This is a genomic window from Rahnella sp. BIGb0603 (genome assembly GCF_024808755.1).
In the GTDB taxonomy this organism is placed as follows: domain Bacteria; phylum Pseudomonadota; class Gammaproteobacteria; order Enterobacterales; family Enterobacteriaceae; genus Rahnella; species Rahnella contaminans.
Genome location: NZ_JANUEX010000001.1, coordinates 403,701 through 461,371 on the forward strand (window position 1 = coordinate 403,701; position 57,671 = coordinate 461,371).

The 57,671-nt window shown below is 51.1% G+C and carries 52 protein-coding genes and 1 other annotated feature (2 of these 53 cut by a window edge); of the genes, 18 read left to right on the forward strand and 34 right to left on the reverse strand.

All coding sequences use genetic code 11. The features are described 5' to 3' along the window. Positions 1-830: the 3' portion of an iron ABC transporter permease gene (locus tag M2403_RS01855; RefSeq protein ID WP_165056888.1), read on the forward strand. Its footprint begins 199 nt before the window's first position; only the last 830 of its 1,029 coding nucleotides appear in the window; its start codon lies beyond the left edge, outside the window; the stop codon is at positions 828-830. After that, on the forward strand, positions 823-1,611 hold the full coding sequence (locus M2403_RS01860) for a heme ABC transporter ATP-binding protein (RefSeq protein ID WP_152325707.1): 789 nt from the start codon (positions 823-825) through the stop codon (positions 1,609-1,611). The genes M2403_RS01855 and M2403_RS01860 overlap by 8 nt, the downstream gene beginning before the upstream one ends. 64 nt (positions 1,612-1,675) lie before the next feature. Here M2403_RS01860 and M2403_RS01865 read toward each other — a convergent pair whose 3' ends face one another. From M2403_RS01865 to M2403_RS01935, 15 genes are all read right to left on the reverse strand, one after another. Beyond that, entirely contained in the window at positions 1,676-3,130 is a 1,455-nt protein-coding gene (locus tag M2403_RS01865; RefSeq protein ID WP_259228478.1) for a YdiU family protein, read from the reverse strand. 142 nt (positions 3,131-3,272) lie between these two features. Further along, on the reverse strand, positions 3,273-4,058 hold the full coding sequence (locus M2403_RS01870) for an EAL domain-containing protein (protein ID WP_244370549.1): 786 nt from the start codon (positions 4,056-4,058) through the stop codon (positions 3,273-3,275). A 533-nt stretch (positions 4,059-4,591) separates the two neighbouring features. Beyond that, positions 4,592-5,605 carry a lipoate--protein ligase A gene (locus M2403_RS01875; protein WP_259228482.1) on the reverse strand — a complete coding sequence of 338 codons (1,014 nt, stop codon included), beginning with the start codon at positions 5,603-5,605 and terminating at the stop codon, positions 4,592-4,594. A 98-nt stretch (positions 5,606-5,703) separates the two neighbouring features. Beyond that, on the reverse strand, positions 5,704-6,183 hold the full coding sequence (locus tag M2403_RS01880) for an NlpC/P60 family protein (protein ID WP_082465713.1): 480 nt from the start codon (positions 6,181-6,183) through the stop codon (positions 5,704-5,706). Positions 6,184-6,337: 154 nt separating this feature from the next. Next, positions 6,338-6,727, reverse strand: a complete 390-nt coding sequence (gene arnF / locus M2403_RS01885) for a 4-amino-4-deoxy-L-arabinose-phosphoundecaprenol flippase subunit ArnF (RefSeq protein WP_165056884.1) — start codon at positions 6,725-6,727, stop codon at positions 6,338-6,340. Continuing rightward, the gene (arnE, locus tag M2403_RS01890) at positions 6,724-7,056 is read right to left on the reverse strand and encodes a 4-amino-4-deoxy-L-arabinose-phosphoundecaprenol flippase subunit ArnE (RefSeq protein ID WP_152325703.1); all 333 of its coding nucleotides are present in this window, start codon (positions 7,054-7,056) and stop codon (positions 6,724-6,726) included. Before arnE ends, arnF begins: the two co-directional genes overlap by 4 nt. After that, complete coding sequence (arnT, locus tag M2403_RS01895) at positions 7,053-8,723, reverse strand: lipid IV(A) 4-amino-4-deoxy-L-arabinosyltransferase (protein ID WP_152325702.1); 1,671 nt, start codon at positions 8,721-8,723, stop codon at positions 7,053-7,055. The genes arnE and arnT overlap by 4 nt, the downstream gene beginning before the upstream one ends. Continuing rightward, positions 8,723-9,622, reverse strand: a complete 900-nt coding sequence (gene arnD / locus M2403_RS01900) for a 4-deoxy-4-formamido-L-arabinose-phosphoundecaprenol deformylase (RefSeq protein ID WP_152325701.1) — start codon at positions 9,620-9,622, stop codon at positions 8,723-8,725. The genes arnT and arnD overlap by 1 nt, the downstream gene beginning before the upstream one ends. A 13-nt stretch (positions 9,623-9,635) precedes the next feature. After that, positions 9,636-11,618 (reverse strand): bifunctional UDP-4-amino-4-deoxy-L-arabinose formyltransferase/UDP-glucuronic acid oxidase ArnA, encoded by a 1,983-nt coding sequence (arnA, locus tag M2403_RS01905; protein ID WP_152325700.1) that lies wholly within the window; start codon positions 11,616-11,618, stop codon positions 9,636-9,638. Next, positions 11,618-12,598: an undecaprenyl-phosphate 4-deoxy-4-formamido-L-arabinose transferase gene (arnC, locus tag M2403_RS01910; RefSeq protein WP_152325699.1), complete on the reverse strand. Its 981-nt coding sequence runs from the start codon at positions 12,596-12,598 to the stop codon at positions 11,618-11,620. The genes arnA and arnC overlap by 1 nt, the downstream gene beginning before the upstream one ends. Further along, positions 12,598-13,740: a UDP-4-amino-4-deoxy-L-arabinose aminotransferase gene (gene arnB, locus M2403_RS01915; RefSeq protein ID WP_165056881.1), complete on the reverse strand. Its 1,143-nt coding sequence runs from the start codon at positions 13,738-13,740 to the stop codon at positions 12,598-12,600. The genes arnC and arnB overlap by 1 nt, the downstream gene beginning before the upstream one ends. 348 nt (positions 13,741-14,088) lie before the next feature. Further along, a complete protein-coding gene (gene btuD / locus M2403_RS01920; RefSeq protein WP_208951073.1) occupies positions 14,089-14,850 on the reverse strand; it encodes a vitamin B12 ABC transporter ATP-binding protein BtuD in 762 nt (253 codons plus the stop codon). A 31-nt stretch (positions 14,851-14,881) separates the two neighbouring features. Continuing rightward, complete coding sequence (locus M2403_RS01925; protein ID WP_152325696.1) at positions 14,882-15,433, reverse strand: glutathione peroxidase; 552 nt, start codon at positions 15,431-15,433, stop codon at positions 14,882-14,884. 62 nt (positions 15,434-15,495) lie between these two features. After that, complete coding sequence (btuC, locus tag M2403_RS01930; protein WP_259228483.1) at positions 15,496-16,503, reverse strand: vitamin B12 ABC transporter permease BtuC; 1,008 nt, start codon at positions 16,501-16,503, stop codon at positions 15,496-15,498. 149 nt (positions 16,504-16,652) lie between these two features. Then, the gene (locus M2403_RS01935; protein WP_259228484.1) at positions 16,653-17,096 is read right to left on the reverse strand and encodes a DUF2502 domain-containing protein; all 444 of its coding nucleotides are present in this window, start codon (positions 17,094-17,096) and stop codon (positions 16,653-16,655) included. 271 nt (positions 17,097-17,367) lie between these two features. Between M2403_RS01935 and M2403_RS01940 the strand changes: the two genes are divergently transcribed. Continuing rightward, entirely contained in the window at positions 17,368-17,523 is a 156-nt protein-coding gene (locus tag M2403_RS01940; RefSeq protein ID WP_165056879.1) for a hypothetical protein, read from the forward strand. Between the two features lie 339 nt (positions 17,524-17,862). Here the strand turns inward: M2403_RS01940 and ihfA are convergent, their stop codons facing one another. The 8 genes from ihfA to thrS all read right to left on the reverse strand — a co-directional run bounded on the left by ihfA (position 17,863) and on the right by thrS (position 25,074). Next, positions 17,863-18,159, reverse strand: a complete 297-nt coding sequence (gene ihfA / locus M2403_RS01945; RefSeq protein WP_004089944.1) for an integration host factor subunit alpha — start codon at positions 18,157-18,159, stop codon at positions 17,863-17,865. A gap of 4 nt (positions 18,160-18,163) precedes the next feature. Continuing rightward, the gene (gene pheT / locus M2403_RS01950; protein WP_259228485.1) at positions 18,164-20,551 is read right to left on the reverse strand and encodes a phenylalanine--tRNA ligase subunit beta; all 2,388 of its coding nucleotides are present in this window, start codon (positions 20,549-20,551) and stop codon (positions 18,164-18,166) included. 14 nt (positions 20,552-20,565) lie between these two features. Beyond that, a complete protein-coding gene (gene pheS / locus M2403_RS01955; RefSeq protein ID WP_152325692.1) occupies positions 20,566-21,549 on the reverse strand; it encodes a phenylalanine--tRNA ligase subunit alpha in 984 nt (327 codons plus the stop codon). 99 nt (positions 21,550-21,648) lie between these two features. After that, positions 21,649-21,773 (reverse strand) — a sequence feature (Phe leader region). Then, positions 21,724-21,768, reverse strand: a complete 45-nt coding sequence (gene pheM / locus M2403_RS01960) for a pheST operon leader peptide PheM (protein WP_106120997.1) — start codon at positions 21,766-21,768, stop codon at positions 21,724-21,726. It overlaps the preceding feature by 45 nt. Positions 21,774-21,898: 125 nt before the next feature. Next, complete coding sequence (gene rplT / locus M2403_RS01965) at positions 21,899-22,255, reverse strand: 50S ribosomal protein L20 (protein WP_056773451.1); 357 nt, start codon at positions 22,253-22,255, stop codon at positions 21,899-21,901. A 42-nt stretch (positions 22,256-22,297) separates the two neighbouring features. Further along, complete coding sequence (gene rpmI / locus M2403_RS01970) at positions 22,298-22,495, reverse strand: 50S ribosomal protein L35 (RefSeq protein WP_013576135.1); 198 nt, start codon at positions 22,493-22,495, stop codon at positions 22,298-22,300. Positions 22,496-22,590: 95 nt separating this feature from the next. Next, positions 22,591-23,142: a translation initiation factor IF-3 gene (infC, locus tag M2403_RS01975; protein WP_013576136.1), complete on the reverse strand. Its 552-nt coding sequence runs from the start codon at positions 23,140-23,142 to the stop codon at positions 22,591-22,593. 3 nt (positions 23,143-23,145) lie between these two features. Further along, entirely contained in the window at positions 23,146-25,074 is a 1,929-nt protein-coding gene (thrS, locus tag M2403_RS01980; protein ID WP_101077102.1) for a threonine--tRNA ligase, read from the reverse strand. 290 nt (positions 25,075-25,364) lie between these two features. On the opposite strand from thrS, the gene M2403_RS01985 reads away from it, so the two are divergent. After that, entirely contained in the window at positions 25,365-26,048 is a 684-nt protein-coding gene (locus M2403_RS01985; protein ID WP_152325690.1) for a MarC family NAAT transporter, read from the forward strand. 24 nt (positions 26,049-26,072) lie between these two features. Here M2403_RS01985 and M2403_RS01990 read toward each other — a convergent pair whose 3' ends face one another. After that, positions 26,073-26,708: a transglycosylase SLT domain-containing protein gene (locus M2403_RS01990; RefSeq protein ID WP_152326331.1), complete on the reverse strand. Its 636-nt coding sequence runs from the start codon at positions 26,706-26,708 to the stop codon at positions 26,073-26,075. Positions 26,709-27,030: 322 nt separating this feature from the next. On the opposite strand from M2403_RS01990, the gene M2403_RS01995 reads away from it, so the two are divergent. Continuing rightward, complete coding sequence (locus M2403_RS01995; protein ID WP_152325689.1) at positions 27,031-27,900, forward strand: fructosamine kinase family protein; 870 nt, start codon at positions 27,031-27,033, stop codon at positions 27,898-27,900. Between the two features lie 106 nt (positions 27,901-28,006). On the opposite strand, the gene M2403_RS02000 is transcribed toward M2403_RS01995, so the two are convergent. Further along, a complete protein-coding gene (locus M2403_RS02000) occupies positions 28,007-28,558 on the reverse strand; it encodes a YniB family protein (RefSeq protein WP_152325688.1) in 552 nt (183 codons plus the stop codon). A gap of 206 nt (positions 28,559-28,764) precedes the next feature. Between M2403_RS02000 and hxpB the strand changes: the two genes are divergently transcribed. From hxpB to M2403_RS02025, 5 genes are all read left to right on the forward strand, one after another. Continuing rightward, positions 28,765-29,430 (forward strand): hexitol phosphatase HxpB, encoded by a 666-nt coding sequence (hxpB, locus tag M2403_RS02005; protein ID WP_259228486.1) that lies wholly within the window; start codon positions 28,765-28,767, stop codon positions 29,428-29,430. A 306-nt stretch (positions 29,431-29,736) separates the two neighbouring features. Then, positions 29,737-30,573, forward strand: a complete 837-nt coding sequence (gene kduI / locus M2403_RS02010) for a 5-dehydro-4-deoxy-D-glucuronate isomerase (RefSeq protein ID WP_152325686.1) — start codon at positions 29,737-29,739, stop codon at positions 30,571-30,573. 77 nt (positions 30,574-30,650) lie between these two features. Then, the gene (gene kduD / locus M2403_RS02015; RefSeq protein WP_259228487.1) at positions 30,651-31,412 is read left to right on the forward strand and encodes a 2-dehydro-3-deoxy-D-gluconate 5-dehydrogenase KduD; all 762 of its coding nucleotides are present in this window, start codon (positions 30,651-30,653) and stop codon (positions 31,410-31,412) included. Positions 31,413-31,564: 152 nt separating this feature from the next. Then, complete coding sequence (locus M2403_RS02020; RefSeq protein WP_104922575.1) at positions 31,565-32,122, forward strand: metal-dependent hydrolase; 558 nt, start codon at positions 31,565-31,567, stop codon at positions 32,120-32,122. A gap of 187 nt (positions 32,123-32,309) precedes the next feature. Then, on the forward strand, positions 32,310-33,701 hold the full coding sequence (locus tag M2403_RS02025; protein WP_152325684.1) for an L-cystine transporter: 1,392 nt from the start codon (positions 32,310-32,312) through the stop codon (positions 33,699-33,701). A 75-nt stretch (positions 33,702-33,776) separates the two neighbouring features. Here M2403_RS02025 and kdgR read toward each other — a convergent pair whose 3' ends face one another. Then, positions 33,777-34,568, reverse strand: coding sequence for a DNA-binding transcriptional regulator KdgR (gene kdgR, locus M2403_RS02030; RefSeq protein WP_152325683.1), 792 nt, complete (start codon positions 34,566-34,568; stop codon positions 33,777-33,779). A gap of 239 nt (positions 34,569-34,807) precedes the next feature. Here kdgR and M2403_RS02035 point away from each other — a divergent pair, with 239 nt between their 5' ends. Beyond that, the gene (locus tag M2403_RS02035; RefSeq protein ID WP_259228488.1) at positions 34,808-36,205 is read left to right on the forward strand and encodes an MFS transporter; all 1,398 of its coding nucleotides are present in this window, start codon (positions 34,808-34,810) and stop codon (positions 36,203-36,205) included. A gap of 63 nt (positions 36,206-36,268) precedes the next feature. Here M2403_RS02035 and htpX read toward each other — a convergent pair whose 3' ends face one another. The 4 genes from htpX to M2403_RS02055 form a co-directional block, all read right to left on the reverse strand. Continuing rightward, positions 36,269-37,147, reverse strand: coding sequence for a protease HtpX (gene htpX, locus M2403_RS02040; protein WP_152325681.1), 879 nt, complete (start codon positions 37,145-37,147; stop codon positions 36,269-36,271). Between the two features lie 283 nt (positions 37,148-37,430). Then, positions 37,431-39,503: a carboxy terminal-processing peptidase gene (prc, locus tag M2403_RS02045; RefSeq protein WP_165056876.1), complete on the reverse strand. Its 2,073-nt coding sequence runs from the start codon at positions 39,501-39,503 to the stop codon at positions 37,431-37,433. Between the two features lie 19 nt (positions 39,504-39,522). Beyond that, positions 39,523-40,212 (reverse strand): RNA chaperone ProQ, encoded by a 690-nt coding sequence (gene proQ / locus M2403_RS02050; protein WP_152325679.1) that lies wholly within the window; start codon positions 40,210-40,212, stop codon positions 39,523-39,525. A gap of 95 nt (positions 40,213-40,307) precedes the next feature. Further along, the gene (locus tag M2403_RS02055) at positions 40,308-40,805 is read right to left on the reverse strand and encodes a GAF domain-containing protein (protein ID WP_152325678.1); all 498 of its coding nucleotides are present in this window, start codon (positions 40,803-40,805) and stop codon (positions 40,308-40,310) included. A 257-nt stretch (positions 40,806-41,062) separates the two neighbouring features. Here M2403_RS02055 and yebS point away from each other — a divergent pair, with 257 nt between their 5' ends. From yebS to M2403_RS02080, 5 genes are all read left to right on the forward strand, one after another. After that, entirely contained in the window at positions 41,063-42,310 is a 1,248-nt protein-coding gene (yebS, locus tag M2403_RS02060) for a membrane integrity lipid transport subunit YebS (protein ID WP_152325677.1), read from the forward strand. Beyond that, a complete protein-coding gene (locus tag M2403_RS02065; RefSeq protein WP_217153615.1) occupies positions 42,279-44,909 on the forward strand; it encodes a PqiB family protein in 2,631 nt (876 codons plus the stop codon). Before yebS ends, M2403_RS02065 begins: the two co-directional genes overlap by 32 nt. Before the next feature lie 84 nt (positions 44,910-44,993). Continuing rightward, positions 44,994-46,520 (forward strand): 16S rRNA (cytosine(1407)-C(5))-methyltransferase RsmF, encoded by a 1,527-nt coding sequence (rsmF, locus tag M2403_RS02070; protein ID WP_259228489.1) that lies wholly within the window; start codon positions 44,994-44,996, stop codon positions 46,518-46,520. A gap of 362 nt (positions 46,521-46,882) precedes the next feature. Next, on the forward strand, positions 46,883-48,604 hold the full coding sequence (locus M2403_RS02075; RefSeq protein ID WP_259228490.1) for a diguanylate cyclase: 1,722 nt from the start codon (positions 46,883-46,885) through the stop codon (positions 48,602-48,604). A gap of 216 nt (positions 48,605-48,820) precedes the next feature. Continuing rightward, entirely contained in the window at positions 48,821-49,063 is a 243-nt protein-coding gene (locus M2403_RS02080; protein ID WP_152325673.1) for a YebV family protein, read from the forward strand. A 43-nt stretch (positions 49,064-49,106) separates the two neighbouring features. On the opposite strand, the gene M2403_RS02085 is transcribed toward M2403_RS02080, so the two are convergent. The 4 genes from M2403_RS02085 to M2403_RS02100 form a co-directional block, all read right to left on the reverse strand. Beyond that, positions 49,107-49,757: a C39 family peptidase gene (locus M2403_RS02085; protein WP_152325672.1), complete on the reverse strand. Its 651-nt coding sequence runs from the start codon at positions 49,755-49,757 to the stop codon at positions 49,107-49,109. A 93-nt stretch (positions 49,758-49,850) separates the two neighbouring features. Then, the gene (locus tag M2403_RS02090; protein ID WP_165056871.1) at positions 49,851-50,243 is read right to left on the reverse strand and encodes an ASCH domain-containing protein; all 393 of its coding nucleotides are present in this window, start codon (positions 50,241-50,243) and stop codon (positions 49,851-49,853) included. A 96-nt stretch (positions 50,244-50,339) separates the two neighbouring features. Next, positions 50,340-53,180 carry a WG repeat-containing protein gene (locus M2403_RS02095; RefSeq protein WP_259228491.1) on the reverse strand — a complete coding sequence of 947 codons (2,841 nt, stop codon included), beginning with the start codon at positions 53,178-53,180 and terminating at the stop codon, positions 50,340-50,342. Further along, positions 53,180-55,942, reverse strand: coding sequence for a WG repeat-containing protein (locus M2403_RS02100; protein ID WP_259228492.1), 2,763 nt, complete (start codon positions 55,940-55,942; stop codon positions 53,180-53,182). The genes M2403_RS02095 and M2403_RS02100 overlap by 1 nt, the downstream gene beginning before the upstream one ends. 516 nt (positions 55,943-56,458) lie before the next feature. Here M2403_RS02100 and M2403_RS02105 point away from each other — a divergent pair. Both M2403_RS02105 and M2403_RS02110 read left to right on the forward strand, forming a co-directional pair. After that, the gene (locus M2403_RS02105; RefSeq protein WP_152325668.1) at positions 56,459-56,716 is read left to right on the forward strand and encodes a DUF1883 domain-containing protein; all 258 of its coding nucleotides are present in this window, start codon (positions 56,459-56,461) and stop codon (positions 56,714-56,716) included. A gap of 362 nt (positions 56,717-57,078) precedes the next feature. Then, positions 57,079-57,671, forward strand: the 5' portion of a protein-coding gene (locus M2403_RS02110; RefSeq protein ID WP_259228493.1) for a M20 aminoacylase family protein. Its footprint extends 589 nt past the window's final position; only the first 593 of its 1,182 coding nucleotides appear in the window; it begins with the start codon at positions 57,079-57,081; its stop codon lies off the right edge, out of view.

Sequence of the window (57,671 nt, forward strand, 5' to 3'; positions counted from 1 at the left end):
TGCTGCTGGCCGTAGTGGTCGGCTGCGCGCTGGCCTGTTCCGGTGCTGTGATGCAGGGTTTGTTTCGCAACCCGCTGGCGGATCCGGGTTTGCTTGGGATCAGCAGCGGCGCGGCGCTGGCAGTAGCACTGACTATTGTCATGCCGCTGTCGCTACCGCCGGTTCTGGCACTCTACGGTCACATGTTCAGCGCCTTTGCGGGAAGCCTGGCAATTTCGGCCATCGTCTTCGCGCTGAGCCGTTTCGGGCATGGTGGGTTGTCGCGTTTACTTCTCGCCGGCATTGCCATAAACGCCCTGTGTGGCGCAGCCGTTGGCGTTCTGACTTACGTCAGCGATGACCAGCAGCTGCGCCAGTTTTCTTTGTGGAGCATGGGCAGCCTCGGACAGGCGCAATGGCCAACGCTGGCGGTTGCCGCATCGTTAATTCTGCCCGCCTGCGTGGCGACATTATTCATGGCGCGTCGCCTGAATATTTTGCAGCTCGGTGAGGAAGATGCGCATTACCTTGGCGTTAACGTTCGCCGCACGCAGTTGCAATTATTGCTGCTGAGTGCGCTGCTGGTGGGCGCTGCGGTCGCAGTTTCCGGTGTTATCGGCTTTATCGGTCTGGTCATTCCTCACCTGCTGCGCATGCGGCTGGGTGCAGATCATCGCTGGTTATTACCGGGATCAGCCATGGCCGGAGCCTGCCTGTTATTACTGGCAGACACGCTGGCAAGAACGCTGGTCGCACCGGCTGAAATGCCGGTGGGCCTGCTGACCAGTCTTCTGGGTGGCCCGTATTTCTTATGGTTAATTTTACGACCCGGAGTGCCGCGCAATGTCTGATCTCACTTCATTGCTGGTTGCGGAAAATTTGTCCTATTCCGCCGGAGGCCGTCGCTTAATTGACGACGTATCACTCAGCCTGAAAAGCGGCGAAATGGTCGCGCTGATCGGGCCAAACGGCGCGGGGAAATCCACGCTGATGCGCATGCTGACAGGTTATCTGACGCCGCAGTCCGGGCATTGTACATTACAGGGAAAACGGCTGGCCGACTGGACATCGAAGGATCTCGCCCGCACCCGTGCGGTGATGCGCCAGAACAGTACGATGGCGTTCGGTTTCAGCGTGCGTGAAGTGCTGACGCTCGGACGCTCACCGCACGGCCAGCAAAATATGCAACATGCGATGAACGAAGTGATGCAGCAGACCGGTTGTATGACGTTGGCAGAACGCGATTATCGCCATTTGTCAGGCGGCGAGCAGCAGCGGGTGCAGCTTGCACGCGTGCTGATTCAGCTCTGGCAACCTGCCCCTGCTCCGCGCTGGCTTTTTCTGGATGAACCGACGTCGGCGCTCGATTTATACCATCAGCAACATGCATTGCGCCTGTTGCGCGAGCTGACCCTGAAAACGCCATTGTCGGTATGCTGCGTGCTGCACGATCTCAATCTGGCGGCGCTGTATGCTGACAGGATAATTTTGCTGCACAGCGGTAAAGTTGTTGCCAGCGGAACACCGGCTGAAGTGCTGAGCGAAGAAACGCTGAGCCGCTGGTATCAGGCCGATCTGAACGTCTGCGCGCATCCGGAAACCGCTTTACCGCAGGTTTTCCTGCGTCAGTAAACACGGCCTCAAAACAAAAATGCCACAACACCGTTTCGGGTATGTGGCATTTTTTAACTGCGCGTTAGCTGGAGCAGGAAATTTCCAAATGTTTTCCCCAGTCCGGTGGTAATGCCGCCATCGCATCGTATTGCGGAGCATCGCTGTAAGGGTCGCGAAGCGCCTCATGTAGCTGTGTCAGCGCACTGATATCGTCTTTTTCCGCCTTTTCAATCGCCTGCTGCGCCAGATAATTACGCAAAATGATCCGCGGATTACTTTGCTTCATCGCCTGCTGACGGGTCTCATCGTCGATATTCTCCGTCTGCAAACGCTCGCGATAGGCCTGATACCAGCTGTCAAACGCCGGGCGATCAATGAATTCATCGCGTAACGGGGATTGCGCCTGTTGCTGTTCCACATGGCTGAGCAGTCGGAAAGTCTGCGTGAAATCCCTGCCTTCTTTCGCCATCAGGCTGAGCAATCCGGTCAGCAAATCGTTATCCCGTTTATCTTCCGTGAAAAAGCCCAGCTTGCCGCGCATCAGCGTGCCGTAGGCTTTCATTAACGCCGGTTCGTAACAATCCAGCGCTGCCTGTAATTGTTCGTTGCTCATAAGGCCGGACAGCGTTTGAGCCAGCCGGTGAAGGTTCCAGTACGCCACCGCAGGCTGGTTATCGTAGCTGTAGCGTCCCTGATGATCGGAATGATTGCAAATGTAGCCCGGCTGGTAGTCGTCCAGAAAACCGTAGGGACCGAAATCAATGGTCAGGCCGAGAACCGACATGTTATCGGTGTTCATTACGCCGTGCGCAAACCCGATACTTTGCCACTGCGCAATCAGCGCGGCGGTTCGCTCAACCACATCGGAGAACCATTGCTGGTAACGCCGCGTCGCGTCCGGCTCGCTTTCCGGCAACTGAGGCCAGTGATGGGCGATTACGTAATCCGCCAGTTGTTTCACCTGTTCGGGCTGTTTACGGTAATAAAAATGCTCGAAATGGCCGAAGCGGATATGACTTTCAGCCACGCGCATCAGCATTGCGCCGCGTTCCGGCTGTTCACGAAAAACAGGTTCGTCGCTGGTCACGATCGACAACGCGCGGGTCGTCGGCACCGATAAATGATGAAGCGCTTCGGACGCCAGGAACTCACGGATCACCGAGCGCAGCACGGCCCGGCCATCGCCCATGCGTGAATAAGGCGTCAGACCCGCGCCTTTCAGATGCCAGTCAAAGCGTTGTCCTGAAGGCAAAACCTGTTCACCGAGTAAAATCCCGCGGCCGTCGCCCAGTTGTCCGGCCCATTGCCCAAACTGATGTCCGCTGTAAACCTGCGCCAGCGGCAACATGCCCGGGAAGAATTTTTCACCGCACCAGAACTCCCGGTGCTCAGCATCAAAGAGAGTGTCATCCAGCCCAAGCTGGCGGGCCAGCGGTTCACTGTGGTACAGAAGGCGCGCGCCTTTCAGCGGCGTGGGCTGAAGCGCGGTATAAAAATCGGGTAACTGGTCTGCGTAATGATGTTCGAATTGCGGCATAAATCCCCCTTTTCTTTAGTGTAGGGCGGCATCGCGGTGATTAACACGGAGTAATAACAGGGAGATTGCGGAGCGCGGAAATGAAAAATCCCGGTGCAGCAGGCGCTGACCGGGATAATGGCACCAGAACTGGAGTTACCGATTAATGAAATTGGCCGGGCCGGACAAGCAGATTGTCCAGCTCTGCGGGGTCCACACCCGGCCAAAGCAAACCTTTCATCCCCTGTACATCGGTCTTACGCAGCGCATCAAAGTAGGCCTGACTGTCCAGACCATCCACCACAATATTGCGACAAAACCGGTTAACATTTCTCAGGAGCGACGGCATCACAATGGCAAAATGCTCGCCCTCGAAAAGCTGCCAGAACAGATTTTTATCCAGTTTCACCCATTGAAAAAGGTGATCGAAAACGGGTGCCATCGTGACATTCCCTGAGCCAAAATTGTCCAGCCATAAGGGAAAATGTTGCTTGAGCGCCATCAGTTGCGGGTTTTTCCGGCCCTCAGAAAGTTGCGGGAAAGATTCGCTCAGATTCAGATGAATAAAAGGATGTGCCTTAAAAGCATCGCGAAGGGTTTCATCCTCGAGCAGTAACGCCACCTGTTTTTCTTCCACGCCGATATTTAAAATTACCTGGTTATCACAAAACCAACGGGCATGTTCATTAGCCCAAATTTGTTGCTCATTAAGAAAACGTTGCAGCTGCGTCTGAGTGAGCAAATTCAGCACAAGCTCTGTTGGCATGATTAGCTTGCTGTCTGCGCTGGAAAAACGACACACTAATTCTATCGCGAGTAACTTCCCTTCGATTGAGTAAACCGGCTGGCACAGATAGTTGCTGTTAAACGCCGTATCGAATTGTATTTTCATTTTTGTCCAAAACATCAACGGCACTGCGAATTGATTAATAACTTTTTTGACTATCAATCAGATCATAAAGATACCGGAGCCCCGAGGCGTCACCGAAATATTAGAGAAATTGATATCAAGAAAGAACCTAGCCGGATTCAAGGGTTGAGTGCTGATCTCGCAAACGGCAGAGAGATCAAAAAATGTAAGAATGTATGTCCCTTTTGCGCCTTCGTTTGGAGGCGTCTTTCGGTCAGAAAGGGGCTTTCGGACTAATCTTATCGTCAGTGGTGCAAACGCGCAACACAGTCTGTGAGCGCTATCAGACATATTTTGACAAAATTTTGATTATTAATTGTGCAACCGCACAATTAAGCATGTCACTTAATATTTTATCTAATGGTTATAGTGGCTTATGAAATGTTGCGCAAGTATCAGCAGCAAGAATAACGTGCGGTTTGGCATCCCCGCTGCTTTTCTAACGTAATAATAAACCAGAGATTATTTCAAATATGTCTGCTGCATCATGGTTAAAAGAAGGGACATGAGAGACATGGACTTGTTTACCGGAACCCTTTTTTTGCGGAAGAAATGGGTTCCGGTGATTGGATTCAGCGGATACAGCGTGCCAGCCAGATTTGCAGCTCACCAAGTTCAGCCTGCATTGCCGGGTACTGTGCGGAGATTTCCTGACAGGTCAGTGCGACATCCTGCGCATGGTAACGCGTTCCCACCAGCGCATCGGCCAGCGCCAGCATAGGCGCAGGATTCAGGCTGTCGGTAAAAATCTGCGCCCGGCTGATGGCGCCTTTTTCCACGTCAAAATGGATGTCCACTCCACCCCAGACAAAGCGTTCATTGAGTAAATGGCTGAACGCCGGCGCTTTGCCGAAATTCCATTCCCAACTGCTTTGTTTGGCAAACCGTTCCGGAAAACCGGGAATATCCGGGAAAACGTCAGGAGAAATAATTTCAGGTTCGACGCTCGTGCCATACCATTCGAAAAATGCGGCTGTCACGGCCTGACTGATTTGCTCGTGATTAATATCCGGAACAAATTCATTGAGGTTTGCAACCCGCGAACGGACAGACGTGATGCCTTTTGCCTGTAGCTTTTTAACATCCGGATTGAGGTAGTTTGCCAGACGGCTCAGGTCAGCATTAAGCAGCAGTGTGCCGTGGTGGAATCCGCGATCGGCCGTTTCACGGTAAGCCGATCCGGAAATTTTTCTTTCACCTTCGGCAGTCTGAACAACCAAATCGTTGCGGCCGGATGCGCTGGCATTAATGCCCATGCTTTTTAGCGCATTAAGAATAATACCCGTCGAGACGCTTTTATCGTATTCCGGTTTACCTGCCATAAACGTAAAACAGGTATTGCCCAGATCGTGGAAGACCGCCCCACCACCGCTGCTGCGGCGCGCCAGACGAATGCCGTCTTCTTCCATCCTGCGCGTATTGCATTCTTTCCACGGATTTTGCGCCTGACCAATAACCACGGTTTCGGCATTTCGCCATAAGAAAAGAACACGCTGCGTCGTCATCTCACGAAAAATACAGTCTTCCACAGCCAGATTGAACCAGGGATCGTAAGAGTCAGAAAGTAAGAGTCTGAGAGGTTTCATTGCATATTCATCCTGAAAAAGTCTGTTCAGATAATAACAGCAAAAATCAGGATGAAATACGCAGTGGAATCAGGGGATAGTTTATTTGATACGGGGCGTCAGATGCGTCGTGCCTGCCAGTAAACTTTGCGCCAGTAAACATTATCGAGCGAGGAACGCGTTACACCCTGGCTGGTCGAAGCGTGAATAAACTGGTCGGCAGTATCATAAATACCGACATGTAATCCATTTTCGCCGCTACCGGTTTTAAAGAAAACCAGATCACCTGGAAGGAGTTCATCGCGGGAAACTTTGGTGCCGATTTTGGTTTGATCGGCCGTGGTACGCGGCAGAACGACACCAAACCGGTCTCGATAGGTGCGGAAAACAAAGCCGGAACAGTCTACGCCACTGGGCTGCAATCCGCCGTAGCGATAAGGCGCGCCGTGCCACTGACTGAGCTGATCGTTAAGCTCTGCGACAACAGTAATTGAATCGGCGAAACGTCCGCTTGGCGGTGGCGCGTGGCTGCTACAACCGTTAAGAATCAGCGCAGCAACAGCCAGCAGGGAATACATGGATACGGATGACCAGCGCATAGTGCATTCCTTTTTGAATTGCATCACGGCAGGGTCAGACGCGGGAATTTGCGCGGACCGGATAAGTCGCCGTTATCTAAGAACTAATAGAATTTAGCGCTATTTTATCCGTCATCCAATATTTAATAATGTTTTTTATCGTTTAAAGCCGTTTTTAATGGACGTCTTTTACCGGTTTGCTGTGAATTAACCAGACACCGGATAAGATCAGAAGTCCCCCTAGCGTTTTGGTTAAGCTGATGCTTTCATTGAACCACGGCAATGTGACCGCCGCGATATACACCAGCGCATAGCTCAAACTCAGTAAGGTATACGCCCGGTTCAGCGGCAAATAACGTAATGCAAAGAACCAGCAGCCCATCGAAAACGCATACCCGCACAGCCCCAGAAACACGGCAACCAGCGGTTTTAAATGGCTGATAATAAAAGTAATATTAAGCTCAGCCAGTGAAACCCACGGGATCTGCACCATGCCCCATTTCATCAGCAACTGCGCCGCCGTCACCAGCAGAACGCTCGCCCCGCCCCAAAGATACCCTTTCATAAGCTGACACTCATCAGTGCGATACCGGCCATGATCAGCGCCACACCACACCAGTGGCGGCCGTCAACGTACTCCCTGAAAAACCAGCGTGCACTGAGCGTGATCAGAACAAAATTCAGGCTGAGCATCGGGTAAGCCAGGCTCAGCGGCAGAAGCTGCAACACGCGCAACCATAACAACATCGCGATGCCGAGCAACAATACCGCCAGCCCCAGCCAGCGTAAGACGCGGGCAAGACCGTCACCCGCGACCTGTGCGGCCTGCTTCTGACAAAGCTGACCGGCACAGGTGATGATGCTTACGGCAAGAACCAGAAGGAATCCGGTCATGGAAGTTTTTTGTAGAACAACAGCGCCTGGCGTTCAATCTGCACCGTCTGGTCAGCCGGTGGGAGTTTGCCAGAGATACCTGCATTTCTATCAAGTCTGAGGATCACAGAAACATTTCCTTCCTGACGTGCTTTTTGTAACCATTCCGGGAAATCCGCGGAATCGACAAATTTTGACTTCGCATCAGGATAACTCAGGCCATATTCCAGCTCACCCTTTTCACCAAACATGATGATATCGTCGCGCTTCAGAACCCAGGCTAAACCGGTTGCAATCCCCACATTATCTGACAGCACAAAACGACTGTCCTGCAACATTGCAACATTTTCGCCGATGAAACCTTGTGGTTGCTTGGAGTCCATGACTTTTTGCGGGATCGCCTGCCCGACCAGAAGCGCCAGCACCAACGGACACGCAGCCGCCCAGTACCAGCGTTTTTTCACGTCAGTCAGTGACATCGCTCCGGCCAGTGCCCAAACGGCAAAGCACAGGATACCAATCAGCGCGCGGGGCAATTCAGCGCGGGTGAACACGGCTTTGACATGCAACGGTAAAATGCCGGAGATCACCAGAACCGCGACCGCCATCAGCACGCCAAAAACGATGTTAATGGTGCCATTGGCTTTTAGCGCCCGTAATTTTCCTGACTGACGGATTTGATCCAAATGATCGGCCATGAGCAAAGCCAGAGGCGCGAAACATGGCAATATGTACGTCGGTAATTTACCCTTCGCTACGCTGAAGAAAATCAGCGGCATGATCGTCCAGCTCAGCAGGAAGAATAATTCAGGACGCAGCACACGTTTCGTCCAGCCATCGCGTAAAGCGCCCGGCAGCAGCCCAAGCCATGGCAAAGCCCCGAGCAACAAGACCGGCACGTAGTACCAGAATGGCGCTTTATGTTGCGCATTGGATTCGGCAAAACGCTGAATATGCTCAACCCAGAAGAAGTAACGCCAGAAATCCGGTGCCTCGCGTGCGATGGCCAGCACCCATGGCAGGCTGAGTACCACCGCAGCAACAATCGCCAGCGGGCCCCAGCCAAACAGGGTTTTGAACCGTTTCTCACGCCAGACAATCGGCAGAACTGCAATCACCGGTAACGCCAGCGCCAGAAAACCTTTGGTCATGAAGCCCATGCCGCAGGCCAGCCCCAGTGCAATCCAGCTCAGCGCTTTTTGCCGTGTTCCGGAAACCCGCATGCAGAAATAGCTGGCGACCATCGCGGCGGTCATCCACAACGTGATCATCGGATCCATCACGCTGTACGTACCGATACTGAATACCAGTGTGAAGGAAAGGTAAATCAGCGTGGCAATGTACGCCGTCTGGCGGTTACGCCACATCAGGTTTGCCAGCCAGAAGACCAGCAAGGCGCTCAGTAAGGTGCTGAACACGGAACCAAAGCGAACAGCGAAATTGCTGTCACCAAAAATCATCTGGCTGATGTTGTTAAACCAGTAACCGGCCACCGGTTTTTCAAAATAGCGTAAACCCAGAAGATGCGGCACAACCCAGTCGCCGCGCTGTAACATTTCACGGCTGATCTCGGCATAACGGGTTTCATCGGGCTGCCATAACAGGCGGGAATTAAGAGGAACAAGATAAACCAGGGCAAAGAACACCAAAATTAAGGTGCTCCATACGCCTTTAAGGGATTTAGACATCAGGAAAAACCTTCTTGCTGACAGCCTAACCAGCCTTCCCGGCCTGGGAAACTGGCACGAACCACTTTGCCTTTTGGCAACGTGCTGAGATCTTGAGGCAACAAATCGCCCAACGCACAGAACTGAATCCCCTGCGCGGCAGCCCGAATTAATAACTCATCGAACTGAGCAGCCAGTGACATACCTTCAACTTCTGCATGAATGGTGTAAACCGGCACACCCTGATCCTCAATAATGGCGTTGAGGATAAAATCATTGAAGTTGTCCGCATTGATTTCGCCACCTGCCACTTCATCGTAAGTGGGTAACGTCACCGGAATCTGCACCGTGCCCAGCGTGCCGTTTTCCAGCACCGGCAGGAAAGGATATTTCCCACGACAGTCGCTGTTGTAATAAAAATGGAACCGTTCTTTGACCTCAATCACGCGTTCATCGGCGCGCCAGCCAGCAACGGCTGAACATTCCACATCGTGACCCAGGCTTTTTTCCAGTGCATCCAGCCCCAGCTTAATTTGCTGTTCAAGCTGCTGCTCAGACCATTTACCGACTTTCGCCTGCCAGCCCTGATGATCCCAGGCGTGTAAACCGACTTCATGACCGCGCCTGGCAGCTTCCTTCATCAGATAACCCAGATCGCGGGCGATGAGTTTTCCCGGCCACGCGGTACCTGCCAGAAGGATATCCCAGCCGTAAAGCGAGGCGGCATTGGAGCGAAGCATCTTCCACAAAAAGCGCGGTTTAAGCAGGCGCCACAAGTGACGCCCCATGTTATCCGGCCCAACGCTGAAGAAGAAACTGGCAGTAATGTTATGTTTCGAAAGGACTTGCAGAAGCTGAGGGACACCCTCGCGGGTGCCACTCCAGGTATCTACATCAATGCGCAGACCCACTTTCTTCATCACAGACACCGTTTCAGGCTTTGTCAGCATCAGGATTGACAGAACGCAGGAAGAAATCCAGCGTATCAGCGACGGTTTTATCCATGCCGATTTCCGGTTTCCAGTTCAGCAGACGGCGCGCATTTTTGATGCTTGGCGTGCGGTGCTCAACGTCCTGATAGCCTTTGCCGTAATACGTGCTGCTTTCGACCAGATTGAAACCGGCAAAAGGCGGGAACTGTGCGCGCAACGGGTGGGCTTCGAAGCTGCTCAGCAACATTTCGGCCAGCTCACGAATGCTTGCTTCGTTGGTTGGATTACCGATGTTGATGATCTGGCCGTCGCACAGGTTGTCGCGGTTTTCGATAATGCGGAACAGCGCTTCGATACCGTCGTTGATATCAGTGAAGCAGCGTTTCTGCTCGCCACCGTCCACCAGCTTAATCGGTGAGCCTTCAACCAGGTTGAGGATCAGCTGAGTGATGGCTCGAGAACTGCCGATACGTGCCGCATCCAGGTTATCGAGACGAGGTCCCATCCAGTTAAACGGACGGAACAGGGTGAATTTCAGCCCTTCTTTCGCGCCGTAAGCCCAGATTACGCGATCCAGCAGTTGCTTGGACACAGAGTAAATCCAGCGCTGTTTGTTGATCGGGCCGACGATCAGACGGGAGTTATCTTCATCAAACTCTTTGTCATCACACATGCCATAAACTTCAGACGTGGACGGGAAGATAATGCGTTTTTTGTATTTCACGCAGTCGCGGACAATCTTCAGGTTTTCTTCAAAATCCAGTTCGAATACGCGCAGCGGGTTGCGGGTATATTCGATTGGCGTTGCGATGGCCACCAGCGGCAACACGACGTCACATTTTTTAATGTGATATTCGATCCACTCGGAATGGATGCTGATATCGCCTTCAACAAAGTGGAAGTGCGGATTATCCATGAAGCGGCTGACCGCGTCAGAGCTGATATCCAGACCGTAAATTTCATAACGATCTTCGCGTAGCAGACGCTCGCTCAGGTGGTTACCGATAAAACCGTTCACACCCAGAATCAGAACGCGGGTACGGCGTTTCATCACAGCCGTTGGCAGAGTGGCGACACGCATGTCCGGCATAATGCCCAGTTCAAGCGCCAGACGGGAACCCTGAACATAGAGACCGGTTTCGCTCTGGCCTGCCAGCACTTCCAGCGCACCTTCGCCACAGGCGATGGTCAGCGGATCAGAAGAAAGCACGGTGCCCGGCTGTTTGTCATGCTGAGTCGCCAGCGGACGCGCACGCCATATAGTCAGTTTACGCTGACCCAGATAAGAGAACGCCCCCGGATAAGGTTCGGTCACGGCGCGGATCAGGTTGTTAATTTCTGTCGCAGATTTGTGCCAGTGAATTTCACCGTCAGCCGCGGTGCGACGACCAAAATAGCTCGCCTGCGTTTCGTCTTGCGGCGTCAGGCTGATTTTACCTGCTTTCATTTCCGGCAGCAGTTTGGTCAGCAACTCTTTCGCCGCTTCACGCACCTTGGCGTGCAGTTTAAGCGCCGTATCATCCGCGGTAATCGTGACTTTCTGCTGGCCAACGATGTCGCCCGCGTCAGGACGTTTCACCATTTTGTGCAGGGTAACGCCGGTTTCCGTTTCGCCATTGAGCAGCGCCCAGTTCACCGGAGCGCGACCACGATAGCGTGGTAACAAAGAACCATGCAGGTTGAACCCACCGCGCGGCGCGAGAGATAAAATCTCCTCGCTCAGCATGTTGCGGTAGTAGAAAGAGAAAATCACATCAGGCTGCAAGGCACGAATGCGGTCCACCCACAGTGGATGGTTAACATCTTCCGGTGCATAAACTGGCAGATTGAGATCAGCACCCACGCGGGCAACTGAAGAGAAAAACTGATTTTCATTCGGGGCATCAGTATGGGTAAAGACTGCCTGTACGTCGTAGCCTGCATCAACCAAAGCCTGTAAACCAACGCAACCAATATCATGGTAGGCAAATACAATCGCTTTCATCACTCTTCTTCCTGACTGTTTTCTTCGGAACGAACTCCGACGACTTTTTGAACGAAATAACGGGGACGTGCACGAACATCGTTGTAGATACGCCCGATGTATTCACCGAGTAAACCCATACCGACAAACTGCGCACCGATAAACATGAATAACAATGCAAATAGCGTGAACACACCTTCAGCCGCCCATTCAGGGCCGTTGATGAGGCGCATTAAAATCAGGAACACGGCCAGAAGGAAACCGAAGATGGCAATCACGCTGCCCACTACGCTGAGCATGCGCAGCGGTGTTGTGGTCAGACAGGTGATCAGGTCATACATCAGATTGATCAGTTTCATCAGGCTGTATTTGGAATCACCAAATTCGCGTTCGGAATGCTGAACCGGAATTTCGACCGTTTTGCGGGCGAAGGTATTCGCCAGAATAGGAATAAACGTGCTGCGCTCATGGCAGTGCAACATGGCTTCAATGATGTGACGGCGGTAAGCGCGAAGCATACAACCGTAATCGCCCATCGATTTCCCGGTCGCACGCTGGATCATCATGTTGATCATCTTGGAAGCAGTTTTGCGGAACCAGGAATCACGACGGTTTGCACGAACGGTACCGACAACGTCGTAACCTTCGTCAGCTTTCGCCACGAGACGTGGAATTTCTTCTGGCGGGTTTTGCAGGTCAGCGTCCAGTGTAATTACCAGATCCCCCGTCACATGACTGAAACCAGCCATGATTGCAGAGTGCTGACCGTAATTGCGGTTAAGCAAAACCGCAATAATATGGCTGTCCGCTTCTTCCGCAGCGACGGTGAGCATATCGGCGGAACGATCTGCACTCCCGTCGTCGACCAGAATGATTTCGTATTGTTGCGTTAATTGTTTACATGCGGCCTGCGTCCGGGACAGCAACGCCGGCAGACTTTCTTCTTCGTTATAGACCGGGATAACTACCGAGACTTTACGAATAGGTTCATATTGCGCCACTACTGCGCCTCCAGAAGGGAAAAAAGAGCCGCGACAACACGGTCAACGTCGCTGTCCTGCATATCCGGGAACAGCGGCAGACTGCATAAACGATCGGTATTCCATTCGCTGTTTGGCAAGCTCAGGTCAGGATAGCGTTCGCGGTAATATTTTTGAGTATGGGCAGCACGGAAATGCAAACCCGTTCCGATGCCCTGCTCTTTCAGGCGTTCCATCAGCGCATCACGGGTGATCCCGCAGCGTTCTTTATCCACGCGGATCATGAATAAATGCCACGCATGCAGATGAGGATACGCCGGAATGCCCATCGGCAGGAAAGGAGAACCCTGCAATTTATCGAGATAACGTTGCGCCAGTTCGGTACGGCGTGCGTTGATTTCCGTCAGACGCTTAAGCTGGACGACAGCAATAGAGGCGTGAATATCGGAAAGGTTGTATTTGAAACCTGGCTCAATCACTTCAGCCTGCGGTTTGCGGCCCTGAACCTGACGGTCAAACGCATCAACAGCCAGACCGTGGAATTTCAGTGCGCGGACTTTATCAGCCAGCGCGTCGTCATCGGTCGCAATCAGACCGCCTTCGGCGCAGGTCATATTCTTGATAGCGTGGAAAGAAAAAATAGCAGTCCCCTGCGCGCCAATCCAGCGGTCACGGTAACGCGTGCCTGCGGCGTGCGCGGCATCTTCAATCACACGGATACCGTGCTGATTTGCCACGGCATAAATCGGATCAAGATCCAAAGGCGCGCCCGCGTAGTGGACAGGAATAATCGCTTTGGTTTTCGGCGTGATGGCCGCCGCAACGGCTTCTGCACTGACCATCAGGGTATCGGGATCCACATCAATCATGACCGGTTCTGCACCAAGCAGAACAATCATGTTTATGGTGGAAACCCAGGTCTGGGAAGGAGTAATGACTTCATCGCCGGGGCCAATACCCAGCGCCATCAACGTTACGTGCATACCGCCGGTCGCGGAACTGACCGCTATTGCGTGCTTACAACCGAAAGCTGCAGAAAAATCCTGTTCGAGCTGGTGTGTCTGCGGCCCGGTGGTGATCCAACCGGAGCGCAAAACCTGCCCCACAGCCTCAATCTCTTCATCACCCATCGACGGGCGGGAGAAAGGCAAAAAGTTTTCCATTACGCTATCCCAAAAGGTAATTAACTCATACCGACTTTAGACCGCATTTATTTAACCGTAAGTAAACGCTGCCCTGAAATTATGACTCTTATGATGTCGGTTTAAGCTTAATTTAACCTTAAGGATTTTCCAGTTTTGTGAAGTTAAACAGAAAGTAAATGGAGTGGAAATAAACAAACAGGAAACAACAAAAACTTTCAATAACAGAAAGTTACATTATTCATTTCTCAATTAAAAAAATGAACTTTATGGAAAAAAACTGACCACTGTATTTTTTATGAACAATATAAGCACGCCGCCAATGTTGAAAACTCAATAATTATATAATTAAAACGCTATTCATTAAACTCAGATTAATGTCGGTGTTGTCATTATCCAGCGACGCCCCGCCAGAGCATGTATCTGAAAGGGAACTTTATATACAGTAGAAAGTGCTTCTGCCTGCATAACCTCCGAACATTCACCTGCGGCGACCACTTCGCCCGCCGACATTAACCAGACCTGATGCGCGTGATGCAAGGTATGGTTCAGATCATGGTCACTGACGATAAGGGAACGTCCGGCGGCACAAAACTCAGTCAGAAGCTGATCAAGTGCCTGCTGTTGTGCAACATCCAGACTGTTTGCCGGTTCATCGAGAAACAGTAACTGACTGTCGGGATTCACCTCCGGCCAGACCTGCAATAATACCGCCGCCAGCCTGACGCGCTGCCACTCTCCACCGGAGAGATGCGTTACAGGCCGTGAAAGTTTATCGCTGAGCTGTAACGCATCACACAACCGGCCAATCGTATTTTCTAAAAGAGCCGGTGAGACGCCCGGCGGCTGATGCAATGACAGATACTGAAAGACCGGCATCAGCGACGCAGGCGTCAGTTGCTGACAGAGCCACGCACGCAGACGTGCCAGACGCGGTCCTGAGATTTCTGTCAGGTTTTCCTTGCCGATAAAAACGTCACCGTCAGAACCGGAAATCCCCGCCAGCCGGGCCAGCAGGGTACTTTTCCCCGCCCCGTTCGGGCCGATAAGGTGGATCCGGCTGCCGGACGAAACCCGCGCGCTAAACGCACGAAGACGCCCGCTAACGCTCACCTCACGACATTCCAGCATCTGCGTTCCCTGCTCTTTTATCAAAAATGGACTATTTCGCCAGTGCGGCTTTAATGGCATCAGTCAGCAGCGGATCTTCCGGCGTCATGTCCGGCGCGAAACGCCCGAGCACCGTGCCGTCGCGCCCAATCAGGAATTTTTCAAAATTCCACAGGATATTTTCCGGCTTAACAGGTTCACGACCTTTGCTGGCCAGACGTTCGTAAAACGCGCTGTCTTTCGGTTTAAGCGCTTCCGGACGGGCAGCGACCAGCGCGGAATACAGCGGATGCCGGTGCTCGCCGTTAACGTCAATTTTGCTGAACATCGGGAATTTCACGCCAAAATTCGTGGTACAGAAGGTTTTGATTTCATCTTCTGTACCCGGTTCCTGCGCACCAAACTCGTTGCACGGGAACCCGAGAACTTCAAAACCTTCCGGATGTAATTCCTGATAAAGGCTTTCCAGCCCTTCGTACTGCTTGGTCAGGCCACACTGCGACGCCACGTTAACAACCAGAAGTACCGAACCTTTGTAAGCGCCCAACGTTGTTGTTTCGCCGTCGATGGTTTTCAGGGAAATATCAAAAATAGTGTTACTCATCGTTTAGTCCTGAGTTTTGTGGGTTAGGTAAAGGAAGAGCATAGCCGACCCTTCAGAAAGGATCAGCGGATTTGTCCGTTTCTGACCAGCAGCCAGATAAACACCGGTGCGCCGAGCGTGGCGGTCACGACGCCGACGGGCAGCTCCGCCGCATATAAACCAATGCGCGCGATAACATCGGCCAGCAGCAACACTGCCGCTCCGCTCAGGGCGCAGGCCGGCAGCAAACGGCGCTGATCGGTGATCCCGCAAAGCCGGAGAATATGTGGAATAACCAGCCCGATAAAACCGATCACTCCGGCCAGCGCCACGCTGATGCCCACCATCCAGCCGACCGAAAGAACCAGAATAAACCGCCAGGCGCGGAGGGATATCCCCAGTTGCTGTGCCTGTTGCGTACCCAGGGAAAGTAAATTGAGCGACTTTCCCTGAAAGATAAGCCACAGGAGAACCGGCAGCAGCATCGCGCCCAGCCAGATCTGATTCCAGTCCACGCCGCCAAATCCGCCCATCATCCAGTACATCAGCTGGCGCAGATCGAGGTTGTCGCTGAAATAAATCGCCCACGTCATGAGCGCACTGCACACAATCCCAATCGCGACACCAACCAGCAGCATCCGCGCATTGGTCAACAGGCGTTTTCGCGCAACATACAAAAGAAAAGCCGTCACAATCAGCGCGCCCGCGACGGCTGCGATACTCATGGCCCAGACCGGCATAAATCCGTGACTGAGCATCACACAAAAAACCAGCGCTACGCCCGCGCCGTTTGCAATACCAAGCAAACCGGGTTCTGCAAGCGGGTTTTCAAACAGCGACTGCATAACCGATCCGGCAACAGCCAGGCTTGCGCCGACCAGAATCACCGCAATCGCCCGGGGCAGACGCAACTGCCAGACGAAAAGACGCGCCTCGCTGCTCAGCCATTGATCCGGCCAGAGCCAGCGCTCACCCGCACTCAGGCTGAGCACACCAATCAGCAGCAGCAATACGCTCAGCCCGGAGAGCCAGAGACGGTCGCGTGATTTTTGTTGGTGTTCGAGAGCAGAAAAAGTCTGCGGGATAGGCATGAATATCGGATTCCTGAGGCTGAATTCCGGTGGCTGGAATTTTACTATCCTACCGATATTAGGCAGTTAGCTCCACAACAGGGAAGCAGAAATGAAAAAAGCCGGTGACTGAGCACCGGCTTAGGAAGTATTTTTCGTTCACCGGGCGATTAATGCCCCTGATGACCGTCCGGCGGGATCGGCTGACCGTTCCCGTGTTGATCATTATGTTGATCGTTATGACCGCCCTGCTGGCCGTTGCCGCCAGGATGACCGTTGTTGTTGCCATGGTGATCGCCGCCGTTTGGACGGCCCTGAGCATGTGGCTGCGGTCTTGGCGGTGGATTCGAATGCCTGCGCTGTGGCGGCTTGGAATCCCAGCGATCGCCATGCCAGTACATGCCATGCTCATTACGGTCACCGTAATGATGGCCCTGATGCTCGTGCCACCACTGCGGCGGACGCCAGTCATAGCCATCCCAGTAGTAACCGCGCTGATCCTGATCCCCGAGGTGGAGCGTTACGCCAGGGACATTAACGTCAATAGAAACATTTGCCTGCGCGATCACAGGCAATGCCAGTGCACAACAAAGCAATAAGAGAGATTTTTTCACGATGGTCACGCCTTCTTTATTTTTTATGACGTGTTTTTTATATCAGCAGGCAAAAGAAGTGAACATGAGAAATAAGCGTATTTTCGGATAACTTGCCGAGCCCTTACAATAAAAATACAAATATATCCTGATTGAAATAACTCAACAGGATGAAGATTATTATCTATTCAAATCTTATTACGACTCTAACAAATCTTAACGTAAGTCTGACAACAACGTTGTTGCGATCTCTTTATACTCGCCTTGTTTATTCAAATAAAGGATGTCTCATATGCGTCGTATTTTAGCTTTATTTAGCGTAGCTCTGGTCGTCGTCAGCCTCAGTGGCTGTTTATTCCCGCCGTTCTGGGGCCCTGGTGGTGGCGGTCACGGTGGTGGTCATGGCGGCGGTGGCCCTGGTGGACCGCGTATGTTCTACAACCATTAATTCAACTTTCTAATCTGACTCATATATTTTCAGGTCACTCGTCGGGAGAATAAATGCGTGCGCATTTTAACCTGAACATATTGAGCTATTTAACTTAAGGGGCTTCGGCTCCTTTTTTAATTATCATCGCTTACACATCAATTGATAATTATGTTCCCTTCCAGACTTGAAATTTAATCTATCAGACTAATCCTGAAGCGCCCACCCCTTTAACACTATCTTTTCACTTTCTGTGCTAATAACTTAAAAGCGTAAAATCCCCCGCCGAACTTACGTGAGGATGATCACAAAAAATAGGTAAAAAAAAGGCCGCTTTCGCGACCTTTTTGATGATTTTACTTATTCTTTCGGAGTGGCATTCTCAACACGACTTTTCAATTTCTGTCCCGGACGGAAAGTCACCACACGACGCGCCGTGATCGGAATATCTTCGCCGGTTTTCGGGTTACGTCCCGGACGTTGGTTTTTGTCACGCAGATCAAAGTTGCCAAAGCCAGACAGTTTTACTTGCTCGCCATTTTCCAAAGCACGACGGACTTCTTCGAAAAATATTTCAACAAGGTCTTTGGCATCCCGTTTGCTCAGCCCGAGCTTCTCAAACAGGTGTTCTGACATTTCAGCTTTAGTAAGCGCCATAGGTTCAATCCCTCAAGGATGCTTGGAATCGCTGTTTTAGAGCCTCTACGCATTTTGCAACGGTAGCGGCGATCTCCTCTTCTTCCAGTGTACGGGCGGTATCCTGCAACACCAGACTGATAGCCAGGCTCTTGTAACCCTCAGCTACGCCCTTGCCACGGTACACATCAAACAAGTTTACGCCAACTACCTGATTTGCGCCAACTTTCTTGCACTCTGCCAAAATATCGTCTGCGGGCACGTTTTCAGCCACAACAACAGCGATGTCACGACGGTTCGCCGGGAAGCGGGAAATCTCTTTCGCATCAGGCAGTACGCGGTCTGCGACCTTATTCCATAACAGTTCGAAGACAACAGTACGGCCATTGAGATCGAGTTTACGTTCCAGTTCCGGGTGTACTACACCAATGAAACCAATACGTTCGCCGTGTAAATAAATCGCTGCGCTCTGCCCAGGGTGCAGTGCAGGATTTGCTTCAACCTTGAACTGTACATCGTTCATTTTGCCGGTAAGCTCAAGAATAGCCTCAAGATCACCTTTCAAATCGTAGTAGTCAACTGCCTGACGCGCCAGATCCCAGTGCTCTTCATTTTTCGTACCGGAGATCACACCGGACAGCATGACGTCCTGACGGATACCCAAATCGGCTTGTGTATCAGGCACAAAGCGCAAGCCGCTTTCAAATAAGCGCACGCGACTTTGCTGACGATTTTGGTTATTGACTACCGCACTCAGCAGACCAGACCACAGAGAAAGACGCATTGCCGACATTTCTACCGAGATCGGGCTTGGCAGAATCAGCGCTTCTTCACCCGGATGCAGCAGAGCCTGAACTTTTGGATCAACAAAACTATAGGTGATCGCTTCCTGGAAACCACGGTCAACCAGCAGATTTTTCACACGTTTGAGTGACAAATTCGCTTCACGGTGTTTAGTCATCACCAGGCTGGCTTTCACCGGGACATCTGGAATGTTGTTGTAGCCGTAAACACGCGCCACTTCTTCCACCAGGTCTTCTTCAATTTGCATATCGAAACGCCAGCTTGGCGCGACAGCGACCCAGTGATCGCCATGATGCTGAACCTGACAGCCCAGACGGGTCAGAATGTCCGTTACCTGCGCATCTTCAACGTGATGCCCAATCAGGCGATCCAATTTTTCGCGACGCAGGGTAATGGTTGCAGCTTTCGGCAAGTCAGCTTCTGACGTTACGTCGATAACCGGACCCGCTTCGCCACCACAAATGCTCAGCAGTAACGCGGTTGCTCGTTCGATGGCTTTGAATTGCAGTTGTGGGTCAACGCCACGTTCATAACGGTGCGAAGCGTCGGTATGCAGACCCTGACGGCGCGCGCGGCCGGTGATAGACAGCGGAGCGAAGAATGCAGATTCCAGCAGCACGTCCTGAGTTTCATCGTTCACACCAGAATGTTCACCACCGAAAATCCCAGCCATCGCCAGTGCTTTACCGTGATCGGCGATCACCAACGTGTCTTCGTTCAGTTTAGCTTCAGTGCCATCAAGCAGAGTCAGCGCTTCATCTTTTTTCGCCATACGCACAACGATACCACCGTCGATACGGTTCAGGTCGAAGGCGTGCATTGGCTGACCGAGTTCAAGCAGCACATAGTTTGTGATATCGACGACGGCATCGATTGAACGCGTCCCACAACGGCGCAGTTTTTCACGCATCCACAATGGCGTAGGCGCCTTAACGTTGATGCCTTTGACTACGCGACCCAGATAACGCGGACAAGCCTGAGGAGCCTGAACATCGATAGAAATAGCAGTATCAATAGTGGCTTTAACCGGATTCATTTCCGGCTCAACCAGCGGGAGCTGGTTAATCACCGCAACGTCACGCGCCACGCCCAGAATACCCAGGCAATCCGCACGGTTTGGCGTCACGCTGATTTCAATAGTCGTGTCGTCCAGTTTCAGGAATTCACGAATATCGGTGCCAACAGGCGCATCCAGCGGTAACTCGATGATGCCATCATGATCATCTGAAATCGCCAGTTCAGAGAATGAACACAGCATGCCTTCAGACGGTTCGCCACGCAGTTTGGCTGCCTTGATTTTGAAATCACCCGGCAATACCGCGCCCACGGTGGCGACAGCAACTTTAAGGCCCTGACGGCAGTTTGGTGCACCACAAACGATGTCCAGCAGACGGTCGCCGCCGACGTTTACTTTTGTTACGCGCAGTTTGTCTGCATTCGGATGCTGACCACATTCGACCACTTCACCCACTACGACGCCGTTAAAAGCGCCCGCGACAGGTTCAACGCCATCGACTTCCAGGCCAGCCATGGTGATTTGGTCTGATAATGCTTCGCTGCTGATGGCTGGGTTTACCCACTCACGCAACCAGAGTTCACTGAATTTCATGTGATATTCCCGCCTTACTTAAACTGTTTGAGGAAACGCAGATCGTTTTCGAAGAATGCACGCAGATCGGTCACGCCATAACGCAGCATGGTCAGACGCTCCATCCCCATACCGAAGGCAAAACCAGAATACACTTCCGGATCAATACCGACGTTACGCAATACGTTCGGGTGCACCATGCCGCAACCCAGCACTTCCAGCCATTTCCCGTTTTTGCCCATAACGTCAACTTCCGCAGAAGGCTCGGTGAACGGGAAATAAGAAGGACGGAAACGGATCTGCAAATCAGCTTCAAAGAAGTTGTTAAGGAAATCGTGCAGCGTGCCTTTCAGGTTGGAGAAGCTGATGTCTTTATCAACAATCAGGCCTTCCATCTGATGGAACATCGGGGTGTGAGTCTGGTCGTAATCGTTACGATAAACGCGGCCCGGCGCGATAATACGGATTGGCGGTTGCTGATCTTTCATCGTGCGGATCTGAACGCCGGACGTCTGAGTACGCAGCAGGCGCTTAGCGTCAAACCAGAAAGTGTCGTGGTCAGCACGGGCCGGGTGGTGGCCGGGGATATTCAGAGCATCGAAGTTATGATAGTCATCTTCGATTTCCGGACCGGTTTCCACGGTAAAGCCGAGTTCGCCGAAGAAAGTTTCAATGCGGTCGATAGTACGGGTCACCGGATGCAAACCGCCGTTTTCGATACGACGGCCAGGCAGGGAAACATCAATCGTTTCTTCTGCAAGACGCGCATTCAGCACAGCGGATTCCAGCGTATTTTTCCGCGCATTCAGGGCTTCCTGAACCTGCGTTTTCGCTTCGTTGATCACTGCGCCTGCTGCCGGACGTTCTTCCGCTGGCAATTCACGGAGGGTCGTCATCTGGAGTGTCAGGTGGCCTTTCTTACCCAGATATTCGACACGCACGTTATCCAGCGCGGCGATATCCTGAGCACTCTCTACGGCTGCCTTGGCATTGGCAACCAGCTCTGCGAGATGTGGCATTGCTTTCCTCTTCTTCTGGCCAATATGGCCCGATGTAAAATAACCGTTATTAATCAGGGGCGCGATTTTGACCCTGAACCTTAGTGTATAAAGCACAGATACAAAAAAGCCTCCACAAGGGAGGCTTAGGCGCTACTTTTCGTTTCTTCTCTTACGCGCGAAAGCCTTCCTGAGTCAGGCGCTAAAGTAAAAAAAGAAACGGAAAATAGCAGCATTCATGCTTGCGTTACCTTAATGATTATCTTTCTTGTGCATGGACGTAAACGGGACTGTCAGTATTAAACAACGAATCAGCCTGTTTTTAAACACAAAATATAAAAGAGGGAGCAAGCTCCCTCTTTCACCTGACTTACGCCAGTGCTGCTTTCGCTTTTTCGACCAGAGCGGCAAATACCACTTTGTCGAATACTGCGATGTCAGCCAAGATCTTACGGTCAATTTCAATAGAAGCTTTTTTCAAGCCGTTAATGAATTTGCTGTAAGACATGTCGTTCTGACGAGCTGCTGCGTTGATACGCGCGATCCACAGCTGACGGAACTGACGTTTCTTTTGACGACGGTCACGGTAAGCGTATTGACCAGCTTTGATAACAGCCTGGAATGCAACACGATATACGCGAGAACGGGCACCGTAGTAACCTTTCGCCTGTTTTAAGATTTTCTTGTGACGTGCACGTGCAATCACACCACGTTTTACGCGAGCCATATGCTCTCCTGAGTTTTATATTCTAGATTAAAAAAAGTGTATTTATGCGTACGGCAGACATGCAGAGACCAGACCCAAATCGTTCTTGGATACCAGGCCTTTTGGACGCAAGTGACGTTTACGCTTAGTAGCTTTTTTGGTCAGAATATGACGCAGGTTTGCGTGCTTACGCTTAAAACCACCGTTGGCGGTTTTTTTGAAGCGTTTAGCGGCGCCGCGTACTGTTTTGATCTTTGGCATTTTAAATTCCACTTCGCATTGTTATTAACATGAATCAGAAAGGCGAATCCAGCATACGCGGTGCGAACACCGCGTAGCAGGATTACTTGGAAGCCTTACTGTTTCTTCTTAGGTGCGAGCACCATGATCATCTGACGACCTTCGATCTTCGTAGGGAAGGATTCGACAACGGCCAGTTCAGAATCTTCACACAGGTCTTTACGGACGCGGTTAAGCACTTCCATACCGATCTGTTGGTGCGCCATTTCACGCCCACGGAAACGCAGGGTGATTTTAGCTTTATCGCCATCTTCCAGAAAGCGAATCAGGTTGCGTAGTTTGACCTGATAGTCGCCATCATCGGTACCAGGTCGGAATTTGATTTCCTTAACCTGAATAACTTTTTGTTTCTTTTTCTGCTCTTTGGTCGACTTACTCTTCTCGTAGAGGAATTTGCCGTAATCCATGATTCGACAAACTGGCGGCTCGGCATTCGGACTGATTTCTACTAAATCGACGCCCGCTTCCTCAGCTTTTTCAAGAGCTTCATTCAGACTGACAATACCAATCTGCTCGCCATCGACGCCGGTGAGGCGAACTTCTTGCGCGCGAATCTCTTTGTTAATGCGATTAGGACGCGCCGGTTGAACTCGTTTTCCGCCTTTAATACTTTATTCCTCCAGTTGATGAAGACTTCTGCTGCGGATTTCCGCCAGCAGTTTGTCAACGACTTCGCTAACATCCATGCTTCCTAAGTCTTTGCCGCGGCGGGTACGAACAGCAACTTTGCCTGATTCGACCTCTTTATCGCCACAAACTAACATGTAAGGAACACGGCGCAGCGTGTGTTCGCGGATTTTAAAGCCAATCTTCTCATTTCTCAAGTCGGCTTTAACGCGAATGCCTGCATCTTGCAGTTTTTTAGTTAATTCTTCGACATACGGCGCTTGTGAATCAGTAATGTTCATGATCACAACTTGCACCGGCGCCATCCAGGTCGGGAAGAACCCGGCGTATTCTTCGGTCAGAATACCGATGAAGCGCTCCATGGAACCCAGAATAGCACGGTGAATCATTACCGGGACCTGACGGTCGTTGCTTTCGCCAATATAGGAGGCGTTCAAGCGACCAGGTAATGAAAAGTCGAGCTGCACGGTACCACACTGCCACGCACGATCCAAACAATCATGCAAGGTAAATTCAATTTTCGGACCGTAGAACGCACCTTCGCCCGGCTGATATTCGAATTCAATCTTGTTTTCGGTCAGTGCTGCAGCCAGGTCATCTTCTGCCTTAGTCCACATTTCGTCAGTACCAATGCGCTTCTCAGGACGGGTGGACAGTTTCACCACGATCTTTTCGAAACCAAAAGTGCTGTACATGTCGTACACCATGCGAATACAGCTGTTCACTTCGTCACGAACCTGCTCTTCGGTACAGAAGATGTGGGCGTCGTCCTGAGTGAAACCACGAACCCGCATCAGGCCATGCAATGCGCCCGATGGCTCATTACGGTGGCAGCTGCCGAACTCGGCCATACGCAGCGGCAGGTCTCGGTAGGACTTCAGACCCTGGTTGAAGATCTGAACGTGACCCGGACAGTTCATCGGTTTGATGCAGTATTCACGGTTTTCAGAAGACGTGGTGAACATCGCTTCTTTGTAGTTTTCCCAGTGACCTGTTTTTTCCCACAGTACGCGGTCCATCATGAACGGACCTTTGACTTCCTGATAGTCATAAGACTTCAGTTTCATACGTACGAAGGCTTCGAGCTCACGGAAAATAGTCCAGCCGTCGTTGTGCCAGAACACCATGCCCGGCGCTTCTTCCTGCATGTGATACAGGTCGAGTTGCTTACCGATTTTACGGTGATCGCGCTTGCCGGCTTCTTCCAGACGCTGAATGTAGGCATTCAGTTGCTTTTTGTCTGCCCAGGCAGTGCCGTAGATACGTTGCAACATTTTATTGTCGCTGTTGCCACGCCAGTAAGCACCGGATGTTTTCTGCAGTTTGAAATGATGGCAGAAACGCATGTTCGGTACGTGCGGGCCGCGGCACATATCGACGTATTCTTCATGATGATACAGGCCCGGACGATCATCATGGCTGATGTTTTCATCCAGAATCGCGACTTTGTATTCTTCACCACGGCTTGCAAAGGTATCGCGCGCTTCCTGCCAGCTGACTTTCTTTTTAATAACGTCGTAATTCTTTTCAGCCAGTTCGTGCATGCGCTTTTCAAGCAGTTCAATGTCTTCCTGAGTGAGCGTACGATCTAAATCGACGTCATAATAGAAGCCATTATCGATAACCGGGCCGATAGCCATTTTGGTGTCTGGCCACAATTGTTTGATGGCATGACCCAAAAGGTGCGCACAAGAGTGACGCAAAATTTCAAGACCGGCTTCGTCTTTAGCGGTGATGATCGCCAGTTGCGCGTCGGTTTCAATCAGATCGGTTGCATCAACCAGTTCGCCGTTAACACGACCAGCGATACAGGCTTTCGCCAGACCAGGACCGATATCGAGAGCAACATCAAGAGGTGAAACGGGGCGATCAAAAACGCGCTGGCTTCCATCAGGAAGAGTAATGACAGGCATGTTAATTCCTTAATCTACAGTGGTGCCCCACACGACAGAGCACATCTAGAAAAATATTTGAGTTTAATTTCATGTAGTTATTCACGCTATTCAGCTTTACTTTGCCAAATATAGGCACCCTGGAATACATCACGTAATTGTATCGGGATGCGACGTGAAAACAGACAGCGAGTTTACCACCCGTAAAGTGCGAATTTCCAGCAACCTGTGTTGCTTAAGATGGATATTTTTCGTGTAATCCCCTCCGGACACGCTAAGGTAAACATAAACGCTTTTTAAAAGGGAAATTTATGTCAGAAGTCAGCCTGTTATTCCAGGCCATCGGATTGGGTTTAGTGGTGATTCTTCCGCTGGCAAATCCGTTAACCACCGTTGCCCTTTTGCTTGGGCTATCCGGAAACATGACAGCTCAGGAGCGAAATCAGCAGTCACTGATGGCCTCGGTATATGTTTTCATTATCATGATGGTCGCCTACTACGCCGGACAACTGGTGATGAATACCTTCGGGATTTCAATTCCCGGCTTGCGTATTGCGGGCGGTCTGATTGTCACATTTATCGGTTTCCGAATGCTTTTCCCTCAGCAACACGTTGAAGAGAAAGTACTGATGGAGAATAAAACCGAGGAGATGAAACGACAGGATTCACCGAATATCGCGTTTGTGCCGCTGGCGATGCCCAGCACCGCGGGTCCGGGTACTATTGCGATGATTATCAGCAGCGCATCAACCATAAGAGAAGGTTCAGATTTTCCTCACTGGGTAATTTTAGTGGCGCCGGTGCTTATTTTCTTTCTGGTCAGCCTGATTTTATGGCTCACATTGCGCAGTGCGGGCGGCATTATGCGTCTGGTTGGGAAAAGCGGGATTGAAGCAATTTCGCGGCTGATGGGATTCTTGCTGGTCTGTATGGGCGTGCAGTTTGTGATTAACGGCGTGACTGAAATTATTTCTCATTTCCCGCCAGCAGCCTGATTCGCTACTGACGGGAAACGGAACTTAACGCATCGCCAGATAGGCGCTGTTCACTTTCCACAAATAACGCGGAGCCTGAGGCGCCGGATGTTTCTGCTGCACATGCTGGTAAAACTCTTGCGGAGACATCTGATTAATTTTCGCAATTGCGTATGTTTTATCTTTCGCGAAGGTTCTCAGTAATGCTCCAGCCCCGTTAACGTAGGCCACCGTCGTTGCATAACGACGGGTTTCCGGATTACTGATCCCCGCCAGCTGCTGCTGGAGGATACTCAGATACGCCGTGCCCAAGTCGATATTCATCGCGGGATCTTTCAGCTCATGAGCGCTGGGCTGCCCGTAACGTCCTTTCATCCGGTAGGCATCGCGTCCTGCCGTTGAGGCCTTTAGCTGCATTAACCCAATCGCATTCGATTTACTGACAACGGTTGGGTTATATCCAGATTCAACCTGAATGATTGCTTTAACAAGTGTTTCGTCGACGCCGTAAGTATTTGCCGCCTGGTGAATAACATCACCATAAGGCCCCGGATGCATTAATGAAGTTTCGCTTTGTATGGGTGGCGATGGATTCAAAAAATGCGTGGTTTTAACCGGTGTTTCTTTAGCGCAACCCGCCAGTAAAAGCGCGGCCATCAAATAAAGAATTTTTGGTTTCACGTTTTCTCTCTCGCGACTGGGACGAGGGCTAGCATATACATCTTCTTCCCACACCTGAATATATTTTTAGTCTATTATTATTATTGTTTTGTTAAACAAGGGGGTTAGACACATGTCGATAAGACAATTCTGCATATAAAACCTCTTTTGCGTCACATATTCTGAAATTAACAGATTCATTGATTACACTCTCAGTTCAGTCACGACACAATTCGCATAAATTAACAGCATCATCTGATTCAGCCGTGCGCGGGATCGGGTTTTTGAACCACAAAAAACGCTAACTTAATGAATTATCGGGCCAGTCAGAAGGGGTGATACCATGTGGCAAGCCGTCAATCGTTTGTTGAGTGAACACTTGGGCAGTGCTGAAATCCGCGAACGTGTTGAACTGCCGGGAGGAGAAATTCACCCGGCCTGGCGGTTGAGCTACGGTGACAGGGATGTATTCGTGAAGTGCAATGCGCGCGAAATGCTCCCTATTTTCGCGGCTGAAGCCGATCAGCTCGCACTGCTTGCCCGAAGTCAGACGGTTCGCGTGCCAGAGGTTTATGGTGTTGGCAGCGATCGTGACTACAGTTTCCTGCTGCTGGAATATATCCCGCAAAAGCCTCTGGATGCCCATAACGCCTACATTTTAGGGCAGCAACTTGCCGCGTTACATCAGTGGAGCGAGCAACTGCAATTCGGTCTTGATTTCGATAATGAGCTGGCGACCCTGCCGCAACCCAACAGCTGGCAGCGGCGCTGGGCGACATTCTTTGCCGAACAGCGTATCGGGTGGCAGTTGCAACTGGCGGCGGAAAAAGGAATGACGTTCGGCAATATCGAAGATATCACAGCAATGGTTCATGCCCGCTTACAGAACCATCAGCCTCAGCCTTCTTTATTACACGGCGATTTATGGCCGCACAACTGTGGCCTTTCCGAACACGGACCGGTCATTTTCGACCCCGCCTGTTACTGGGGCGACAGGGAATGCGATCTGGCTATGCTTCCGCTGTATCCTAATGTTCCGCCACAATTATATGACGGTTATCAAAGCAGAACGCCGCTTCCGGATGACTTCATTTCAAGACAGCCAATCTACCAGTTATATTACCTGCTAAATCGCAGTAATTTATTCGGAGGGCAGCACCTCGTTGTTGCTCAGCGCGCTATTGAAAGACTTCTCCACGACGATATTAATTAGCCTGGTAAATGTTTTACTGCATAAACAAATAAGGCCTGAATAATGAAGATATTCAGGCCTTATTTATGAGAATGATAAATCAGATGTTACAGAAAGTAATCTCAGATCAACCTGCAATTAAACCTAATAATTTCAAAATGAAATACGCAACGACTGCAATAACGATGGGCAGAATATAGAGCGGAAAATACTGCACCAGAATCGTATGTCTCGGGATGACAATCCGTTCTTCAATCTGTGGTCGTGTACGCCCTTCTGCACCTTTCGCCTGCTCAAGGATCAGTTGATCCTGGATCCCTTCACGGATATGTTTCACCTGACGGGACATTCTTGCGCCGGATGCCTGTAACGCAAGACCGACAAAAATCAGCCAGTAGATAATAAAGAATACGATGTTGGCGGTGGTCACGCCCTGCCCCAAAGCGGGTACGGGGGAGTTGTACCAGAAAACGTTAAGAAACGAGGTGTTGAACTTCACCATATCGACCATCACGTGGACGAAATCCAGCATAACGGCATTGATGCCCTGCTCAGTTTTAGTGTGTTCATTAATAAAATTAAGCAATGAAATCAGTGTTGAAAGCAGCGCAGGGATAAAAATAATCCATCCTGCAATCCGTTTAATCACTGCCACGCGTCCGGCTTGTTGATACGTCATGAATTCCCCTTGTTAGGACACCTAAAGCAACACGTAAGTTTACCCACAGAAAGTATTTTGCGCCCAATGTTTTAATCAGTTACTGGCGTTGCCTGCCTGAAACAGCGTTCCTGACGGTTTTCCTGACCGTCCCTATATCGCATTTCACCCTCAGAACCGGCGGTGTTAGAGTAAAGCCTTAATTCACTTTTACGGAGTCCGCTTTCATGGCTTATGTTCGCCCTGTTAATGCAGCAATTTTCGATATGGATGGTCTGTTAATTGATTCTGAACCGCTTTGGGTTCAGGCAGAACTGGACGTTTTCGGTAGCCTCGGCGTCGATATTTCTCAGCGACATTTACTGCAGGATACGCTGGGGTTGCGCGTCGATCAGGTGGTCAGAATGTGGTATCAAACGCTGCCATGGCAAGGGCCGACGCAGGACGAAGTGTCTAAAATGATCATCACGCGCACCGTCGAACTGGTGGAACAAACACGCCCTTTGCTGCCGGGTGTGAACCAGGCACTTGAGCTGTGTCGTGACAGCGGTCTGAAAATTGGCCTCGCGTCCGCTTCTCCTTTATTTATGCTCAGGGCGGTTCTTGAGATGTTCAGCCTGCAATCCTATTTTCAGGTGATCACTTCGGCAGAAAACCTGCCTTACAGTAAACCGCACCCGGAAGTTTATCTGCTCGCAGCCGGTGAATTGCAGGTTGACCCTCTGAACTGCGTCACGATGGAAGATTCCTTTAACGGGATGATTGCCACGAAAGCCGCACGCATGCGCTCGATTGTTGTTCCCGCCAGTGAGTATCGCGAAGATCCGCGTTGGGCGCTTGCCGACACGAAACTCGCGACCCTTGAAGCTTTAGAGCCATTACATATCCTCTGAGACCTATTCCTGGGTAAACCGGCGCAAAGCCATCCCGCTTCTGTGCCGTTCCCTGCTTCAACCTGACTTCGCATTTTCCCTGCCACATTTCCCCGGACAGCGTTTAATTTCGCGAACCATGAACTGCCTCATAAAATAAATAAAACGTTATTTCATTTTTATTGAATTCATATGCCAATGAACCTATGCTGCGTTTAACAAGGACGAGCCGGGAGCTCTCCTGCTTCTGTACGCTGTCACTGCCACGCAACGGTCAGACTCGCCCGGCACGTCCCCCTTTATTGCAATCCTATGAGAGGCACCGACATGCAAGTTCGTCAAAGCATCCACAGCGACCACGCCAAAACGCTGGATACCGCACAATTACGCCGCGAATTCCTCATCGAGAAAATCTTCGAGAAAAACGCCTGCACCATGACCTACAGCCACATCGATCGCATTATCGTCGGCGGTGTTATGCCCGCTGAAAAATCAGTTTCGATAGGTGATGACGTTGGTAAACAACTCGGCGTGAGTTATTTCCTCGAACGCCGCGAGCTTGGCGTGATCAACATCGGCGGGCCGGGGCTTATTGTGGTTGACGGAACAACTTATGAGATTGGTCATGAAGAAGCGCTGTACGTCGGCAAAGGCGGGAAGCACGTTGAATTCAGCAGCGTTGATGCCGCAAAACCCGCCAAATTCTACTACAACAGCGCCCCTGCGCACACGACGTTCCCTAACAAAAAAATCACGCTGGCCGAAGCGTCTCCTCAAACTATTGGCGACGCGGCCACCAGCAACCGCCGCACCATCAATAAATTCATCGTGCCTGACGTTTTAGAAACCTGCCAGCTGACGATGGGCTTGACGAAACTCGAAGAAGGCAGCCTGTGGAACACCATGCCTTGCCATACCCACGAGCGTCGTATGGAAGTGTATTTCTACTTCAATATGGAGGAAGAAACCGCCGTGTTTCACATGATGGGGCAACCACAGGAAACGCGTCATTTGCTCGTTCATAACGAACAGGCGGTCATCTCACCGAGCTGGTCAATTCATTCCGGTGTAGGCACGAAAAACTACACCTTCATCTGGGGAATGGTTGGCGAAAACCAGGTATTTGACGACATGGATCACGTCAAAGTCAGCGAACTGCGCTAACCCTTGTGCTCTGCTGCACGGCAGCGGAGCAAATTATCCATTAATGGCGAACGTGCCGTGCAAAAGAGACTTTGAATATGATCCTCAATGCGTTTGAATTAAGCGGCAAAGTCGCAATCGTGACCGGTTGTAACACCGGACTGGGCCAGGGTATGGCGCTGGGACTGGCACAAGCCGGTTGCGATATCGTAGGTATTAACGTTTCAGCGCCAACCGAAACGGCCGAAAAAATCACGGCAACCGGCCGCCGTTTCCTCGACCTTCGCGCTGACCTGAGTAGCATTACGGGCATTCCCAAACTCATCCAAAAAGCGGTCAGCGAGTTTGGTCATATCGATATTCTGGTAAACAACGCCGGTATCATTCGCCGGGAAGATGCTATCGAGTTCAGCGAGAAGAATTGGGACGACGTGATGAACGTGAACAGCAAAACACTGTTCTTCATGTCTCAGGCCGTGGCTAAGCAGTTCATTACGCAAGGTACTGGCGGTAAAATTATTAACATTGCGTCCATGCTTTCCTATCAGGGCGGCATTCGCGTTCCTTCTTATACGGCATCAAAAAGTGCCGTCATGGGCATCACCCGGCTGATGGCTAATGAATGGGCGAAGCACAATGTTAATGTTAACGCCATTGCACCGGGCTATATGGCGACCAACAATACTGAACAACTTCGTGCGGATGAAGATCGCAGCAAAGAAATTCTTGATCGCATCCCCGCCGGGCGCTGGGGCTTGCCGGAAGATGTCATGGGCCCCGTGGTATTTCTGGCGTCGAAAGCCTCGGATTACGTTAACGGCTATACCATTGCCGTTGATGGTGGATGGCTGGCGCGATAGCAACCCAATAAGTGACAATAAAAAGGCGTATTTTTATACGCCTTTTTCTTTTTTATCTTATCGTTGACAATTAGTTACAGGGTGTCTCTTCCAAGATTGTGACAGTTTCACTTATACTGGATAAAATAACAGTTATCCAGTTCGGACGCGTCATGACGGCGGAAGGCCACCTCATTTTTTCAATTGCCTGTGCAGTGTTTGCGAAAAAGGCACAGCTCTCTCCGGAACTGGCGCACGGTGACTGGTGGCATATTATTCCGGGGTCGCTGCTGACGTGCCTGCTGCCCGACATCGATCATCCCAAATCACTGATTGGCCAGCGCCTGAAATGGATTTCCGCTCCGATCGCGCGGGCATTCGGGCACCGTGGATTCACACACAGCTTGCTTGCCGTCGCGGGGGGTATTTTCCTGCTACGCACCCATTTCCCTCATGACTGGGTGATCCCCATCGATGCCTTTCATGCCATGATAATTGGTTATCTGAGCCATATTCTGGCCGATATGCTGACACCAGCCGGTGTTCCATTATTGTGGCCATGCCGCTGGCGTTTTCGCCTGCCGCTAATCAACAGTCAAAAAGGCAATCAGCTCGAACGTACGTTATGTCTGATGCTGGTCGGTCTGACGCTATTCTGGCCTGACTGGACGCCCATTATTGGTGCAATAAATCCGGATATTTTTAATCACATTCTGAAATTATTCATATGACAAGCATAAAATACCGCCATTTTGGTGATATTTGGTACGAATCAAACCTAAAAGTTATAAAGCATTCTTTTTGGATATAAATGTTCAGGTGCCAAACTGATATCCTGCTCACCATTGCTTTGGGATGGTGCAATCCCTGTTGGGAACACCCGTTTTAAATATCAAAACTATAAGTCTGGAGTTCGGTATGAATCTTCCGCTCGTTCTTAACGTAGTGGTTTTCGTTGTCCTCCTTTTGCTGCTGGCGCAAACCCGCCATAAGCAATGGAGTCTGGCAAAAAAAGTCTTACTTGGTCTGGCCATGGGTGTGGTGTTTGGCCTGGCTTTGCAGCTGATCTACGGTTCCGATGATCCGGTACTGAAAACCTCTATTACCTGGTTTAATATTGTCGGTAACGGCTACGTCCAGTTACTGCAAATGATAGTCATGCCGCTGGTTTTCGTCTCGATTCTGAGCGCGGTAGCGAAACTGCACAACGCGTCATCGCTGGGCAAAATCAGTTTCCTGACTATCGGTACCCTGTTGTTCACCACGCTGATTGCCTCGCTGGTAGGTATCTTTGTGACCGGTCTGTTTGGTCTGACCGCTGATGGGCTGGTTCAGGGGACGCAGGAAACCGCGCGTCTGACCGCTATCCAGTCCAACTACGTGGGCAAAGTGGCTGACCTGAGCGTGCCTCAGCTGATCCTTTCCTTTATTCCTAAGAACCCGTTTGCTGACCTGACAGGTGCAAGCCCAACGTCCATCATCAGCGTGGTAATTTTCGCAGCTTTCGTTGGCGTTGCGGCACTTCAGCTGGTTAAAGATGATGCTGATAAAGGCCCGCGCGTTCTGGCCTTTATCGATACCCTGCAAGCCTGGGTGATGAAACTGGTTCGTCTGGTCATGAAACTGACTCCATACGGTGTTCTGGCACTAATGACCAAAGTGGTTGCCGGTTCCAACATTCAGGACATCATTAAACTGGGCAGTTTCGTGGTGGCATCTTATCTCGGTCTGGCCATCATGTTCGTAATTCACGCTGTGCTGTTGTCTTTCACCGGCGTTAACCCGGCGAAATTCTTCCGTAAAGTCTGGCCAGTGCTAACCTTCGCGTTCACCAGCCGTTCCAGCGCTGCCACTATTCCGCTGAGCGTTGAAGCACAAACTCGTCGTCTCGGTATCCCGGAATCGATTGCCAGCTTCGCAGCATCCTTTGGAGCCACTATCGGCCAGAATGGTTGTGCCGGTTTGTATCCGACAATGCTGGCCGTCATGGTTGCGCCAACCGTGGGCATCAACCCGTTTGATCCGGTCTGGATTGCCACGCTGGTCGGCATTGTCACACTGAGCTCCGCCGGTGTTGCCGGTGTGGGCGGCGGTGCGACTTTCGCGGCTCTTATCGTATTACCGGCGATGGGTCTGCCTGTCACGCTGGTCGCGCTGTTGATCTCCGTCGAGCCGCTGATTGATATGGGCCGTACTGCCCTGAACGTAAGTGGTTCAATGACTGCCGGTACAATCACCAGCCAGCTTTTAAAACAGACAGACAAAGCAGTGATGGATTCTGAAGAAGCCGCTGAACTGGCTCATCGCTGATCCCGGTTCGCTGAAAACAAAAAACCGAAGCCAATGGCTTCGGTTTTTTTATATCTGCATTACTTATGCAAAGACTCAGAACGGGTAGTCGTGAAAACCAATCTGCTCAGAAATGTTGCGCGCGGCGGTGTGCAGCATTTCAACGTAGTGCGCTTTGCTTTCTTCTGAGAAACGGATAGTCGGGAACGAAATACTCAGGCCAGCAATCACCACACCAAAGCGGTCAAACACAGGAACCGCTATGCAACGAAGCCCCTGTTCCTGCTCTTCGTTATCTTCGCCATAACCCTGCACGCGCACCTGATTAAGCGCAGTCTGCAAATCGGCGGCATTCATAATGGTGTTTTCAGTGCTGCGGGTAAATTCGATTTCCTGCAAAAGGGCGCTGACTTCCGCTTTATCGCCCCAGGCCAGAAGCACTTTACCGATCGCCGTAGTGTGCAGCGGATTACGGCGGCCAATACGTGAATGCATGCGCAGGTTGTACATCGAATCGATTTTATGGATATAGACAATACCGTCTTCATCCAGTGCGCCAAGGTGGATCGTTTCGCGGGTCAGACGGGACAGTTCACGCATTTGAATATCAGCACTGCGGATCAGATCCACATTTTGCAGTGCTTTCGCCCCTAACTCGAATAACTTCAAAGTGAGCGAATACTTCTCAGATTCCCCTTCCTGCGCCACGTATCCCAAAGATTTCATCGTCTGTAAAAAACGGTAGACGGTACTTTTGGACATCATAACGCGCTGAGAAAGTTCAGTAATACCAATCTCCCGCTCTTCGCCCAAGGCCTGCAAAATGCCAAAAACTTTCAGAACGGAAGAAACAGAATCGGGTTGCTTATCAAGATCTGCGATAGCCATAGGATGAATTACCTGCTCGCGTGAGTTTTGTTTCAAAAAAAATAGAACGTAGTTTTTATTATAGTGGTAAGCATCGACGAGAAGCAATCTACCCGATGCGTGAGAATGTAAGAACTGTTAAGCCAGTTTCAGAACTGAGAGAACAGTAAAAAATTCATTACATCATGTGACAATTGTCACTTTAGCTTCATTAGCGTAGTAATATTCCCCTCTCTGATGACTACGCACTGACATAACTCATGACACTTACACCCAACGACGGGCTTCCCGTTCCACAGCGCTACGGTGCGATCCTTGCAATCGCTCTGGGTATTACCGTTTCGGTGCTTGATGGCGCAATCGCGAATGTGGCGTTACCCACTATTGCCAATGATTTTCATGCCAGCCCGGCGGCCTCAATCTGGGTCGTGAATGCCTACCAACTGGCAATAACCATTTCATTGCTCTCTCTGGCGTCTCTCGGTGATATTTTTGGCTATCGCCGCATCTATCAGACCGGCCTGCTGGTATTCAGCATTACGTCGCTCTTCTGCGCTCTTTCCGATTCGCTGCTGACGCTGACCGTCGCGCGCGTATTGCAGGGGTTCGGGGCTGCGGCGATCATGAGCGTCAATACCGCGCTGATACGCATTATTTATCCGCAACGTTTTCTGGGTCGTGGCGTCGGGATTAATGCGCTGATTGTTGCCGTTTCGTCCGCCGCAGGGCCGACTATTGCAGCAGGGATTTTGTCCGTCGCGTCGTGGCAGTGGTTGTTTGCGGTGAATGTTCCGATTGGTATTGTCGCGCTGATTCTGGGCCTGAAATTTCTTCCGGCCAACTCAACACGCAGTCAGGGGCAGCGTTTTGATATCACTAGCAGCGTGATGAATGCGCTGACGTTTGGCCTGCTCATCAGTGCAATCAGCGGTTTCGCGCAGGGTCTGAACCATCTGCTAATTTTGGGCGAAGTGATCGCGCTGCTGATTATTGGCTGGTTCTTTGTCCGCCGCCAGTTATCGAAACCTTTCCCGTTGCTGCCGGTGGATTTGCTGCGCATCCCGATTTTCAGCCTGTCGCTGGGCACGTCGTTGTGCTCTTTCAGTGCCCAAATGCTGGCATTCGTTTCACTGCCCTTCTTCCTGCAAAATACGCTGGGGCTGAACTCTGTAGATACCGGCCTGCTGCTGACGCCGTGGCCGCTGGCAACGATGGTGATGGCACCAATCGCCGGCCGTCTGGTCGAGCGTTTCCATCCCGGAATGCTGGGCGGGATCGGGTTGATTATCTTTTCATTCGGGCTGTTTTCGCTCTCACTGCTGCCGCCAGAACCTTCACATCTGAACATTATCTGGCGCATGCTTCTGTGCGGTGCGGGCTTTGGTTTATTCCAGTCACCGAACAATCACACAATCATCAGTTCCGCACCGCGTAACCGCAGCGGTGGCGCCAGTGGCTTGCTGGGAACTGCCCGTCTTTTAGGCCAGACGACCGGTGCAGCAATGGTTGCCCTGATGTTTAACCTGTTCCCGTCACACGGGACGCATGCTTCGTTAATTATGGCCGGGACACTCGCCGGTGCAGGCGCGCTGGTCAGTCTGATGAGAATGACGCAAAAAACCAGCAGCCAGCAAGCTGCTGAGAGTTCTAAACCGTAAGTTTCGCAAAGCAAAATGCCTGGCATAAGCCAGGCATTTTTTTACACATAAACGAACGGACATTTATTTGATGTACTGACCGCTGCGCAGCGCTTCGATACGTTTGTCCAGCGGCGGGTGAGACATAAACAGCTCGCTGAAAGACTTCGATTTGCCGTTTATACAAAACGCCATCATGCTGCCCGCTTCCTGCGGTTCATGGCTGGTTTTCAGACGTTGCAACGCTGCAATCATTTTTTCACGCCCTACCAGTTTCGCTGAACCGGCATCTGCGTAGAACTCGCGGTGACGCGAGAACCACATGGTGATAATGCTCGCCAGAATACCAAAGACCAGTTCAAGCACCGTCGCCACGGCAAAATAAATCATCGGATTGCCGTTACTTTCTTCGCCATCACGGTTTCCGGAAAGGAAACCAGAAGCCACCTGCGCAATCAGACGCGAAATGAAAATCACGAAGGTGTTCACGATCCCCTGAATCAGCGTCATGGTCACCATATCACCATTCGCAATGTGGCTGATTTCATGGGCAATAACCGCTTCGGCTTCATCCTGATTCATACTTTGCAGCAAACCTGTGCTCACCGCTACCAGCGAGGCATCACGTCGCGCTCCGGTTGCGAAAGCATTAATATCTGGCGCGTGATAAATCGCGACCTGCGGCATGGCAATGCCTGCCTGCTGAGACTGGCGACGAACCGTTTCCATCAACCAGCGCTCAGTTTCATTTCGTGGCTGCTCAATAACTTCACCACCCACCGAACGCAACGCCATCCACTTAGACATCAGCAACGAGACAAAAGCACCACCGAAGCCAAACAGCCCGGCCATGATCATCAGCCCCGGCACGCTGCTGGACTGAATGCCCGTCAGGCTTAACACCAGCCCAAAGACCAGCATAACCGCCAGGTTAGTCAGCAGGAACAACGCTATACGCATCATAAAATTTTACTTCCTCATTGTTACTTCGTTGTTATTGATTGAGTCACACCACCGGCACATAGCCTGCCCGGCTGTACTGATCCTATGGGCTTCTAGCACAGATTCAAGAGTCCCTGCCCGCTAAAGACCTAAAATCACAATACTTTACATTTTGAAGCGTTTTATTTCACATCCGTCGCTGAAATCTATGGAGTTACATGCCCCCGCGAGCTTTCATGCCCGATTTAGCACATAAAAAAAGCGCACCGGAGTGCGCTTTTTCATCTGACCACCGGGTGAGGAATTATTTCGCCGCGGTCTGGTCGCCCTGAGCTTTTTCCAGATTGCCCAGGTCAACGGCAATGTGGTCAGCTTCATCGAGATAAGGATCCGGTGCCACATAATCTTTCGGCAAGTCGTCGAGAGATTTCAGCGGTTTCTTACCTTCACGTTTGAAGCGTTCGTTCAGACGGCTCAGACGTAATGCATCGTCCTCTTTGTCCTCTTTATCACGCTGTGCGTAATTAAGGGAGGCGGTATCACGTTTGTCCTTCAGTGCTTTATAACGGGCGATATCCTGCTGGATGTACTGGAACTCAGGATCCTTCGCAATACGTGCTTCATGATCTTTCAGCAAGTCAGGCAGGAACGGTTTCATGTCGCCCATTTTGGTGTAAGTCGCCGCGTTGATGCTATCCCACGGAAGCGCGTTATCTTCGAACTTCTCACCCGTCTCAATCGATTCAATACCGGTTGGCATCAGAATATCCGGGGTAACCCCTTTACGCTGAGTGCTGCCGCCGTTGATACGATAGAATTTCTGGATTGTGTACTGTACGGAGCCTAGCGCAGGCCATTCCGGACGCAGCATCTGATCATAGATGCGGTTCAGTGAACGGTATTGCTGCACGGTCCCTTTACCGAAGGTCGGCTCACCGACAATCAGCGCACGGCCATAATCCTGCATTGCGGCTGCAAAGATTTCTGATGCTGACGCACTGAAGCGGTCAACCAGAACCACCAGCGGACCTTTGTAGTACACGACGCCATCGGTATCGCTGTCCTGACGGATACGACCGTTGTTATCGCGAACCTGCACAACAGGGCCACTTGGGATAAACAGACCTGACAGAGAAACCGCTTCAGTCAGGGCACCGCCGCCGTTGGTACGAAGATCGATAACCAGGCTGTTGACGTTTTGCTTCGCCATTTTCTGTAGCTGGACTTTAACATCGTCCGTAAGCCCCACATAGAAACCCGGAATGTCCATCACGGCCACTTTCTGATTGCCGACATTTTTGATGGTCATTTTGACTGCGCGATCTTCCAGACGGATTTTTTCGCGTGTCAGGGTAATAACATGGTTTTTAGCATTTTTGCCCGCAGGCAGGATCTGCAGGCGCACTTTGCTGCCTTTAGGCCCTTTGATGAGCGCAACGACGTCATCAAGACGCCAGCCGATCACATCAACAATTGGGGTTTGTTTGCCGGCCTGAACCTGGCCCACACCTACAATACGGTCGCCAACCGCAATGGCTTTACTCTTGGCCGCCGGGCCTCCAGCTACCATTGAATTGATGACGGTATAATCATCGTCACCCTGCAAGACGGCGCCTATACCTTCCAGAGACAGGCTCATTTCGGTATTGAACTGCTCGGTGCTGCGGGGAGAGAGATAATTGGTGTGCGGGTCAATTTCATGCGCAAAGGCGTTCATCACCAGCTGGAACACATCTTCGCTGTTGCTCTGCGTCAGCCGTTTCATCGCAAAATGATAACGTTTGGAGAGCACATCGCGGATTTCCTGATCGTTTTTGCCGGTCAGTTTAAGGTTCAGCTCGTCATATTTGACTTTCGCATCCCACAACTTATCCAGCTCAGCGCGGTCTTTCGGCCACGGTGCTTTACTGCGATCAAGCTCAATAGTGTCGTTGCCAGTGAAATCCATCGGACGCTCAAGCACTTTCAACGCGTAGTCATAGCGTTCAAAGCGACGTTTTTGCGCCAGATTAAATAAGGCATAAGGCGTAGTTAACTGACCGGATTTCAGTTCCTCACCCAAAGTGGCACGTTTGTCAGTAAACTGCGCCACGTCGGAAGCCATGAGTACGTTATGGCCATAATCGAGCATGTTGAGGTAACGGTCGAAGATTTTCGCTGAGAAATCTGCATTAAGGTCGAACTGACGATAATGTGAACGGGTAAAGCGTGCGGTCACACGCTCGCTTACCGTTGCATCTTGCGGGTCTTGAGTCAAATTAGGGAGTTGAGCGAGAGTCACCGGTGCACTCTCGTTCGCTGCAAAGCTGGTATTCACCAGCCCTGCCCCTGCCATTAACAGACCCGCGATAACGCTTAATCTGACAAATTTGTTCATGCCTGAGTTGGCCTCCGTATCAGAACTGCAAGTGTTCTGCGCGCACAATCATCGCCAGACCCGAAGAGAGCTGAACGCGAACACCGTCTTTGGCAATTTCCAAAACGGTTGCATCCATCGCACTCTGTCCTGCTCTGACTTTGATTTCCTGGCCAATTTGCAGTTTTGAAATGTCTGTTACTGGCACCTGACGCGGTTCACGTTTTTCCTCACGCGGTGGGCGAGGTGAACGTGGTTTGCGATTTTCCTGACCAGCCACAGCTGCGGGCGCATTTTCACGACGCGGCGCAGGTTTTTTAGCGGCCGGACGTGGACGACGTGGCTCAGTGGTTTCACCGGCTTCACGACGTTTAGCCTGTTGTTCTGCACGTTGTGCCTGAACGCGGGCTTTTGCTTCTTCCAACTGTTTACGGGCATGTTCGACGTGCTGCTCTTCGAGAACGCCACATGAATTACCATCAAGGTCAACGCGTTCTGCGCCAACTTTAACGCCATAAAGATAGCGCCAGCTTGAGGTATACAGACGCAGAGCAGAGCGTAACTGAGTTTTGCTCAGATTCTCTTCACCTTGCACGCGCTCGACCAAATCCGCAAAGATACCGATCTTTAATGGGCGTGCTTCGCCTTCGGCGGTAAAACAGAGCGGGAACCGCTCAGCCAAAAAGGCGATGACTTCTTTACTACTGTTCAACTTAGGTTGATTTTCCATGAAATTTCCTGATTACAACGGGTTTGCCAACCGGCGCAGGCATGAACAGGCGCCATTATAATGACGCCATTATTAAATGCCACGTTATCCGACGATCAACTTACGATCAGATTGACATATTTTTCAGCATCGCAGTTTTCGAGATGCTGGCAAAGCCCGCTGACTAACTCTGTCAGCCCCTGTTCATCGGCTTCATCGAAGCGCTGATAAACGGTGCTATCAATGTCTAATACGCCAATAACTGTGCCTTTCACCGTGATGGGAAGGACAATTTCGGCATTACTTGCAGCGTCACAGGCGATGTGGCCCGGGAAGGCATGAACATCACCAACACGCTGTACGGCATTTTCTGCAACAGCGGTACCGCAGACGCCTTTCCCTACCGGAATACGCACGCAGGCAATTTTACCCTGGAATGGCCCCAGCACCAGTGATGTGCCATCCATCAGATAAAAACCTACCCAATTCACGCCGTCAAGACGCTCAAAAAGTAAGGCACTGGCGTTCGACAGAGTCGCAATAAAATTGTTTTCTCCGGCGATCAACGCGCTCAAATCACGTTTTAATTCCGTGTAGAATGCTTCTTTATTCATGTAGTAACCAATAATAACCTAAGGGCACTGAGCCGTTCTGGTGTGCTTAACCTCTATAAAATAAGCATTAAATGCCCATATGAACAAGGTTAATCCTGTGTGACATCAAAAAGACTCACCTACAATAACTGTTTGCCGACCGCATAATACGTTATTTTGTCAAAAAAACCTGGCTGATATTGGCTCAATGGCCTCGCCTGACCCCTAAGGGGGATGCGTAATTGTAACAACAGGTATTCTTTACTATTCCAGGTACTATGAAAATACACACAATTTCAGCCCAGCTACCGCATATTCGCTACCAGCGGTGCAGTGAATGTGACTACCTTTTTGCGCTTCCCGCACTGTTGCGGACGCAAACGGCGCACTGTCCGCGTTGTAACGCCAAAGTCGAAAAGGGTCGGGTTTGTTCCCTGCCGCGTCTGATCACGATTGCCATCAGCATTTTGCTGCTGATGCCGTTTGCCTATACCGAGCCCCTTATCAGCATCCGCCTTCTGGGCACGCGTATTGACGCCAGTCTGCTGGAAGGAATCTGGCAAATGTCGCGTCAGGGTGATCCGGTCACCGCCAGTATGGTCGCGTTTTGCACTATCGGTGCGCCGCTGACGCTGGCGCTCTCCATTCTTTACCTGCATTTTGGCAGCAAACTGGGCATGAACCTGAAACCCGTGCTGCTGATGCTCGACCGCCTGAAAGACTGGGTAATGCTCGATATCTATCTGATTGGCATGGCCGTCGCCAGTATTAAGGTCAAAGAGTATGCCGACATCAATGTCGGCATTGCGCTGGCGGCGTACCTGATGATGACCGTCATGGTCACGCTGACGATGATTAACCTGAATATCGAACAGCTATGGGAAGAGTTTTATCCGCAGCGTCAGCCCAAAGGCGTGCCCTCTTCGCTGCGCTTGTGTCTGGCCTGCAAATTTACCGGACAACCGGATGAACGGGGCCGTTGCCCACGTTGTCATGTACCAATGCGGCTGCGTTATAAACACAGTTTGCAAAAAACCTGGGCGGCGCTTATTGCAGCAATCATCTTCCTGATCCCTGCGAACCTGCTGCCGATTTCGATTATTTATGCCAACGGACAACAGCTGAAAGACACCATTTTCTCCGGCGTCGTGTCGCTAGCCACGTCAGGCAACGTACCGATTGCCGCCATCGTGTTTATCGCCAGCGTTCTGGTCCCTTTCACAAAAGTTATCGTGATGCTGACGTTACTGATCAGCATCCATTTCAAAGCGATTCAGGGATTGAAAACGCGTATTCGCCTCTTACGGCTGGTGACCTGGATCGGACGCTGGTCTATGCTCGATTTGTTTGTAATTTCATTGATGATGTCGCTGGTAAATCGTGACCAGCTTTTGTCATTTACAATGGGACCGGCTGCCTTTTACTTTGGCTCTGCCGTGATCCTCACCATTCTTGCCGTTGAATGGCTTGATAGCCGCTTGATTTGGGATGCACATGCAACAGGAAACGCCGAATACACCGACTGAAGCACGGATAAAACACAGGCGCCGGATTTCACCCTTCTGGCTTCTGCCGTTTATTGCTTTACTGATTGCCGGATGGCTCATTTACAGCAACTACGAGGAGCGCGGGACGACTGTCACAATCGATTTCCAGTCAGCAGCGGGCATCGTTGCGGGCCGTACGCCTGTGCGTTATCAGGGCGTTGAAGTCGGGTCGGTCGAATCCATCAGCCTGAGCAAAGATCTGCGCACCATTCAGGTAAAAGTCAGCATTAAAAGCGATCTGTCTGACGCGTTGCGCGAAGGCACTCAGTTCTGGCTGGTGACGCCGAAAGCATCGCTGGCGGGCGTGTCCGGCCTTGATGCCCTGGTTGGCGGTAACTACATTGGCATGATGCCAGGGCCCGGAAAAGAAAAAGACCACTTTGTCGCGCTGGATACGCAACCTAAATTCCGCCTCAATACCGGCGAACTAATGGTGCATCTGCACGCCAAAGACCTGGGTTCTCTGAGCACCGGTTCACTGGTGTATTACCGTAAAATCCCGATCGGCAAAGTTTACGATTACGACATCGAAAGCGGCAACAACGGTGTGACGATTGATTTACTGATCGACAAGCGCTTTGCCAGTCTGGTCAAAGACAACACCCGGTTCTGGAATGTTTCCGGCTTTAAAGGCGATTTCAGCCTGAGCGGTGCAAAAGTTCAGATGGAAAGCCTGGCAGCGCTGGTTAACGGTGCGATCTCGATGGATTCTCCGGACGACGGAAAACCCGCCAAGGCCGACCAGTCTTACGTGCTTTACCCTGATCTGGCGCAAAGCCAGCGCGGCGTTGAAATCGACCTGGATTTGCCAAATGGCAATGGACTATCCGAAGGCCAGACACCGCTGATGTATCAGGGTTTGCAGGTCGGGACGCTGACAAAAATTACCTTGCAGCCCGATAACAAAGTCACCGGCAAACTGACTGTCGACCCTTCTGTGCTGGATATGATGCGCACCGGGACGCGCATCGAAATGAACAGCCCGAAACTCAGCCTGAATAATGCCAATATCAGCCAGTTGCTGACCGGCAATACGCTGGAACTGATCCCGGGCGACGGCGATGCGCAGAAGCGTTTTACCGTCCTCGACAGCAACCAGCGTCTGCTTCAGGATCCGGCCACCAGCAGAATTCAGCTGGTCGCGCCGCAAAGTTATGGCATTGATGCGGGCCAGCCAATCAAACTGTATGGCATTACCGTTGGCCAGATCATCGACCGCACACTGACTGATGAAGGCATCTTGTTTAATGCCGCTATCAAGCCGGAATACAAAAACTTACTGCATAAAGACAGCAAGTTTGTGGTGAACAGCCGCGTTGATGTGAAGCTGGGTATCGATGGTATGGAAGTGCTGGGCGCCAGCGCGCAGGAATGGGTAGATGGCGGCATCCGCATTATTCCGGGCGGAAAAGGCGAACCCGCGCAGAAATATCCGCTGTACAGCAATGCGGAAAAAGCCGCTGAAGGCATTCAGGGCGATCAACCAGGTGCGACGCTGACGCTGACGGCAAAAAGCCTGCCAGACATTCAAGCCGGTTCCGTGGTGCTTTACCGTAAATTCCAGGTAGGCCAGATTGTTAACGTGCGCCCGAAAGCCAACGAGTTTGACGTGGATGTCTACATCCTGCCCCAATACCGCAACCTGCTGACCGAAAAAACTATTTTCTGGGCAGAAGGCGGAGCCAAAGTTCAGCTGAACGGCAGCGGGCTGACCGTTCAGGCATCGCCGCTGGATCGCGCACTGAAAGGAGCGATCAGCTTCGATAACTTTGAAGGCGTGCTGACCAGCAAAGGCACCAAGCGTATTCTTTATGATTCCGAAACCTCCGCACGCGCCGTGGGCAGCCAGATCACGCTCAATACCTACGATGCCAGCAAACTTTCCGCGGGCATGCCAATCCGTTATCTGGGGATTACCATCGGCCAGGTAGAATCCCTGAAACTGGATCCTCAGCTCAATCAGGTTTCCGCCAAAGCCGTGCTGTATCCGGAATACGTCGACAATTTTGCCCGCCGTGGCACACGTTTCTCAATCGTTTCGCCGGAAATTTCGGCCGGTGGTGTCAGCAATCTTGATACCTTACTTCAGCCGTACATCAACGTTGAAGCCGGTAAAGGCGTTCCTGCGCGTAACTTTGATTTGCAGGAATCCACGATTACCGATTCGCGTTACACCGACGGTCTGGGCATTGTGGTTGATGCAGCAGAAGTCGGCTCACTGCAAATCGGCACGCCGGTGCTGTTCCGCGGCATTGAAGTGGGTACGGTTTCAGGCTTCTATCTGGGCGCGATGGCTGACCGCGTGAACGTGACATTGCGCGTCAGTAAAAAGTACCAGTATCTGGTACGTGAAAACTCCGTGTTCTGGCTGGCCTCCGGCTATGATTTACAGTTCGGTCTTACCGGGGGTGTATTCAAAAGCGGAACATTCCAGCAGTTCATCCGCGGCGGTATTGCCTTCGCAACGCCACCGACCACACCGCTGGCACCAAAAGCCGCCAACGGCAACCACTTCCTGCTCAATCCGGAAGCGCCGAAAGACTGGCAAAAATGGGGAACGGCGATCCCAAGGAATTAACCTATCCCGCGCTTTCAGAGGCCACCTTCGGGTGGCCTTTTCATTGTATTCGGCCAATACCCACGCCTTCATCTGCCGGCAAATATGCTAAACTCCGCGGCAGAAAATACCTTCAGTACTGGAACCCAACTCTTGTCAAAGCTCACCACTGCCAGCGATTTCGCTGATAAATTACCTGCCGCCTTTCTGGATGCGACGCGCGCAATCATGCCAGCCGGCCTGACCATGGAAGATTTTATTGCGATATGCCAGCGCCCTCTGCGCCCAAGTCTGCGGGTCAATACCCTGAAAATCAGCGTGACTGATTTTCTCGAAATGGCGTCAGGATTTCAGTGGGATTTAGAGCCAGTGCCCTGGTGCGCAGAAGGCTTTTGGATCAACCGTCACGCCCTGGATGATTCACGCTTAGGTAACGCGCTGGCCCATCTCGCCGGGCTTTTTTACATTCAGGAAGCCAGTTCCATGCTCCCCGTCACAGCCCTGTTTGCACACGACACACAACCTGCGCTGGTGATGGACGTTGCTGCTGCACCGGGCTCAAAAACGACGCAGATTGCCGCACAGATGGAAAACCGCGGGGGCATCGTTGCCAATGAATATTCCGCCAGCCGCGTGAAAGTGCTGCATGCCAACATCAGCCGCTGCGGCGTGAGCAATACCGCACTGACCCATTTCGACGGGCGCGTGTTCGGTGCCGCGTTACCCGAAACGTTCGATGCAATTCTGCTGGATGCGCCCTGCTCCGGTGAAGGCGTGATTCGAAAAGATCCCGATGCCATGAGCAACTGGTCAGAAGCCAGCGTGGCTGAAATTGCCACCACGCAACGCGAGCTTATCGACAGCGCGTTTCACGCCTTAAAGCCAGGCGGCGTTCTGGTGTATTCCACCTGCACGCTCAATGCGCAGGAAAATCACCAGGTTTGCCAGTGGCTGCTGGAGACCTACGCCGGTGCGGTGGAAACAGAATCTCTGGAAGATTTATTCGATGGTGCGCAAAAAGCGGTGACACAGGAAGGTTATCTCCACGTATTCCCGCAGATTTATGACAGCGAAGGTTTCTTCGTTGCTCGTTTTCGTAAAACAGACTCTGTACCGCGTTTGCCGGTTCCCGGATATAAAGTTGGCCGCTTCCCGTTCGCGCCACTTTCACGTCAGGACAGCGCGGAAATAATCAAAGCCGCCGCCAGCTCCGGGCTTTCATGGCCTGAAAAACAATATACATTGTGGCAGCGCGACAAAGAAATCTGGATCTTCCCTGCCGTGCTGGAAAACTTATTCGGCAAGGTCAGATTTTCGCGTATTGGCGTCCGCCTGGCTGAACGCTTTCCAAAAGGTTTCCGCTGGCAGCATGAAGCCGTTGTTGCTTTCAGCGTTAATGACGCCAGCAACCGGTTTGAAATTGATGATGAACTGGCACAGAACTGGTTGCGCGGCGTCGATATTTATCCTGAAAACACCCCGGTGACGGATGAATGTCTGGTGACCTGGGCAAATCAGCCGCTAGGGCTGGCAAAAAAAATCGGCAGCCGGATTAAAAATAGCCTGCCCCGCGAACTGGTCAGGGACGGGGCAACGCGGCACCAGACGTTTTCGAACGATAAATTAATTTAACTCTTTTCGTAATTTTCTGTGCCACAGGATCCTCCTGTTGGCGCAGAAAATTCTAATAATCCTTTCTTAAATTCGATAAAAAATAAGTCTGCTATGCTTTTAACCCGATTCTGCTCCGGTACATTTTTAGGTGAAATCAAGGTGACAAACTGCATGGAACAAATGACTGTGAAAAATTTTGTGCTACATATATTGGATATCCTTTTATTTTATCCATATAGGTTAATGGAATTATAAGTAGGAATAATCCTAGCCTGACATGTATTATTGCCCTCAAGATAACATTGCCAGTGATATATCATTTTTAGATATAAATCATAGTGCCTGATGTTGAGTAAAGACCTGCCAGTCGGAGAAGTATCATGTCGGATGAAATGAAACTCGAATCAGCAGATGGCCTGCTGTTACAGCAAATGGCCAGTCTGCGGGATATTATCGATAACAATTCTGACTGGATCTGGGAAGTCGATGCACAAGGACGTTACGTCTTTTCCTCAAATAAATGCATCGAGTTTCTTGGCATTCCGCCCGAACAAGTTTTAGGCAAAACGCCTTTTGACTTCATGCCGCCTGACGAAGCCAAACGCGTGGGTGAGCAGTTCGCTGCGATTGTTGAACGCCGCGCCCCTTTTGGCGGATTACTTAACCGTAATATCCGCCCGGATGGCAGCGAAGTTATTCTCGAAACCAGCGGTGTTCCGCTGTTTGATAACGACGGCAATTTCCGTGGCTATCGTGGCATCGACCGTAATCTGACCAGTCTGGATCAGGCTCCCGGACAGCGTCTTTTCCAGCTCGAAACCATTTATTCCAACGCCCCTGTTGGCCTGTGCTTTATCGATCTGCAAATGCGTTATGTCACCGTTAATGATGCGATGGCCAATATCATTGGTCTGCAACCGTACGAAGCGATTGGCCGCAAAATCGGGGTTTTCCTGCCCGGCCTTTCACCTTTGCTCAATAACGCACTGGAGATGGCGCAGCGTAACGAAACGACGCCCGACCGTGAATTTTCAGTTCCCGGTAAAAATCAGGTTTTCTTCGTACGCATAAAAGCGGCTTACGACGCACAAAATCAGCTGAACGGGCTTTCTGTGGCAATGACGGATATCACCAGCCTCAAGCGTATGGAACGGGCACTGCGCGAAAGCCAGGAGCATTACCGCAACATGGTGGAGCTGAACCCGCAAATCCCATGGACCGCTGACCCGCGCGGCATGCTCAATGACGTCAGCTCGCGTTTTCAACGTATCACCGGCATGACGCGTCAGGATATTCTGGCAGATAAATGGATCCAGAGTATGCATGTTGAAGACCGCCGGGCCGCGGTTCAGACCTGGGAACAATGCCTTAAAACCGGCGCGCCTCTGGATATCGAAGTTCGCTTCTGCCACGTTGACCGCGGCTGGAACTGGATGCGTATCCGCGCGGCGGCCAGTTATGCGACGGACGGTTCAATTCAGCGCTGGTACGGCACCGCTGAAGACGTTCACGAACGCAAATTGCTGGAACTGAAACTGGTTAAGGCCAACCGTCGCCTGGAAATTCAGGCCCGTACCGATTCACTGACCAAACTGCCAAACCGTCGCGAATTTAAAAAAGTGCTCAGTCACGAATATATGCGCGCCAAACGTAACCGTACGCCGCTGACGGTCGTGATGATCGACATCGATTATTTCAAACATTTCAACGACCATTACGGCCATCTTTCGGGCGATGCCTGCCTGCGTCTGGTGGCAAGAACATTGCGGAAATCGCTGAAACGCAGCACCGATGTGGTCACCCGTTTTGGCGGTGAAGAATTTGCCGCTATTTTACCGGATACTGATTTGAAAGGTGCATGGATTGTCGCCCAGCACATTATGGAATCGATCGAAACGCTGGGCATCAAACACAGCTTCAGCGAGTTTAACCGCGTGACCATCAGCCAGGGCATTGCAACTTACCGGCCAGATCAGGACCCGGATATCGAAGATCAGTCAGACATTGTCAGCGCGGCGGACGAAGCGTTGTATCTTTCCAAAAATAATGGCCGTAATCAGATCAACGCAATGCAGGTTTCCATCAGATTTAATCCACTCTGAAAGCAAATCAAAGGGGCCAATTCGTTTATTAAACACCGGCTCCTTATTCCTTTCCTTCCGAACTTTGGTTTTTCCTCTAAAAATTCGTTTCTTCGCTGCCATAAAAAAAATCCAGTGGCACTTTTTGTGCTGTCGACTATTCTGAGATCAGGGCGACCAACTGGTCGTACCTGATGTTACTGAAATCACTGGCGTCATCCTGGCAAGGAGTACCTGATGGGAAAATCGAGTATCAGAATTGGCAGTTATGAAATTGACGATGCACATCTCTCAACGCCTGAGGCAAAAGGCGGCGATAAAGTGCATATTCCGTGCAAATCAGACCCTGATTTGTGTATGCAACTTGATGCGTGGGATGATCACACCAGCGTCCCGGCGGTTGTCGATGGCCGTCATTCTGTGTTGTATAAAGAGAAGTACGATAAGCAGAAAGATGAGTGGATCATGCGACTGGAGTAACACTGCATGGCGAACGGAATTGTGTTCGCCATGCCGCTTGCGGTCAGTTACTGTCAGACACCAGAGCTATTCCGCGCCCGGCAAAAAAGCGGGCAAAAGTTTCAACCGGCAGAGTGACATCCTGCTGCGAGGAAATATCGTGACCCGACGGGTTATGGAAGGTCACAGATCCGACATCAGCGCGCGTGACCAGAACCAGATGTCCGCCCTTAGCCGGCGGAACAGATTCAGGGATACGAATCGACGGATGCACCGAAGCAATGAAAAACCGGTGAACATCGAGCTGTGAAGCAATATCTTGCGCAGAAATATTCACTTTGACCTGTGCGCTCAGCCCTAACTCCTGACGGACGTACTCTACAAACGGCGCGTAAATCAGCCCTTTAATATTATTCCCTTCACGGACATAAGCGCCGTACGTCTGGCTGCGCCGGGTCAGTTCGAGAATGGGTACGACAGTTCCGGAAACTGCCGCCAGCACCATTTTCAGGCAACACATTCCGCAGACATGATTGGCCCATTCGATAAATTCTTCCTGAGAAGCCGCGCCAGACTGACGCCAGAGGCGGATATCGCTGAGCGCAATATCACCGGCGATAATGCCCGCAGCGCAGGACGGATCTTCCCACTGGCTGAAATACGGTATTCGGGAAAGGGGTGAAAACGTATGAGGATTTACTGAATTGGCGGACATGACTCATTCCCGAACGACAGATCAACAACATCAGGTAGATCTTATGCCTTGAGGTTTTTGGCCTGATTTTCCTTCTCAGGCCACATGATAAAGTTAGAACTTTTCGATCATCCGGAACTTCATGAGCAACAGAGGCATCGTCGGTTCAAACATTTCATACTCTTCGAAGAAACGCTGGTGTTCCTTACGCCAGTAAGCCAGCGTGCGGTCACCTTCACCTTCTTCCCAGGCATGCTGCTCTGTTACCTGATCAAACGGAACCTGTTTCACTTCGGTCAGTTGTACCGCACAAACCGGGTTGTTGCGGCCGTCGACCACAACGAACACTTCGCCCGGCTCAGGTTCAGGATCATCATCGAGATTTGAGCAGGTCGCTGTTTTGGTACCGGCCATGACACGTTTGGCCAGTTCATCTGCTGACGATTCAGTATCACCAAAAGACCAGCGTTCTGCGTCCCTGTATTTAAGCGGGATCTGCGGGATCATAATTTATCCTTTCAATTGAGATAGTTCACTGCCATTACAGTTAAACATTAGCACAAAAAAACCCGCCACAGCGGGTTTTGAACGCAAGCATCAGGCTCAGGGTTTGCAATTATCCGGCATTTTCTGTGGCCACTGGCGCGAGCTGCCCGCGCCGTATAAAACAGAAATGCCGCACTCTTTATTCAACCGCGCGAGTGGCTTGCCTGTCGTATCGATCATCATCGACATTGCGGGCGTCGAGACAATCGCAACCCCACCATCAAACGGTGAAACTGCGCTATAAACAGGCGCGATCACGTAGTTACCCTGCGCATCTACAAAACCGTAGGTAGTATCCGTTTTAGCGAACGCCAGACCGTCATGAGGCAAACCGAGATCGGCGTAAGAGACAGCGTCAGCGGCTTTCCCCTGCCCGTCGATCCAGGTTTTTGTACCATCAGCACGTGTCAGAACAGCATGTCCGTCAACCATACGGCTGGCGAAACCTGCCACAGTCAGAACCAGTTTGCCGGTATTATCGACATAGCGGGTTGCGACCTCACTGTTTTGCGGATCATAAGAAACAGACCACGTACTCCCCAAAGGCAGGTTCCATGTCCCTTCAGGCATCGCGGCGACACGCGCACCTTTGTCGTCAATCAGCTCAAATCCTGCAGTTGTAGAACGTAATGCGCGACCCTGTGCAAAGGCGGAGCCCCGGGTATCGATAGCGGGTTGGATCTGCCAGTCACCCTGCGCCGACAAATAACCTTCCTGCGGCTGGCGGGATAGTTTCACCCAGTCGCCCAGTGCGCTGATTCGGGTTTGCTGCTCGTGAAGCTGAATATTGCCTTTGGCGTCCAGAAGCCAGGATTGCCCGGCGGCAGACGTTGCCAGAATGCGCCCATCACTAAACTGATTTACCGCCAGACCGGCCGTCGGCGCAATCCGGGTTTTCGTATCATTGCCAATGATTTCTGCAATCACACGGGACTCTGGCTGATCGTCCGTTGCCGGTTGTGTCAGCAGCCATAAAGCAGAATTGATGCGCTTAACTTTGGCGTATTTAGCTTCCACCATCGTTTTACCCTGACCGTCGAGGATCCCCCAAAGGCCTTTTGGCGTCTGAACGGCAACCTGATTGTTGGCATAATCACCCACATCCTGGTAGGAAGGCTGAATGACCATTTTCTGGTTAATGGCATCGTAAATTCCCCACAATGCCCCTTCAGCTGCCGTTTCGTGGTAACGGAACCAGCCGTTACCGACCGACTCCAGATCAAACACATCCGGCAAATTATAATGCTTGCCGGCGTGGTCGAGCGCCGTCAGCTTTCCATCCAGATAATCCAGCGCATAGCCTTTTACAAACGGAGATATGTTGTCTTCTGTCAGAGGAATAACCACTTTCCCTTGCGCATCAATCACGCCGGTGCCATCAGCCGTTCTGACAATAAATTGCCCGATATCTTCGCTGCTGTCCGCTGATTCAATATCCTGCCATTTGTTATCAATTTGCAGAGAACCGTCCGGTTTCAGGAAACCAGCACCTGTTTTGCTGGTTCCTGCCTCAGGGCGGATAAGAGCCAATGGCGACTGCGTGGTAACGTGGTCATCGCCAGCATTAAGCGGTTCAATCCGGCTATTTTCAAGCGCACTGATCGTCTTCGGGTTCAGCAACGCCTTTCCGGTCGAATCAACAACATTCACGACATCGCCCTGATCATTACGCAGCCACAGACGGTGATTGATCACTTCCGCACTGGAAATTTGCGCCAGCCAGCCGACATTCTGAGCACCACCAATCATTCCGCCTGAAGGTGCAATTATCGCGTTCACTTTTTTCTGCTCACCGCGGGTGGTCACCAGAAACTCACCGGTAGTCTGCCCCCACGGCTCGCTGGCGGCAGGCAATGTCAGCGGTTGTTTACGGCCGGGAACAAATACGATGAGATTTTCTTTCGAAGTCGGGTTAAGGACATAGTCCCCCGAAACCCGCAGAGCGGCGGCATCAGAATCGCTAAACGTTGCAATCACAACGGCGGAGTTATCCAGTAACTTCACACCATCAGCCGTTTTCGCCAGCCAGAAAGCACCGGTTTCTTCACTGACTGACAAGTACTTTTGCTCATCCTGAACGCCGTCTGCACGAATTAACGTAATTCCGTCGGAATTTTTCGCGAGTGCCACTGCCGGATTACGCGGATCAAGCGTAATGGCGGCATACTGTGGTGCAATGCGCCAGCCCAGATTTTCATCCACGATGCCATAACCTTTGCTGGCATCGAAGGCGATGAACAATCCCTGAGTCCCAAAAGGTTCCGCAACTTCCATTTTGTCTGTTGCTAAATGGCGAACACCATCTGGGGAAAGCAGCACGCTGTTAAACGACAGCTGCAAACGGGCGGGGAGGCCATTACTCAGAATGGCCTCGTCCACTAAATCACCCAGCGCTTTTCCAACCTGCGCGCCTTTGCGATCGATAATCTGCGACTTCCCGGCCACTGTCACAACGGCTAAACCGGATTCAGTAAAAGGTTGTACCGCATCGAAACCAGGCTGAATCAGCCAGTTCCCGGTAGTATCAATAAACCCCCACTTCCCCTGTTGTTTAGCGGCTGCAACGCCGTAATGATAATCACCGACATCTTCAAAGACAGGTTTTATAACCAGTTGCCCTTGATTATCCAGAAAGCCCCAGCGCTCTCTGGCTGCGTCAGCAGCCGGTAAAAGCACAGCCGCGCGCCCTTCATGAACATCACGGATACACAAGTTTTGAACAGCTGGCAACGCGTTACGCCGTTGTACATCGTTTTGCGAAGCTGGCAACGGAGCAAAACAACCGGAAGGTTCAGCCGCATTTGCAGAAGCTGTCAGCGTCAATAAGGCCAGTGCGCAACTGGTGTTCAATGCGCAAAGAAGTGCTATCCGTAGCCTTGAAGGTTTGCTGACAATCATTAGTTACTCCCGGTACCGCATGAAGGCGCTTTTGCAGGCCAGAGATAAGCGCCTTTTGCGTCCACGATTACGCGCTGATTACAACGCACCTGAATTTTCGCCTGTACGGCACCTTCCGCGTTCAGCAAGCTGACGACACCTTTGCCGCCCGCCCATGCGTGTTTTTCGCTGAAATTATCGGCCCAATCGAATTTAGGCAAGATAGCGAAACGGCCGGTCGTGCTGATATAACCAAAGAGGTTGCCGTAAGTCGATTTCTTCATGGCTGTGGCAAAGTTATTATTCATTGCGCCAACCTGATCAAAATAAGAACCGATCAGTTTCTTACCTTGTTGATCAACGAAACCATAAAGCCCTTTGCTGTCGCGTAACGGGATTACACCGGCACTGGCTTTATCTGCCTGCAAGCTGTCGAGCCCGGCGAAACGTTGGATCTCATTGCCGTCATTGTCATACAGCACCGTTTCGCCGGTTACATCATCATTCATAGTCAGTCGCATCAGTGAATTCAGTGGTTGAGCTTGCTCGAAACCATCCAGCGGAACAGCACCGTGATCGTTTATTAGCGTGGTATGCCCGTCACTAACGGCACGGCTCCAGTTCAAAGGCGAAATGAAACTGAATTCTTCGGTGTAAAAAGGCTGAATCTGCCAATTACCCTGCGCATTAATGGCACCAAAGTGAGGAGAGAAACTGAGCATTACCCAGTCGCCCTGCACTGAGCTTGATGAAGCTGCAATGGCTTTGCTGACTGGATAGCGGCCAGCGCTGTCTAACAGCGCGACGCCCCCTTCGGAAGGCTGGACCAGCCAGTGCCCCTGCCCGACTGATTGTGGTCTTGCCAGCAGGTCTTCGGCAATAGCCTGACCGCTGTTTGCGCTGTACAGGCTGAAATGACTCGAAAGATCACTGCGTTCGCCCGGCTGATCGTTATCAGACAGGGTGAAAACGCCCTGGCCAATATACTGGAATTTCCCGCTGCGGCTTGGATCCGGCGCAATTGCCCATACACCGTTGGTGCCGATAACACCCCATCCGGCATCGGCTTTTGCCAGAGCGAACCCCTCATTGAAGGATTCGATTTGAGTAAACTGAGGGGCAGCTTTAACGCTCTTGCTCGCAATATCCCATAAGCCCCAGCGACGGGCATCATTAACGCCTTCGGTGTAATACAACAAACCGCCGGAAAGACGCTGGGCTTTTTGCAAGATTTCCGCTGGCACATCCGTTACGCTGCCATTGCGGTCTATTAAGCGTTTGGTATCGGTATTATTACTGTTTTCGACAGCCCAGGTGTAGTCACCGGAAAACGCGCTGATCTGCTGATAAACCGGCTGAATAACCCATTTGCCCGCGCCGTCTACCGCACCCACTTTTTGGGTTTGCGTATGGACAATCAGCGGAGCCTGAGACGCATCGCCATCGATAGCAGCCCACTGAGGATCCGAAAGAACGTTGCCCTGCGAGGTCAGGATTGCCGGTGGTTTTGTGGTGTCTGCAGGCGCCAGAGCCGCCCATGGCAGTGTGTGCGCTACATCCGCAGTGACTTCCGGCAATGTGGCGATATCATCGGTCAGTACAGACGTACCCAATGGCTTCACCTGATAATCTTTCAGCGCAGCGAGTGTGGCATCATTGAGTAATGCAACGCCATTGTTGTCATAAACCTGTACTACCTGCGGTGCTTTCCCTTCAGTTTGCATGACCCAAAGGCGGTTGCCCTGTTGCAGGAACTGAGGTTTATTCACTTTCAGGGAAACAACCTGGTTATCGGCCCCAACGATGACAATACCTTTGCTGCCCGTAGCCAGCGTTGCCTTACCCCAGACGATAATATTTTCGGACTGATCGGCAGGAATATCCTGCACTTTTTCCAGTTTGCTGCTGAGCAACTGCCTGGAATTATCGTTGCCGGTAACCAGCCAGTTACCGGAAGAGAGAGGACGTACAGATTTATACTGTTCTTTATTTAATGAAACGCCCTGACGATCAACGAAACTCCACCCGTTTTTGATTTTGACAGCAACCACGTCGCCGCTAAGCTGAGGCTCATCGCGCGCTTTCAGGATCATCGGGTCAATTGCCCATTCACCGTTTTCGTCCAGATACCCCCAGTAACCGTCATTTGCGGAATCACGCTTTTTAGCGGGGATAAGCCCGGACTGCGGCAGATCGAGCGCCATCACATCGTCAGGCAGAGAAAGGGAGCGATCGGTTGCAGCATTCCACAGCGTAGGGGAAACCTGAGTTTGGACGCTTGCCAGCGCCTGTCCGCCCGCAAAACCATGGGTGTCGAGAGAAACAGCAAACGGCAGAGTTTTCACAACGGCACCTTTGCGGTCAATTAATGCCAGACGGTTATCCGTGACGACCAGCGCAGTACCCTGTGCATTGAAATCGGTTGCGCGGGTAAAACGCGGCTCAATGACCCAGTGGCCTTTCTTATCGATGTAACCGTATTGATCACCTTTTTTAACAACGGCGAGATCATGAACAAATCCGCGCGCGTCGCTGAAATCAGGTTTGATTGCCATGTGCCCGGTGGTATCAAGATAGCCCCATAGTGGCTCACGTGATAAGCCTACCTGAACAGCCGAAAACCCCTGTTGAAAAGGTAACTGGCAGTCTTTGGCCGTTTTTGCATTGCCACATGCCCGTAACTGCGAGTCATCCGCGTGTACCGGCAGGCTAAAAGTCGCATTCAGAACCAGGGCTAATGCGCTGAAGTTTCTGAAATATTTGAATTTTTCGGAGCAAATCATCCGATGCCCTTATAACTGGAGAAAATAAGAAAGTGTAGCGCACGTTTTTTTCATCACCCGCATTGTGCGCGTGTGAGACGGTAAAAAATCCGATAATAATCAATTTCAAGCGCACGCACATGCTATACACCTATAGGGTGTCAGCTTGTGAAAGAAAAAGCAGCTAATTTATTACCCTGTAACGAATGAATACACTTCATCACTGCATAGAAAGATAATCTCTGGATGTTAGCATCCAATTGAATTTCTCACCGGACATTAACCGCGTACCTACATTCACCCTGCATTGTTAAAAGTATGGTCATTTTCATTTACAGCTGCATGACTGACGAATAATTAATCTTCAGAAGAGTCTTACAAGTTTTGATTAAAGTCATTATTCCCCCTGCTTTACTCTGGTTTTATAGGTTAAAGAGCGTTATGTGACCAAAATCACTCCTGGTCTGGGTGACGTAAAACCTGGCAGTGTTCGGTTACAGCGTATTTCAGGTGCTTTATCTTCATTGGGGGAAAGTCATGCCTATCGTTCGAGCCAGACTCAGTCTGTTTGGTGGCGACACAGTCGTCATTCGTTGTTCAGAAAAATGCCACATCCATCTGATGTGTGAAAATGATATTGAGCGAAATGGACGCCACTCAGGTTTCGGCGATATTTTGACGGTTAACGATCAAAATACGGCCTATGTTGGCATCCCTTATAAAGGGATCTGGAATGTACTTATCGATTCCCAGTGCGATTCTCTGGAGCATTCCATTAGCTATATGCCCGCTTAATCCTCTTTATCTCCTCTCAGACCCCTTCATTATCTTGAGACGTCATATCAGGCGGATGCATAGCATTTGCCTGATATTTTTTAAAATCTGCCTGTGCCGGTACAAACAAATACAACGGTATAGATGTGGCGTCGGAGCGTCCAGAGTCAAAATCATTAATTGCGCAACATCTCGTAAAAACTTTAGCTTTTTACATCAATTACATACCGTGATTGAATTGAACATTCCATAATTTCAAAAATCCAGTTTTCTCACTGATTAATTGATTGCCAGCCGGGTTCTCGCATTGCATTCTGTTCCCTGTAATGACGCGGCACCGGTCTTAAGGCCGGATATCTTCCTGGCAAAAACAGATCCTCATAATGAATAATAAATCATTTTGCACCATCGCTGACGTGGCCGACCTTGTTCCGGGGCTGCGCGAAGTTCGTCAACACCTGCATCAGAATCCTGAGCTTTCTAATGAAGAATCCGACACTGCTGCTTTAGTCGCTGAGAAGCTGCAGTCTCTGGGGTTTAAAGTCACGTCCGGCGTCGGTGGTCACGGGGTTATCGGTTCAATGACTCTGGGGACGGGTAAACGCAGTATCGGTATCCGTGCAGATATGGATGCCCTGCCTATCACTGAACTGACAGGTGTCAGTTATGCGAGTAAGTCACCGGGGAAAATGCACGCCTGCGGCCACGATGGCCATACCGCCATGCTGCTGGGAGCCGCCGAGCAACTGGCGCGCAGCAAAAATTTCTCAGGCACTGTGAACCTGATTTTCCAACCCGCTGAAGAAATTGGTTTTAACAGTGGCGCAGAACGCATGCTGGCCGAGCAATTGTTCGAGCGTTTTCCCTGTGACGCGGTATACGGCCTGCACAATCACCCCGGTTATCCGGTTGGAAAAATGATGTTCCGTTCAGGCTCGTTTATGGCGGCCTGCGATACGGTAAATATCACGATCCA

Excerpts from the sequence above, each read along its gene's own strand:
- kdgR (WP_152325683.1), bottom strand. The coding sequence starts at position 34,568 with ATGGCTATCGCAGATCTTGATAAGCAACCCGATTCTGTTTCTTCCGTT.
- M2403_RS02105 (WP_152325668.1), top strand. The coding sequence starts at position 56,459 with ATGCCTATCGTTCGAGCCAGACTCAGTCTGTTTGGTGGCGACACAGTC.
- rsmF (WP_259228489.1), top strand. The coding sequence starts at position 44,994 with ATGCTAAACTCCGCGGCAGAAAATACCTTCAGTACTGGAACCCAACTC.
- arnA (WP_152325700.1), bottom strand. The coding sequence starts at position 11,618 with ATGAAAGCGATTGTATTTGCCTACCATGATATTGGTTGCGTTGGTTTA.
- M2403_RS01995 (WP_152325689.1), top strand. The coding sequence starts at position 27,031 with ATGTGGCAAGCCGTCAATCGTTTGTTGAGTGAACACTTGGGCAGTGCT.
- M2403_RS01880 (WP_082465713.1), bottom strand. The coding sequence starts at position 6,183 with ATGCGCTGGTCATCCGTATCCATGTATTCCCTGCTGGCTGTTGCTGCG.
- M2403_RS02080 (WP_152325673.1), top strand. The coding sequence starts at position 48,821 with ATGGGAAAATCGAGTATCAGAATTGGCAGTTATGAAATTGACGATGCA.
- arnB (WP_165056881.1), bottom strand. The coding sequence starts at position 13,740 with ATGGAAAACTTTTTGCCTTTCTCCCGCCCGTCGATGGGTGATGAAGAG.
- arnT (WP_152325702.1), bottom strand. The coding sequence starts at position 8,723 with ATGTCTAAATCCCTTAAAGGCGTATGGAGCACCTTAATTTTGGTGTTC.
- pheS (WP_152325692.1), bottom strand. The coding sequence starts at position 21,549 with ATGCCACATCTCGCAGAGCTGGTTGCCAATGCCAAGGCAGCCGTAGAG.
- M2403_RS02025 (WP_152325684.1), top strand. The coding sequence starts at position 32,310 with ATGAATCTTCCGCTCGTTCTTAACGTAGTGGTTTTCGTTGTCCTCCTT.
- M2403_RS01860 (WP_152325707.1), top strand. The coding sequence starts at position 823 with ATGTCTGATCTCACTTCATTGCTGGTTGCGGAAAATTTGTCCTATTCC.
- thrS (WP_101077102.1), bottom strand. The coding sequence starts at position 25,074 with ATGCCTGTCATTACTCTTCCTGATGGAAGCCAGCGCGTTTTTGATCGC.
- btuD (WP_208951073.1), bottom strand. The coding sequence starts at position 14,850 with ATGCTGGAATGTCGTGAGGTGAGCGTTAGCGGGCGTCTTCGTGCGTTT.
- prc (WP_165056876.1), bottom strand. The coding sequence starts at position 39,503 with ATGAACAAATTTGTCAGATTAAGCGTTATCGCGGGTCTGTTAATGGCA.
- M2403_RS02100 (WP_259228492.1), bottom strand. The coding sequence starts at position 55,942 with ATGATTTGCTCCGAAAAATTCAAATATTTCAGAAACTTCAGCGCATTA.
- htpX (WP_152325681.1), bottom strand. The coding sequence starts at position 37,147 with ATGATGCGTATAGCGTTGTTCCTGCTGACTAACCTGGCGGTTATGCTG.
- rpmI (WP_013576135.1), bottom strand. The coding sequence starts at position 22,495 with ATGCCAAAGATCAAAACAGTACGCGGCGCCGCTAAACGCTTCAAAAAA.
- M2403_RS02085 (WP_152325672.1), bottom strand. The coding sequence starts at position 49,757 with ATGTCCGCCAATTCAGTAAATCCTCATACGTTTTCACCCCTTTCCCGA.
- ihfA (WP_004089944.1), bottom strand. The coding sequence starts at position 18,159 with ATGGCGCTTACTAAAGCTGAAATGTCAGAACACCTGTTTGAGAAGCTC.
- M2403_RS01925 (WP_152325696.1), bottom strand. The coding sequence starts at position 15,433 with ATGAGTAACACTATTTTTGATATTTCCCTGAAAACCATCGACGGCGAA.
- arnF (WP_165056884.1), bottom strand. The coding sequence starts at position 6,727 with ATGAAAGGGTATCTTTGGGGCGGGGCGAGCGTTCTGCTGGTGACGGCG.
- M2403_RS02055 (WP_152325678.1), bottom strand. The coding sequence starts at position 40,805 with ATGAATAAAGAAGCATTCTACACGGAATTAAAACGTGATTTGAGCGCG.
- pheT (WP_259228485.1), bottom strand. The coding sequence starts at position 20,551 with ATGAAATTCAGTGAACTCTGGTTGCGTGAGTGGGTAAACCCAGCCATC.
- M2403_RS02000 (WP_152325688.1), bottom strand. The coding sequence starts at position 28,558 with ATGACGTATCAACAAGCCGGACGCGTGGCAGTGATTAAACGGATTGCA.
- M2403_RS02020 (WP_104922575.1), top strand. The coding sequence starts at position 31,565 with ATGACGGCGGAAGGCCACCTCATTTTTTCAATTGCCTGTGCAGTGTTT.
- M2403_RS01875 (WP_259228482.1), bottom strand. The coding sequence starts at position 5,605 with ATGAAACCTCTCAGACTCTTACTTTCTGACTCTTACGATCCCTGGTTC.
- hxpB (WP_259228486.1), top strand. The coding sequence starts at position 28,765 with ATGGCTTATGTTCGCCCTGTTAATGCAGCAATTTTCGATATGGATGGT.
- M2403_RS02090 (WP_165056871.1), bottom strand. The coding sequence starts at position 50,243 with ATGATCCCGCAGATCCCGCTTAAATACAGGGACGCAGAACGCTGGTCT.
- proQ (WP_152325679.1), bottom strand. The coding sequence starts at position 40,212 with ATGGAAAATCAACCTAAGTTGAACAGTAGTAAAGAAGTCATCGCCTTT.
- kduI (WP_152325686.1), top strand. The coding sequence starts at position 29,737 with ATGCAAGTTCGTCAAAGCATCCACAGCGACCACGCCAAAACGCTGGAT.
- M2403_RS02095 (WP_259228491.1), bottom strand. The coding sequence starts at position 53,180 with ATGATTGTCAGCAAACCTTCAAGGCTACGGATAGCACTTCTTTGCGCA.
- M2403_RS02075 (WP_259228490.1), top strand. The coding sequence starts at position 46,883 with ATGTCGGATGAAATGAAACTCGAATCAGCAGATGGCCTGCTGTTACAG.
- btuC (WP_259228483.1), bottom strand. The coding sequence starts at position 16,503 with ATGCCTATCCCGCAGACTTTTTCTGCTCTCGAACACCAACAAAAATCA.
- M2403_RS01865 (WP_259228478.1), bottom strand. The coding sequence starts at position 3,130 with ATGCCGCAATTCGAACATCATTACGCAGACCAGTTACCCGATTTTTAT.
- M2403_RS01940 (WP_165056879.1), top strand. The coding sequence starts at position 17,368 with ATGCGTCGTATTTTAGCTTTATTTAGCGTAGCTCTGGTCGTCGTCAGC.
- M2403_RS02035 (WP_259228488.1), top strand. The coding sequence starts at position 34,808 with ATGACACTTACACCCAACGACGGGCTTCCCGTTCCACAGCGCTACGGT.
- arnE (WP_152325703.1), bottom strand. The coding sequence starts at position 7,056 with ATGACCGGATTCCTTCTGGTTCTTGCCGTAAGCATCATCACCTGTGCC.
- M2403_RS02065 (WP_217153615.1), top strand. The coding sequence starts at position 42,279 with ATGCAACAGGAAACGCCGAATACACCGACTGAAGCACGGATAAAACAC.
- M2403_RS01985 (WP_152325690.1), top strand. The coding sequence starts at position 25,365 with ATGTCAGAAGTCAGCCTGTTATTCCAGGCCATCGGATTGGGTTTAGTG.
- kduD (WP_259228487.1), top strand. The coding sequence starts at position 30,651 with ATGATCCTCAATGCGTTTGAATTAAGCGGCAAAGTCGCAATCGTGACC.
- rplT (WP_056773451.1), bottom strand. The coding sequence starts at position 22,255 with ATGGCTCGCGTAAAACGTGGTGTGATTGCACGTGCACGTCACAAGAAA.
- arnD (WP_152325701.1), bottom strand. The coding sequence starts at position 9,622 with ATGAAGAAAGTGGGTCTGCGCATTGATGTAGATACCTGGAGTGGCACC.
- yebS (WP_152325677.1), top strand. The coding sequence starts at position 41,063 with ATGAAAATACACACAATTTCAGCCCAGCTACCGCATATTCGCTACCAG.